Below are 57,671 nucleotides of genomic sequence, written 5' to 3' on the forward strand. Positions count from 1 at the left end.
TATGATATTAGATACTTCTACCAGAAGAAATTTGGAGTTATGTGAAACATTACGTGAAAAACAAAAACGAGGATCTCTTTTATGGGTACTCGATAAGACAAAAACGGCTATGGGTGCAAGAATGCTAAGAAGCTATATAGAACAGCCGTTAATTGATAAAGAATCTATTATAAAAAGACAAAAAGCAATCGAGGAATTAAATAAATCTTTAATTACAAGGGATGAATTAAGAGAATATCTTTCTCCAATATACGATTTAGAAAGACTTATAAGTAAAGTAGCATATAAATCAGCTAATCCAAGAGATTTAATAGCTTTGCTTAATTCTTTAAAAATGTTGCCACATATAAAAACGGTAATACAGGATTTTAAGAGTCCTCTTTTTAAAGAAATTACAGAAGAATTAGATGTTTTAGATGATATTACTTCATTGATAGATAATTCAATAAACGAAGATCCACCAATTAATATCAAAGAGGGGGGAATTATTAAAGAAGGATATAATGAAGAGGTTGACAGATTACGAAAAGCTAAAACAGAAGGAAAAACATGGCTTGCAGAACTTGAGACTAAAGAAAAAGAAAAGACAGGTATTAAAGGACTTAAAATAAAATACAATAAAGTATTTGGATATTATCTTGATGTTACAAATTCATATAAGGATTTAGTCCCGGATTATTATGTGAGAAAACAAACATTGACCAATTCAGAACGATACACAACTGATGAATTAAAACAATTAGAAGATGTAATATTAGGTGCAGAAGATAAATTATTTTCATTAGAATATAATATATTTAGTGAAATAAGAGATGAGATATCATCGCAGGTTGTTAGAATACAGACTACTGCAAAAGCATTAGCAAAAATTGATGTATTTGCTTCATTAGCATATGTTGCTGAACATAATAATTATGTTAAACCTAACATAAATGAAAAAGGTATTATAGATATTAAAAACGGCCGACATCCTGTCGTTGAAAAAATGATGCCTGACAGTATGTTTGTAACTAATGATACATATTTAGACATGAATAATAATCGTGTATCAATTATTACAGGCCCAAACATGGCCGGCAAATCAACATATATGAGACAGACAGCACTTATTACTCTTATGGCTCAGATTGGCTCATTTGTTCCGGCAACGAGTGCAAATATAGGCGTGTGCGACAAAATATTTACAAGAGTAGGGGCATCTGACGATTTAGCAAGCGGTCAAAGTACTTTTATGGTTGAAATGACAGAAGTTGCTAATATCCTTAGAAATGCAACACCAAAAAGCTTGTTGATTCTTGATGAAATAGGCCGAGGAACAAGTACTTTTGATGGATTAAGTATTGCATGGGCGGTAGTTGAACATATATGTGATATAAAATTACTTGGTGCAAAAACATTATTCGCAACTCATTATCATGAATTAACTGAACTTGAAGGAACTATGAAAGGTGTAAATAACTATTGCATCAGCGTAAAAGAGCAGGGCGATAATATTGTATTTTTACGTAAAATTGTTAAGGGCGGAGCAGATAAAAGTTATGGTATACAGGTTGCCAAATTAGCCGGTGTTCCTGATAGTGTTATAAATAGAGCAAAAGAACTTGTTGCTGAATTATCAAATGCAGATATAACAGCTAAAGCAAAGGAAATTGCCGCAAATATGACTCCCGGAAATTCCATAAAAGGAGTAAATGATAATGTTGAACTACATCAGATGTCTTTGTTTGATACAGTAAAAGAAGATGATATTATCACTGAAATTGAAGAACTTGATTTAGGAACTATGACACCAATAGATGCTTTAAATCATTTGTATAAAATACAGAACAAATTAAGGAATAGATGGTAAATGAGCAATATTAAATTATTAGATCAAAATACAATTAATCAAATAGCTGCCGGAGAAGTAATTGACAGGCCGGCATCGATTGTAAAAGAGCTTATGGAAAATTCAATTGATGCGGGTGCTGATAAAATTAGTGTTGAAATTAAAGATGGTGGCACTAAACTTATAAGAATTACAGACAACGGATGTGGTATTGATAGAGATGATATTAAAACTGCATTTTTGAGACATGCTACAAGTAAAATTAAATCTGTCGAAGATTTAATGGTCGTTTCTTCTCTTGGTTTTAGAGGTGAAGCCCTTTCAAGTATCGCAGCTGTATGTCAGGTAGAGTTAATTACAAAAACACAAGATTCATTTGTTGGATGTAAATATACTATAGAAGGAGGAAAGGAAAAAGGACTCGAAGAAATAGGTGCTCCTGATGGAACAACATTTCTTGTAAGAAATATTTTTTTCAATACTCCTGCAAGAAGAAAATTTTTAAAAACTCCTCAGACTGAAGCCGGATATATTTCAGAAATTGTTGAAAGGATAGCACTTTCGCATCCTGAAATAGCCATTAATTTCATAAATAATGGACAACCTAAGTTACATACTCCGGGAAACGGTAATTTGAAAGATGTAATTTATAATATATATGGTAGAGAAATAACTAATAATTTAATAGAAATAAATGAAGAATGTGAATTTGCACATCTTAAAGGTTTCATCGGAAAGCCATTAATTTCTAAAGGAAACCGAACATTTGAGAATTATTTTGTAAATGGAAGATATATTAAAAGTACTATTTTAACAAAAGCGATAGAAGAGGCGTTTGCACCTGTTATGATGCAACATAAATATCCTTTTACAGTCTTGCATTTGAAAATTAATTCAGACCTTTTAGATGTAAACGTTCATCCGTCTAAAATGGAACTTAGATTTAGAAATGGAAAAGATTTATATCCATGGATTGTGGAAGTTTTATCTGAAGCAATTATTGAGAAGCCGAAGATTCCACAGGTTAAACTTACAGAAGAAAAAGAGGATATTCCTGTTGCAATAAAGGTGCCTGAGCCATTTGAAACAAAAAGAACAGATGAGATTGAAAGAAAACATGACATTGAATCTGATGTGAATAAATCAGATAATTTTATTTCAGAGGAAGTAAATTACAACAAACAATCCGATATAAAACAATCAGATAGTAATTTTAAATCAGATATTACTAATAATAGCGATAATATAAATGATGTAAACTATAATATTGAAAATAATACTAATGTTATAGTTGAGAATAAAGATTTCCTAAAAAATAATCATAATAACAAAGAAATATCAGTAACTATTAGGAACAAAGAGTCAAATCAAATAACTAAGGAAGATATATCTTTAGATAATACATCTAATATGGAAAACGCATTAATTCCAGAAGAAAAAGCCGTAAATGTTAAAACCAGATTTGATGTTCCAAAAACTTCAAAAGATATGACAATGAATCTTTTTGAAGATAACTTTTTGACAGATACAGCAAGAAAAAAACATAAAATAATAGGGCAGGTATTTGATACATACTGGATTGTTGAGTACGAAGATAAAATGTACATCATTGACCAACATGCGGCTCATGAAAAAGTTATGTTTGAAAAAATTATGGCTGGTTTAAAAAATAAAGAAATTAACACTCAAATGGTTAATCCTCCTATAATTTTAAATCTAAGCATGCTTGAAGCACAACTTTTAGAAAAATTTATAGATAATTTCAGAGAAATAGGTTATGAAATAGAGGAATTTGGTGGTCAGGATTTTGCAGTAAGAGGTATCCCGGCTGATTTATATACATTAGATGCAAGAGAGGTATTGATGAACCTTATTGATAATTTGTCAGAACAGACAACAAAATTAAATTCTGAACTATTAACAGAAAAAATTGCGTCAATGTCATGTAAAGCAGCAGTTAAGGGAAATAACAAATTAAGTTATGCAGAAATGGATTCTTTAATTGACCAATTGTTAAAACTTGAAAATCCATTCAACTGTCCTCATGGAAGACCAACAATCATTTCATTATCAAAATACGAACTTGAAAAGAAGTTTAAACGAATAATTTAGGAGTATATATGAAACCGTTAGTTGTTATAACAGGACCTACAGCAGTAGGTAAAACAGAATTATCCATAAAAATTGCAAAAGCAATTGACGGAGAGATAATCAGTGCTGATTCCATTCAGGTTTATAAACATATGGATATTGGTTCTGCCAAAATAACAAAAGAAGAAATGCAGGGAATAAAGCATTATCTTGTTGATGAATTTGAACCGGATGAAGAATTTAACGTTCATGTATTTAAAGAAAAAACGTTAGAATACATGGACAAAATATATGAAGCAGGAAAAATTCCAATTATCGTAGGCGGTACCGGATTTTATATTCAGTCTGTATTATATGATATTCAGTTTAATGATGAAGAAATAGACAGTGCTTATAGAAAAGAACTTGAAAATATAGCAAAAGAAAAAGGAAATGATTATTTACATAATATGTTAAAAGAAGTAGATGAAGAATCTGCATTAAATATACATAAGAACAATTTAAAGCGTGTAATAAGAGCATTAGAATTTTATAAAAATACAGGTGAAAAAATTTCAACTCATAATGAAGAACAATCTCAAAATATTTCTCCTTATAATTTTGTTTATTTTGTGTTAAATGATAAAAGAGAACTTTTATATGAAAGAATAAATAAAAGAGTTGATATTATGTTTGATAAAGGCCTTGTAAATGAGGTCAAAAACCTTTTGAATATGGGATATACAAAAGATTTGGTTTCCATGAACGGTATAGGATACAAGGAAGTTGTTGATTATATTAATGGTAAATATTCTTTAGATGAAACTAAAGAAATAATAAAAAGAGAAACCAGACATTTTGCAAAACGACAGCTTACATGGTTTAGAAGGGAAAAAGATGTGACCATGGTCAACTATTTTGATTATGATAGTATCGATGATACTTTGAAATATATGATTAATACACTAAGGGAAAAGGATATAATTAAAAATGATTAAGGAAATGTATAAAAATCTGGGAATAGATGAAAATGTATATAATTTTACAAAAAATATTGAAAATGAATTAAAAGATAGATTTGCAAAAATAGATGAAGTAGCTGAATATAATCAATTAAAAGTTATGAAAGCATTTCAGAAGAATCAGGTTTCCGAAGCGCATCTTGGCGTATCTACAGGTTATGGATATAATGACATAGGCAGAGATACTTTAGAAAAAGTATATGCTGATGTATTTGGTACAGAAGATGCACTTGTCCGCCCACAGATTACATGCGGAACTCATGCATTAGGGATCGCATTATCAGCAAATTTACGACCGGGCGACAAAATACTTTATATTTCTGGTAAGCCTTATGATACACTTGAAGAGGTAATCGGAATTAGAGAATCAAAAGGATCTCTTGCAGAATATGGAATTAAATATGGACAGGTAGATTTACTTCCTAATGGTGATTTTGATTTTGATGGCATAAAAAAGGCAATAACTTCTGATGTTAAGATGGTTGGAATCCAAAGATCAAAAGGATATGAGACAAGACCTACTATTTCTGTTGAAAAAACAGGTCAGGTAATTAATTTTGTAAAAGAAATAAATAAAGATATCATTGTAATGGTAGATAATTGCTATGGTGAATTCGTAGATATAGTTGAGCCATCAAACGTAGGTGCTGACATGGTTGTAGGTTCTTTGATTAAAAATCTTGGTGGTGGATTAGCTCCTATTGGAGGATATATATGTGGAACCAAAGAATGTGTTGAAAATTGTGCATATAGACTTACAACTCCGGGACTTGGAAAAGAAGTTGGTGCAAGCCTTGATGTAATTCATACATTTTATCAGGGATTATTTATGGCACCAACAGTTGTTGCTTCTGCATTAAAGGGTGCAATTTTTGCAGCAAATGTATTTGAAAGATTAGGATTTAATGTAATTCCTAATTCGACAGAAGAACGATACGATATCATTCAGGCTGTTACATTTGGCTCTCCTGAAGGAGTAATCGCTTTTTGTAAAGGAATTCAGGCAGCAGCTCCGATTGACAGCTATGTTACACCTGAACCATGGGATATGCCGGGCTATGATTCACAGGTAATTATGGCAGCAGGTGCATTTGTATCCGGTTCATCTATTGAACTTAGTGCTGATGCTCCAATTAAACCTCCATATGCTGTTTATTTTCAGGGTGGTCTTACATGGCAACATGCCAAATTTGGAATATTAAAGGCTTTGCAGCAGTTAGTAAATGAAAATATCGTCACAATATAAAATATTTATTATAAATTTTAGAATTTAAACAATGTAAATATTCACACATTTAGTATCGTGATTTTATAATTTAAACTACTGCATCTTAAAATGTTAAAATTTAGTTAAATTTGCTTAAAATATTATTTAATTATGTACACTAAAAATTTATTGTGATAAAATCTTACATTAGCAAGTTATTGTTTGATACCTTTATTTGTACTTGGAGAGATGAATGGAGGTATTTATATGAACAAAATTGCTGACATGCCTGTTAATGAAAGACCTTATGAAAAATGCATTAAAAAAGGTCCGGCCTTTTTAAGTGATGAAGAATTATTAGCAGTTATTCTAAGAACAGGAAACAGAGAATTAAATTCTATGGAACTGGCAAGAACAATAATAACAAAAGAAAATAAGACAGATATTTTATCAATTATGCATTATACATTTGAAGAATTGACAAGCTTTAAGGGAATTGGAACTGTAAAAGCAATTCAGATTATGTGTATAGGAGAACTTTCCAAAAGAATAGCATGTACGAAAGCAATTCATAAGCTTGATTTTTCAAGACCTGACACAATTGCAAGATACTATATGGAAAGCATGCGCCATAAAGAAAAAGAAGAATTAGTCGTTGCATATTTAGACACAAAATGTCAAATGATAAAAGATATGATGATAACATCAGGAACAATAAACCAGTCTCTATTTTCAATAAGGGAAATATTTGTTCAGGCATTAAGACTTAATGCGGTTAATATCGTAATTGTACATAATCATCCAAGCGGGAACAGCGAACCTAGTAAAGATGATATTATTTCTACGAAAAAAATATATGAAGCCGGACAGTTAATTGGTATAACTGTTCTCGATCATATTATTATAGGAGACAAATCGTTTACCAGCTTAAATGCATTAGGAATTATATAAATCAAATTAATTGGAAGGACAATAAAATGAGTCAGAATGTTTATGGAATTGACATTGGAACAAGTAATTTAAAGATTTTCAATGGACAAACTAAAACTATAATAAATGAAAAAAATATAATAGCAATTCGAAATAAAAAGGACGTTTTTGCAATTGGAAATGGAGCTTTTGAAATGTATGAGAAAGCTCCTGATAATATTGTTGTAAGTTTTCCTATCAAGGATGGAGTAATTGCAGATATTAAAAACATGAAAAGTCTTATAGAAAAGATGTTTATTAAATTAAATTATCCTAAAATTGTAAGAGGTGGACGATTCTGCATTGCCGTTCCTTCTGATATAACTGAAGTTGAAAAAAGAGCTTTTTATGATGTTATTAACGACTCAAGTATTAAAGCAAAAGAAATAAAGATAGTAGAAAAACCTATTGCAGATGCAGTTGGTCTTGGTATTGATATTGACAGTGCTAAAGGAAACATGATTGTAAACATCGGTGCCGATACAACTGAAATTACAGTTACATCACTTGGTGGAATTGTAATTAGCAGAATTGTAAAAATTGGCGGAAACAAACTTGACGAAATAATTTGTAATATTGTAAAAAGAAAATATAATATTATGATTGGCATGAAAACAGCAGAGCAAATAAAAATCAATCTTGCAAATGCAATTTATGATGAAGAATCAGATGATAATTATGAAATGTGTAATGTATTTGGGAGAAACATTATTACAGGACTTCCTTGTGAAAGAACGGTTACATCTGATTTAATATATGAAGCAATAAAAGAAGTATTATCGTCTATTATTGATTCAATAAAACAGTTACTTGAACGTACACCACCTGAATTATCTTCTGATATAATTGACACCGGAATATATCTTACAGGTGGTTCAGCGCAGATTACAAATTTAAGTAAACTAATAGAAATGGAAACAGATTTAAAGGTAAATGTTGTTAGAAACCCCGGTGAATCAGTTGTAAGAGGAATTTCAAAAATTATATCTGATTCAAAATACAGAAAGTTGTTATATACACCAAGCGAAAATAAATACTAAGAGGTAGGTAAAAAGAAATGAAAAGACCTTCTAAGTTTATAAATATAAATACAAAAGTTTTAATATTTGTTCTAACTGTATTTTGCGTGTTTAGCATAATTTTGTCATCTATATTTTCAAATTATTCTAAACCTGCAAAAATAGTTTCCGGTGCAATTGTTGTTCCTCTTCAGGATGGAATGAATGGCATTGGTAAATGGTTTACTAATAAAGCAGATTACTTTAATTCAGTAAAAAAACTTACAAAGAAAAATAAAGAATTAGAAAGTCAGGTTAACGAATTAACAGAAGAAAACAGTTTGTTAGCTCAAAATAAATATGAACTTGAAAGACTTCGTGATTTATATCAGTTAGATCAGGACTATTCAAGTTACGAAAAAATTGCAGCCAATGTAATTGGAAAAGACTCCGGAAACTGGTTTGATATCTTTACAATTAATAAAGGTTCAAAAGACGGAATAAAAAAAGATATGAATGTAATAAGCGGTGGTGGACTTGTTGGAATTGTTACTGACGTCGGTAAAGATTATGCAAAAGTTAGAGCTATAATTGATGATGAAAGTAGTGTAAGTGTTTCGTTTGCCAACACAAGTGATACCGGAATTGTAAGTGGAGATTTAAAGCTTATGGATGATGGTGTTATGAATGTAACAGAAGTACTAAAAGATGCTAAGGTTACAGAAGGCGATATGGTAGTCACATCAAAAATATCAGACAAATTTGTTCCGGGAATATTAGTCGGTTATGTAACAAATATTAAATTAGATTCGAGTGAATTGACACAGTCAGGACAAATAATTCCTGTTGTAGATTTTAAACATATAGACGAAGTATTGGTAATTACTCAGTTAAAGGATGATATGTAAAGGAGAAAAAGCATGAAAGAGAAAATAAGAAATTTCATAATATTTGCGGCAGTGATTCTCGTTGCCTTTTTGCTACAAAACGCATTTTCTCTTGCATTGCCTCAGGAAGTCTCTACACCTAATCTTCTTCTGATAGTTGTATGTTTTTTTGGACTTATGTGTGGAAGCAACAAAGGAATAGCCATTGGATTTGCATGTGGTTTACTTGTTGATGTTTTCTATGGTGACGTAATAGGATTTAACGCTTTAATTTACATGTATTGCGGATTATTTAGTGGAATCTTTAGAAGATGGTTTTATAGTGAAATCATTATTATGCCATTGCTTTTAGTTTTTATAAATGATTTTATGTTTAACACAGTTTACTATGGATTCAGATTGCTTTTAAGAAATAAGTTAGACTATCCATATTATTTTGAAAAGATAATTTTACCTGAAATGATAATTACAACATTTTGTGCTTTAATTGTATATAAATTGTTTTATTTATTAAATGAAAAGGTAATTTCTAAAGAACAAAGGAGTGCATTAAGTTTTGATAAGTGATTTTTTCTACACGATTTATAACATAATAAAATCAAGAATATTTATTGTCGGTGCGGTATTAACAGTTCTTTTTGGAGTTGTTCTTTTTAGATTATTTGATTTACAGATAATTAACGAGAGTTACTATATGAATACTTATGTACAGCAGGCTGAAAAGACGGTTTACACGCCAGGTACAAGAGGTAATATTTATGATACAAATGGTGAATTATTAGCTTATAATGAATTAAGCTATGCCGTTACATTTGAAGATAAAATTGACAGCTCCGATGAAAAAAACGGAATATTAAATGAAATTGTATATAATGCAATAACAATAATTGAAAAATATGGTGATAAAGTATCTTATGATTTCCCAATTGTAATTAACAGCGATGGCAATTATGAGTTTAATTTTACATCAGATGCATCAAGAACCTTATTTATGACTAATTTATTTGGTAAAAAGATGAAAAAAGGTAATGTTGACTATTCTAATGCCTCAGCTGCAGAAGTCATGGACTATTGTGTAAATTCCTTCTTTGATTTAGAGGGTGATTACGATATGGAAATGACTTTAAAAATTATTGCAATAAGATATAACATATTCCAAAATTCATACCAGAAGTATGTTGCAACAACTATTGCAACAAATATTTCAAAAGAAACAATGACAGCGATTTATGAAAATGAAGCAATTCTTACAGGTGTATCAGTTGCTGAAACAACAATCAGAAGATATGTTGATAGTGAATATTTTGCTCCACTGATAGGATATACCGGTAAAATTTCCGAAAGCGAATTACAGGAATACAATGACAATGGTGGTGATTATATTTCTAGCGACTATGTTGGTAAATCAGGTATTGAATCCGCTATGGAAGATACATTGCAGGGTGTACGTGGAGAAAAGAAAATATTCGTAGATTCTACAGGTAAAGTGTTAAGTACAGTTTCATCAACTGATTCTTCTGTTGGAAAAGATGTAACCTTAACAATTGATAAGAAATTACAGATTGCCACATATAAAATGCTTGAGAAAAAAATTGCTTCAGTCTTAATTTCTCAGATTGTTAACAGGGATGTTTCAGATAAAGAACAGGAAGATTCCGATGTGCATCCTATTGCAGCAAAAACTGTATATTTTCAGTTAATAAATAATAATGTTTTAAGCATAAAAGATTTAAAAAAGAAACGAACAAATAATGAAGCAAAAGTTTATACTAAATATTCTGATGCCCTAAAGGTTGTAAAGAGTCGATTGAAGAAACAATTAGAATCTGATAAGGGCGAAGTATATAATGATTCATCAGACGAATATAAAGAGTATTATGATTATATTTTTGATGAATTAAAATCTGATAATGTATTAATTTCTTCATCTTTAGATAGTTCTGATGCAACTTATAAAAAATATATAGCTGGAGATATCAGTATTAATGAATTTATCAAATATGCTATATCCAAAAGCTGGATTAATATATCAGCATTACAAATTGATAATCAATATATTACTTCAGATGAAACATATAAAGTAATAGTAAATTATATTTTAGATTTCATAGATAATAATGCATCATTTAGTAAATTAATATTCAAATATAAAATTAATGATGGAACAATAAACGGTTGTGAAATATGTATGTTATTATACGATCAGGGCGTATTAGAAAAAGACCGTGATTGGTATAACAAATTATCAACATACACATCAACGGAATCTTATAATTTTATTATTAGTCAGATTAAAAAATTAAATATTACACCGGCACAGATTGCTTTGGATCCATGTTCAGGCTCTGTTGTTGTTACTAATCCAAATAACGGTAAAGTGTTAGCTATGGTAACTTATCCAAGTTATGATAATAATATGCTTTCCGGTTCAGTAGACGCTGATTATTGGGCTAAACTTGTAGATGATTTATCTTCACCGCTTTATAACAGAGCTACTCAGGGGTTATCAGCTCCGGGTTCAACATTTAAGATGGTAACTGCAATGACAGCATTGGAAAATAATACAATAACAAGATATAGAACTATCGTTGATAAAGGTGAGTTTGATAAAATATCGCCACATCCAAAATGTTGGATATATCCTTCAGCACATGGTAGCTTGAATGTAATGCAGGCTATTGCTCAATCATGTAATGGATTTTTCTATGAAGTAGGTTATGAATTGGGAACAACTTCATCAGGTAAATATGATAGTGCTACAGGACTTAAAAAACTTGAAGTATATGCGAAAGAATTAGGTTTAGACATGAAATCAGGTGTAGAAATAACAGAAAGCGACCCTAAATTTTCAACAGAATCAGCTGTCCATTCAGCCATTGGCCAGGGTAGTCATTCATATGCGCCTGTACAACTTGCAAGATATATATCCACATTAGCTAACGGTGGTAAAAATTACGAACTAACTTTAGTTGATAAAATAACTGATTCATCAGGAAATGTAATTAAGAAAAATAAAGCAAAATTATCAAATACTGTAAACGCATCAAGTGAAACATGGGATATTATTCATACCGGAATGCGAATGGTTATTACAGAAGGAACTATAGAAAAATCTTTCAAGGATACAGACATAGCGTTTGCCGGTAAAACAGGTACTGCTGAAGAAAATTCAAAAAGAAACGCACATTCATTGTTTGTAGCATATGCTCCATATAACAAACCTAAAGTGGCAATTTCAGCAGTTATTCCGTTTGGTAACTCTTCACATGATTCTGCTGAAGTAGCAAAGGACGTTGTAAGATATTATCTTGGAGAATTAACGGATGATGATGTAAATAAAGATGTTGAAAGTTCTTCTTCAACAAGTGCCGTTAGAGATTAATTTAGTTAGAAAGCTAATATGGCTTTACTATATATAACAAAAGACTTCTTAATATACAAAAGAGTAATATATACAAAATATTACACTTAACATATGATTACTAAAATAAATATAAGTATATTGAGGAGGATTTTATGGGAGAAGTAATAGTAATAACTTCCGGAAAAGGGGGAGTAGGCAAAACTACCGTTACTGCAAACCTGAGCGTTTCCCTTTCATTATTAGGGAAAAAAGTTATAGCTATAGACACAGATATAGGGCTTAGAAATCTGGATGTAGTAATGGGCTTAGAAAACAGCATTGTTTACAATATTGTTGATGTGATTGAAGGGAACTGTCGCTTGAAGCAGGCTATAATAAGGGATAAAAGATTTAGAAATCTTTATTTGCTTCCAAGCGCTCAGAGCAAGGATAAGTCTTGCATTAACCAATATCAGATGATTAATCTTACAAATGAATTAAAACAAAAGTTTGACTATGTATTAATTGATTGTCCAGCAGGAATTGAGCAGGGATTTAAAAATGCTATTGCAGGTGCTACAAGAGCCATTATTGTGACTACTCCGGAAGTATCAGCAATTAGGGATGCTGACAGAGTGTCCTGTCTCTTAGATAAAGCAGGACTATATCCTATCAATTTAATTGTAAATAAAATACGAAATGATTTAGTGAAAAAAGGCGATATGATGTCAACTGATGATGTCACAGAGATACTTAGTCTTGATTTAATTGGCATGATTCATGATGATACAGATATTGTTATATCGACTAACAGAGGAGAACCTCTTGCAGGGGCAAATTCATATTCATCTAAAATTTTTATGAATATTGCTAAAAGAATAGATGGTGAAGAAGTACCAATGTTGAATCATAAGAATAGAAAATTTAATTTCTTTAAAAAGTATTTAACAGGAGGTTTTCAAAATGTTTAGACTAAATTATTTTAGATTCAGGAAAAGAAAACGTTCAGGAAAAATTGCTCATGACAGACTGAAAATTCTTTTAGTTTCTGACAGGGCGGGATGTTCACCTGAAACAATGGAACTTATTAAAAATGATATTTTAAATGTTATTTCAAAATATGTTGAAATTGATAAAGAAAACTGTAAAATACAAATAGAAAAAGATAAAAAGCCTTATCTTTTTGCAAACATACCTATAAAAGAAGTTAAGGTTTAATATATTTACTTAGTTATGCTCAAAGAAAATGGGCATTAGGAGGCAAAATATCAATGGCAAGAAGAAAGAAAAAAACGCTGTCGAAATTAAAAGAATATAAATTTAGCAATATAAATTTTAGATTACTACTTTATGTAGTATGTCTGACTGTTATTGGAATACTTGCGATAGGTAGTGCTACTAGCGGTGGAACAGAACAGAAAAAACAGATTTTAGGATTTGTAATGGGAATTATTATTTTAATAATTTTAAGTTTAGTAAGTTATAAATTTGTTTTTAAATTTTACTGGCTTGCATACATATTTAACTTGGTATTGCTTGTTTATGTTAAATTAAATGGAGATGTAAATAAAGGTGCAGGACGTTGGATTGATTTAAAGTTTATGCAGTTTCAGCCTTCGGAATTATCAAAGATAATTTTAATATTATTTTTAGCTGCTTATCTTTATAAGCATAGAAATACCATAAATACCTTTAGAACAATAGCTTCTACATGTGCATTAGCAGGATTACCAATAGCTCTCATAGTAGTTCAGCCGGATTTATCAACAACAATAGTTATTTTTATTACATTTTGTGTTATAATGTTTTTATCTGGGATTAGTTACAAGATTGTAACAACTGTGTTAATTATTGCTATACCTTTAGCAAGTGTATTTGTTTACGTGGGGATAAACGATCCTAATAGCGGTATTTTACAAGGATATCAGTTAAAAAGAATTGTTGGTTTTTATAGCAAAGATTCAACTGACCCTGACATTATAGATACAAGACGACAGCAGGAGAACTCATTACTTGCAATTGGTTCCGGCGGTCTTACAGGAAAAGGCCTAAATAACAATACAGTAACCAGTGTAAAGAACGGTAACTTATTATCAGAAAGTCATACTGATTTTATATTTGCAATTATAGGTGAAGAACTGGGATTTGCAGGAAGTGCGGCAGTTGTTATCTTGTTGCTACTTATAGTTGTTGAATGTTTTCTAACGGGAGCCAGGGCGAAAGATTTAAGTGGAAAACTGTTTTGCTTTGGACTTGGATCGTTGATTGGATTCCAATCGCTTGTTAATTTGTCAGTAGCGACATGTATGTTGCCTAATACCGGCTTAACGTTACCATTCGTTAGTTATGGATTGTCATCCCTAATCAGTATGTATATTGGTATTGGGATTGTAATAAATGTAGGATTACAGCGGAAAAAAGATTTATACTAGGAGGAGTAAATATATGAATATTGGTTTTATAGCACACGATTCAAAAAAACATTTAATGCAGAATTTCTGCATTGCGTACAGGGGTATTCTATCAAAGCATGAACTTTATGCGACAGGTACTACAGGCAGATTAATAGAGGAAGCAGCTAATTTAAATGTTCATAAATTTTTAGCTGGACATTTAGGTGGTGAACAACAGATGTGTGCCATGATTGAGCAGAATCAGATGGACTTAGTTATATTTTTAAGAGATCCATTAAATCCTAAATCTCATGAACCGGATATTCATAAAGCAATACGTTTATGTGATATGCACAATATTCCTCTAGCTTCAAATGTAGCTACTGCCGAATTACTTATAAAATCACTTGAACACGGAGATTTAGAATGGCGTGAAGCTTATAATGCATAAAAAAATACCGGAATATAGTTATACTAATTAGATTAGTTGACTATTTCCGGTATTTTTTATTAATTATTTTATTTCTAAATTAAGAATTACTAAATTGTAAATGCCATAAAAGAATACAATTCAGATAAAGTTTTTAATGGTTTTCACCAAGAGAATAAACTCTTCCATATAGACTGATTAAGTACAAACCACATAATCCGATTATTGCATAAATAATTCTTGAAAGCCAACTCATATCGCCAAATAAAAATGCAACTAAATCAAATTTAAAGAAACCTATAAGTCCCCAGTTTATTGCTCCAATTATAACTAATGTCAGCACTGTATAATCAAATCCTTTTGAATTCATATAATCACCTCCTGTGCTTTATATATGATATTTTTTACAAAAAATGAAATAATATAAATGGTAATTATTTCATTGACTAGAATTGAAAAATGATAGATAATATAAGATAGTGCCTGATGATTTGAATTAGGCAGATTTAACATTTGTTTAATAGATAATTTTAAATTATCTAATACATAATTAAGGTGAATAAGATGGCAAAAAAGCAAAAACGAGTAATAAGATATAAATCTTACACACGTATTAATCCGGGTATTATAATTTTTGGCATTATATTTATATATATAGCAATCAGCTTATTTAAATACATTACAACAGACAGAATTAATTATTATGAAGTAGTCGAGGGAACTTCATCCGATGAAACATATAAATCCTATAAAGGGATTGCATTACGTAAAGAAAGTGTTGTTAATGCTGATTCTTCCGGATATGTTGATTATTATGTTCGTGAAGGTGCACGAATATCTTTAAATACAACTTTATATAGTATGGATGCAGACGGAACAATTAATAAACTGTTATCTGAAATGTCTGAAAAAGATACTACCCTTACAGACGATGATATTACAAAATTAAAAGATAAAATATATACTTTTACAAATAACTATGATGATATGGATTTTAATGAAGTATATAATTTTAAAAATAATGTTCAGGGAACAGTTGCTGACCTGATTAACATGAATGCATTAGATTCATTGATTAAAAATAATTCAGATTCTCAATTTTCGATAAATAAGGCACGTAATACAGGAATTGTACTTTATAGATTTGATGGATATGAAAATAAAAAGGCTAAAGAACTTACAATGGATGACTTTAGAGCTAAAAACTATTCTTCACAGCTTGTTAATTCAGGCGATTATGTTGAAGCAAATGAGCCTATCTATAAATCTATTACTGATGATGAATGGAGTATCGTAGTTCCATTTACCAAAAATGAAGTAAAAAAATATAAAGATACAGTAGGTGTAAAAATTAAATTTAATAAAGATAATATAACCACTACAGCCAATATTAAAATTGTAAAGGGTGCAGATGGTAATAATTACGGAGTAATTACATTAGCAAAGTATGTTGTAAGATATGCAACAGACAGATTTGTAAATATTCAGATTATTGATAATATAACAACAGGATTAAAAATTCCAAAAATATCAATTGCTTCTAAGAATTTATACATAATTCCAAAGGATTATGCCACAAAATCTAATGACGATACAGACATTGGATTTAGAAAACAGGTTGTTAAAGATGGCAAAATTGATAGTGATGTAACATATCCTACTATTTCATATTCAGATGATGATAATTATTATGTATCTACTGATGAATTTGAAAAAGGTGATGTACTCATCAAGGATGATTCTGTTGAGACATATACTATTGGAGCTGAACAGACAAGACAAGGTGTTTACAACATAAACAACGGATACACTGTTTTTGTTCAGGTAACCATATTAGGCGAAACAGATGAATATTACATTGTTGAATCGGGCGAAAAATATGGTTTAAGTGTGTATGACCATATCGTCTTAGATAGTAGCAAAGTAAAAGAAAATCAAATTATATTTCAATAAATAAAGGAGTGATTTTAATGATACAGGAAAATATTAAACTTGTAGAAGAAAACATTAAAAAGGCTTGTGAAAAAGTAGGAAGAGACGTAAATGAAGTAACTTTAATAGCTGTCAGCAAAACTAAACCTTATACTGCAATAGAAGAGGCATTGCCAACAGGTGTTAAAGATTACGGAGAAAATAAAGTTCAGGAACTTTGTGACAAATATGAAATATTGCCAAAAGATATCAAATGGCACATGATTGGTCATTTACAAAGAAATAAAGTTAAATATCTTGTAGGAAAGGCTTCTCTTATCCATTCTGTTGATTCAATAAGATTAGCAGAACAGATTGAAAAAGAATATGCAAAAGCTGATGAAATTGCGAATATATTAATTGAAGTAAATATGGCACAGGAAGAAAGTAAATTCGGAATAACATCTGAAGAAACTGAACAATTAGTTAGAGAAATAGCTAAATTTCCACACATAAGAATTAAAGGATTAATGACAATTGCTCCATATACTGATAATCCTGAATCAAATAGAGTATATTTTAGAAATATGAAGAAATTATCGGTTGACATAGAAAATAAAAACATTGATAATGTTAGTATGAGTGTCTTGTCGATGGGGATGACAGGAGACTATCAGGTAGCCGTTGAAGAAGGTGCAACTCTAGTCAGAGTCGGTACCGGAATATTTGGTGAAAGAAATTATAATATTTAAAATATAAATCAAAGTTAGGAGATTAAAATGAGTTTTATAGATAAAGTGTCGAACATATTAAGAATGGATTATAATCAGGATGATTACGATGATTATGACGAAGATTTCGATGATGATTTCGACGAAGATGAAGAAGAGACAAGACAGCCTGAACGTGTAAGTCGTACATCTTATAGAGACAAATACGAAGATGAAGACGATGAACTTTCATATAGCAAACGTTCAAGCCACGCTAAATCTTCATCCAGAAGTTCATTTATGAGCAAATCATCTAATAAAAACGCAAGAAATGTCGTTCCGATGAGAAGTTCAGGATTAGAAGTTTGCGTAATTAAGCCATCGGGTTATGATGAAACAAAAGAAATAATAGACACATTGCTTCAGGGAAAAGCTGTAATCGTTAATTTAGAAGGCGTTAAATTAGATTTAGCTCAGCGTATTGTTGATACAGTTTATGGTGCAAGCTATTCTATAGGCGGTAAATTACAAAAAATAACAGGATACATTTACATCGTGACACCTTCAAATGTTGATCTTTCAGGTGATTTCCATGATGCAATATCAAGTTCATATAATAACATGAGATCAACTTCAATGTATAAGTAGAATTATATTCGACATTTAAGGACAGACTGATGAACAAAGAAGATAATTATGTTAAAAACCGATTATTAGATCTTGCAGATATTACTTATTCAAAAAATATCTATGCATATTCTGATTTTCTAAATTTAAATGAAATAAATATTTTTAATACAATAACAAATCAATTACCTCCAGTTAATTACTATTTGACTGGAGGCAATGTTTATGCAGAAAGAAAAATTGTAGTCTTTAAACCAATTGAAGTCTATTATGAAGAAGATGTCCCAATCACTCTTTTAAAAATCGAACCACTCAATAAAAAATACGCAGATACATTAAATCATAGAGATTATTTAGGGGCAATATTAAATTTGGGAATTGACAGAAGTAAGATTGGCGATATTTTTATAGGTGAAAATGTAGCATATATATATGTTATTACAGGAATTTCTGACTATATAATCAATAATTTTACAAAAGTAAAACATACTCTTATTTCATGTAAGATTGCTTATGATGAAATTGAAAATGTCAGACCAAATCTTAAAGAAATAAAAGGAACTATCGGTAACATACGATTAGACAGTATAATTTCTTTAGCATTTAATAAATCAAGAAGCAGTATTGTTTCATATATTGAAGAGAAAAAAGTATTCGTAAACGGAAAAATTATTACTTCAAATGGATATTCAATTAAAGAAAATGATATTATTTCAGTCAGAGGTCTTGGCAGAGTTATTTACAACAGACAGATAAGTGTTACTAAAAAAGGAAAAAATCTAGTATCAGTTTCGATATACTGTTAAATAAACAAGCTACAATCATTATTGTAGATACTGAAAATTAAGATGCTTGTTGTTATATAGTTATTATTTCAACAAGTAATATAGCAGACAAAAAGAAAGGGCACTGTAAATTAAATTAGATTTACGCAAATTAAATAAATATTTATTTAATTATAAGGAGAAAAATATGGAAGTATCAATTAACACAAACGCAATGAAAGTAAATTATGAGCAAAAGCCTTGTTATGATATTGTATTTTCAAAAGATTTCAATTTATTAAATGATGAAATCCAGCAATTAAATATAAGTAACAAACGAATTTGTATAGTTACAGAATCAAATGTTGGTCCTTTATATGCAAATGAAGTTAAAGATATTTTTATGAGTAATTCAAAAGAAGTAATTATTTTTGAATTTACAGCAGGTGAAGCTCATAAGAATTTGGATACAATTTCTGAATTATATACTGTTTTAATTGAAAATAAATTTGACAGAAATGATATGCTTGTTGCTTTAGGTGGTGGTGTTGTAGGAGACATGACAGGATATGCTGCAGCAACTTATTTAAGAGGAATAGATTTTATTCAAATTCCAACTTCTTTATTAGCACAGGTAGATTCAAGTATTGGTGGAAAAACAGGTGTAGATTATAAGGCTTACAAAAACATGATAGGAGCCTTCTACCAGCCTAAACTTGTATATATGAATCTTAGTACATTAAACTCATTACCTAATCGCGAATATTATTCAGGAATGGGCGAAATAGTTAAACACGGATTAATAAAAGATTCTGATTATTTCTACTGGTTAAAAGAGAATTATCAAAAGATTTTAGATAGAGACTATGACACTTTGTTTACTATGATTTACAATAGTTGTAATGTAAAAAGAAAAGTAGTGGAAGAAGATCCTAAAGAAAAAGGAGATAGAGCCTTACTTAATTTTGGACATACAATTGGTCATGCAGTTGAAAAATTAAAAAATTTCACATTACTTCATGGGGAATGTGTTTCAATTGGTATTGTATCAGCTGCATACATTTCTTTGGTTAAAAATTATATAAATAACACTGAATTTAATGATATATGTGATACATTAAAATTATTTAAATTACCTGTTACTACATCAGATATTAACGCTAATGATGTTGTTGAAGCCACTTTAAATGATAAAAAAATGGATTCAGGTGTAATTAAGTTCATCGTTTTAAAAGAAATTGGTAATGCTTCAATTGATAGAACTATAGACCATGACTTATTAATTTATAGCTGTGAAAAAATAATTAAAAAGTAAGTTTTAGAAAGGATTATAAAGATGAAAACAGGACTACATAATTTAAAGCTTATTGTTTCTTTAATTGTTCTGATAATATTTGATCAATTAACTAAATTTTGGGCTGTTACACAATTAAAATCCGGAAAAGTTATTTCCATAATTCCAAATGTCTTTGAATTAAACTATTTGGATGGAGGGAACACAGGTGCAGCCTGGGGTATTTTTTCAGGAAAGATAGCTATGTTTATCATCTTTACAATAATAGTAGTAATTATACTGATTTTATGTATTTACAGAATCAGCAAACTACTAACGTTAAACTGTTCGTTAAATACTATGCATTTAATTTCAATGCAGTATATAATTACTTTATTGATAGCAGGAGCAATTGGTAATTTGATTGACAGAATTGTAAATGGATATGTTGTGGATTTTCTGTATTTTAAGCTTATAGATTTTCCAGTATTTAACGTTGCTGATTGTTATGTGACAATCGCATGTGCATTGCTTATAATTTTTTGTGTCTTTGTAATTAACGACAAAGAATTTAATGCGATTTTTTCTTTGAAAAAAGATGATTCTGAAGATAAAAAAGATAAATAAATTTCAAACTATAATTTAGAAAATTATTTTACAAATATAATTTAAGCGAGAATAAAATGAGTAATATATATTATGTTGACGATGATTTCGAAGGAGTTCGAGTTGATAAGTATTTAGGCGAAATTTTGCCTGACATATCTAGATCTTATATTCAAAAACTGCTAAAAAGCCAGCATATTTTAGTAAATAAATGCGTGTGCAAAGCTAATTACAAAGTTAAAACGGACGATATAATTAATGTAGATATTCCTGAACCGTTAGAAGCAAATATTGTAGCTGAAGATATTCCTTTAGATATAATATATGAAGATGATGATATTTTAATAGTAAATAAACCTAAAGATATGGTTGTGCATCCGGCTCCAGGTCATTATACAGGAACATTGGTTAATGCATTAATGTATCATTGTCGTGATAATCTTTCTGAAATAAATGGTGTTTTAAGACCTGGAATTGTGCATAGAATTGATAAAGATACAACAGGTGCTTTAATTGTATGTAAGAATGATTACAGCCATAATTTTGTAGCCGAGCAATTAAAAGTTCATTCGATAACGCGAAAATATGTAGCAATTGTAAATGGTGTTATATCTGATGATGAAGGCACTATTGATGCACCAATTGGACGTCATGAAGTTAATCGTAAAAAAATGTCCATTAATTATAAAAATGGTAAAAATGCAGTGACTCATTATAAAGTTTTAAAGCGTTTCAAAAAATACACATACATTGAATGTCAGCTCGAGACAGGGCGTACACATCAAATAAGAGTTCACATGTCAAGTATTAATCATCCTATTTTGGGCGATGAACTCTACAATAACAATAAATGTCCGTTTAAATTACAGGGACAAACTCTTCATGCAAAAACTATTGGCTTTATTCATCCTACAACTAAAGAATATGTAGAGTTTGAAGCACCATTACCTGAATATTTTAAACATTTGCTTGAAATATTAGACTAAAGAACTTATTTTAATGCAATTTTATAAAAAATATAGTTTAAAAAGGCATAATATCAAGTATGTATGCATTAAATTATAAACGCTTATACAATATATGAATGAATTACATACAAAACATTTCGTTAAAGTTGTCTTTTGCGAACAGTTGTGTTACACTAATTATGTGGACGCAACTGTTTTTTTATACTGTTTACTTCCACTACAATCGTATTTAATTATAAATAAATAATAGTTTTCAAGGTAGGTAAAATTATGAAATCACAGAAATTATATAGTTACGTAAGAAAGGCCGTTGATGATTTTGGAATGATTGAAGATGGTGATAAAATAGCAATCGGTATATCAGGTGGTAAAGATAGTTTAACTTTACTATATGCATTGAGCGGACTAAAAATATTTTATCCAAATAAATTCCAATTAGTTGCAATAACAGTTGATTTAGGATTTGGTATTCAGGATTTAGATAAGATTAAGGATTACTGCAAAAAATTTGATGTAGAATATCATGTAATAGAAACACAGATTGCTGATGTAGTGTTTGAACAGCGAAAAGAATCCAATCCTTGTTCTTTATGCGCGAAAATGCGAAAAGGTGCATTAAATAATAAAGCCGAGGAATTAGGCTGTAACAAAATAGCTTATGCACACCATAAGGACGATATCATTGAAACAATGTTTCTTTCACTTATTTATGAAGGAAGATTCCACTGCTTCTCTCCTGTTACATATTTAGACAAAAAAAGATTAACAGTTATAAGACCATTAATGTATGTACCAGAAATGGATGTTATTGGTTTTGCTAAAAGATATGAACTACCTGTTGCAAAAAACAGATGCCCAGTTGATGGACATACTAAACGAGAATATGTTAAAAAACTGGTTAGACAGTTGGTAAAAGAAAATCCCGGTTGTAAAGAACGTTTCTTCACTGCTATTATGAATGGATGCTACAATATGGATAAATAATATTATTTTTGTATTTTAAAAATAATATTGTATTTCATAAATTTGTATTAAAAAAACAAGAAAGGTTATTTTAAATTTGGTATAAAATTATGGCACAGAATCATACATATCATGAACAGATTAATATTGATAACGAATTAAAATTAAGAGAGTTGCAAAAGAAATTACCTAAATTCTGTTCTACTTTTTTTAGAGGAATTGAACCTACTACTTCTTCACGTACAAGAATAGCATATGCTTATGATTTAGGTATATTCTTTAATTACATTAAAACAGAAAATCCTAAATATTCAAATATAAATATTTCAGAACTTGATTTAGATATTTTAGATAAATTGACAGCTACTGATATTGAAGAATATTTAGAATATCTAAAATATTATATTTCTGATGATGGCAAAGAACATACAAATAGCGAGCGAGGAATAATGAGAAAACTTGCAAGTGTTAGAACTTTATATAATTACTTTTATAGAAAAGAACTTATTAAAAACAATCCTGCTAGTATTGTTTCGATGCCTAAACTTCATGACAAAGAAATAATCAGACTTGATGTTGATGAAGTCGCTGAATTATTAGATGAAGTAGAAAATGGAACAAAGTTAACTAAATCCCAGCAAAACTTTCATACTAAAACTAAAGTTAGAGATATTGCAATACTAACACTTCTTCTTGGAACAGGTATTCGTGTATCTGAATGCGTTGGTATTGATATAAATGATATTGATTTTAAAAACACAGGTATAAAAATTCAACGAAAAGGTGGATATGAAACAATCATTTACTTCGGTGATGAAGTTGAGGAAGCGTTAAAGAATTATATGGAAGAGCGAAAAAGAATTGTTCCTGTTGAAGGACATGAAGATGCATTCTTTCTTTCAATTCAAAGAAAACGTATGGGTGTTCGTTCTGTAGAAAAACTTGTAAAAAAATATGCAGGTCTTGTTACTAATTTGAAGAAAATAACACCACACAAATTAAGAAGTACTTATGGCACAACTTTATATCAGGAAACCGGAGACATATACCTTGTTGCAGACGTTTTGGGACATAAAGATGTAAACACAACTAAAAAACATTATGCTGCAATTGATGATGAACGCCGCAGAAAGGCTAGAAATGCCGTGAAATTACGCAATGATTAAGCACTAGATAAAAATCATTAATAAATAAATCAAAACGCTGTATGACTAAAATTTAGTTCATACAGCGTCTTGTAATTTTATTACATTGCCTATAGTCAATTTGCATTAACTATTATTATATTATTTCTTTATTTCATCTGAATAATACATAACTGATATATATTTCCCAGCGTGAATCTTATCACCACTTCCAATGTGATTATATTTACAGATTTCATCTACATACTCTGATACTGATGCATATTCCGGTGTTATGTATTTCTTAGCGATACTTGTTAATGTATCTCCGGGTTTAACCTCTACACTTGTGTAATATTTATATCTGTTAGAGTCAGCCTTCTTCTGTGCTCCAACATCTGTAAGCTTAACAGTACATACAACTGCAGTTGCAAGTAACATTGTAAAAATAACTGATGATAAAAAACTGTTTCTAAATAACTTCATGTTTAAAATCCTCCATATAATATATTTATATTATTGCTATTACGCGAACACTTGTTTGCTTTGTATAATTATATTAACACCCGAACGTTTGTTTGTCAATACTACTTTCGAATATTTGTTCGGTTTTTTGTTGCGTAATTTTTTCTTATATGATAAAATTAGCATATGAGGTGTACATTAGATGGTACAGTTAAGTATATTTTGAAATTTTTTTTTGATTTTGAATATATTTTAAAATTTTATATATTATTTGGAGGAATTACATATGCCTGGTAAGATTACAGCTAAACAGCAACAGATTCTCGATTACATAAAAGAAGAAATATTAAGAAAAGGATATCCACCTACAGTTAGGGAAATCTGTGAGAAAGTTGGTTTGCGTTCTACTTCTTCTGTTCATTCACATTTAGCTACTTTAGAAGAAAACGGCTACATAAGAAGAGACCCTACTAAGCCTCGTGCTATCGAGATAATTGATGATGAATTTGGACTTGCACGAAGAGAAATGTCTAATATTCCGGTTGTTGGAAGAGTTGCTGCAGGTGAGCCATTACTTGCAGTTGAAAACATCGAAGATTATTTTGCATTGCCAACTGAATTTTTACCTAATAACGAAACGTTCATTTTGAAGATTCACGGTGAAAGCATGATTAACGTAGGTTTTTACGAGAATGATTATATTATTGTAGAAAGAACTTCTGCTGTAAGTAATGGAGATATTGTAGTTGCTTTAATAGATGATTCTGCTACAGTTAAAAGATTCTATAAAGAAGATGGACATATCCGCCTTCAACCTGAAAATGACAATATGGATCCAATAATTGTCCCTGATTGTGAGATTTTAGGTAGAGTTCATTCATTATATAGACCTCATGTTGTTTAAGCTAACATAATATAAACATGTTATTTAAACTAATATAAAAAAGATATCAGTTGAAATAAACATTTTCATATCGAATAAGATAAATTTGTTCATTTTTACTGATATCTTTTTGTAATGTTATTACAATACTTTCTCGTTAGTGTGTTTTTATGCAAGGCAATCATCTAATGATTTAATTATAGCTTCTTTATCAAGATTCTGACCGATAAATACTAATTTAATCATACGATCGCCTACTTCTTCGTCCCAATCCTTAACTAATGTAGGATCATCTTTCATTGCCTGAGCACGTACTCTTCTTGGTGCTGTAGCATACCATCTGCCGGCATTTGTAATATTAATCTGTTTACCTGCCTGTTCAAACATATAAGCGTCATTATTGTTCTCAGCTGCCCAGATAATACCTTTGCTTCTGATAATACCTTTAGGCATATCATTAATCCAGTCTTCAAATTTTTCTTTAGCAAAAGGTTTTCTTCTATAATATACAAAACTTCCGATACCGTATTCTTCTGCCTCACCCTCTCCATGATGATGGTGGTGATGGTGATGATGTCCATGATGTCCGTGGTCATCATTTTCATGTTCATCATGATGATGATCGTGTCCCTCATGATCGTGTCCTTCGTGTTCATGTTCGTCATGATGATGACCGTGTCCCTCATGATCGTGTTCCTCATGATCGTGTTCGTCGTGGTCATGATGTTCGTCTTCATCTGCGTCATAATTTTCAAGAGCCTGAATCCAACCTGCTGACATACTTGCTTCATCGAAATCAAATCTTTCAGTATTTAAAATTTCACTTACAGGAACTTTTCCGTAGTTAGTATCAATTGTCTTAGCATTTGGCTGAAGAGTTTTAACAATAGTTTTAACCTTGTTTAACTGTTCTTCTGAAATAGTATCAACTTTGTTGAAAATAATAGTATTACAAAATTCAATTTGCTGAATAAGTAAATTTTCGATATCTTCATCATCAATATCATCTTTAACAAGATTTTCACCACATCCAAATTCGTCTGCTAATCTTGCTACATCGACAACAGTTACAATATTATCAAGACGGCAAAGTTTTGCTCTCTTATCATAAGAACCGTCTAACATAGTAATAGACTGAGCAATTGGCAATGGCTCACAAATACCACTTGCTTCAATTAATAAATAATCAAATTTACCTGATGAAACTAAATCAATAATCTGATTAATTAAATCAACCTTTAATGTACAACAGATACATCCATTCTGAAGTGGAACAAGATTGTCATCTTTCTGTGTAACCTGTCCGCCTTTAGCTATTAAGCTTGCATCAATGTTAACCTCACCAATATCGTTAACAATAACCGCTACTTTATATCCTTCCTGATTAGAAAGGACTTCATTAAGTAATGTTGTCTTTCCTGCACCTAAATAACCTGTAAGTAATGTAACAGGTACAATCTTCTTTGCCATTTAAATCTACCTCTTTTCATAAAAATTATGTTATTGCTCAATTGTATACAAATTTAAAATTTCAATTACAAAATTAAGCAATAAAATTTAATTTAGCCATTTGTACATTTAATATAATAAAATCATTTTTTAACAAAATTATGAACAATTTCAAAATAATGAATTATTATTCATTTTATATAATACCAGGTTTAACCTAATAATCAAATTTATAAGCAAATTATAAGTGATTTTAAATTATAAATAAAATATTTTATAATTTAAGACTATTCTTAAACTAATTTCAAAATATATGAACTATAAGCTTTCATTTCAAAACCATTTTCTACTCTTAATTCTTTATTAGTCAACAAATCAATGTAATTTGCTGAAACATTAAAATTAGCATAATAATTATTTTCATCTGCATTAATGCAAACTAATACAGTCTCTGTATCAACACATCTTTTGATTACACATTGTTTATTTGTAAGTAAAATAGTAGAAAAATCTCCGTAATTTAATGCAGTTGAATTTTTCTTAATATCAGCTAATTTAGAAATGTGCTTAAACAATTCATTTTCAATTGGCTGTTCAAATGAAGGACGCAAAGCTTGGTCTCCCTGACTTTTATCAGCTTTTTCGCCCCATTCACTTCCATAATAAACACAAGGAATTCCAGGCATTCCAAACATCAATGTATAAATCAAAGGCAAATGATTTTCATTACTTAGTATGCTTGCAACTCTTGTTACATCATGATTATCTACAAATGAAAATAGATGCTTTCCTTTGTATATAGTCCAATTTTCGGCCCCGAACTGTCTGTTTAAAGAATGACATATTTCAAACATATTCATAGAATTAAAACTTGAATATAAACCTTTATAGCACTCATAATTTGTTGCTGAATGTAACATTGAATCATTCATTCGCTGATTGTAATCTCCATGAAGCATTTCACCAACCAAAAAGAAATCATTTTTTAATCCATCACAATAATTTCTTAATCTATGCAGAAACTCAGGTGAAAGACAATAAGCTACATCAAGCCTTATTCCATCAATATCAAATTCATCAATCCAAAATTTAACTGCATTAAGTATATGCTGCACTACTTCTTCATTTCCAAGATTTAACTTAACTAAATCATAGTTACCTTCCCAGCCTTCATACCAAAGTCCATCATTATAATTGGAATTTCCTTCAAAACTGATGTGGAACCAATCTTTATATCTGGAATTTTCTCTATTCTTTAAGACATCCTGAAATTGATAAAATCCTCGTCCTACATGATTAAATACACCATCTAAAACAATTTTTATACCATTTTCATGGAGCTCTTGGCAAATATTTTTAAAATCTTCATTTGTGCCTAATCGTTTATCGAGCATGCAGTAATCCCTTGTATTATAACCATGTGTATCTGATTCGAATAAAGGAGAAAAATAAATTGCATTTGCTCCAAGTTTCTTAATGTGTGGAATCCACTCTGAAACTTTATTGATTCTATGCTCTAATACACCATCATTTTCAAATGGTGCACCACAAAATCCAAGTGGATAAATCTGATAAAATACACTTTCATATGCCCACATGTATATCACCTCTTTTATAATTCAACAACTTTTCCGTCACGCCAGATTCTCTCTAAATCATAGAATAAACGATTGTCTTTATTAAATACATGGACAATAATATCTTCATAATCCATTAATACCCAGTCACCACTTCTATACCCCTCGATATGAGTGGGATTTTTGCCGATTTTATGCATTTCTTCATCAACATTATCTACCATTGCCCTTACCTGATTATCATTGTTTCCGCTGGCAATAATAAAATAATCAGCCATTGTAGAAATTTCAGATATATCGAGTACTGTAATATCTACACCTTTTTTATCATCTAACGCGTCATAGGCTATTTTAGCCATCTCTCTGATTTCCATATTGTTTCCTCCGTAATTATATTACAAATCAAGATAACTGTTTTATTTAAAAATAATATTTCTATCAAATTAATTATAATTAGTAATCCAAATATGATTAATTTATCTATTCTCTATAACATTTTTATAAAATTCATATGCCTTACATGTATTTACATCAATATTATCCGTGGAATTACCTTTTGATTTTAAATAGTTAAGTGTATCTCTCAAAATTGTATATACAGTTAAATCAATATCTGAATATGCAATTTTGCGTAAATAATCAAGATTTGGTGCCTGATTTCTTGACGGCTCAATATAATCTGCCGAGAAAATAATTTTCTCTAATAAAGTCATATTAGGCTTTCCTGTTGTATGGAATGTTATTGCTGATAAAACGTCATCATCATTTATTCCGTATTTATTTCTAGCAAGAACGGCACCCGCTTTACTATGCAAAAGAAATTGATTCTTCATTTCCATATCGGTTATTTCGATGTTATTATCTTTACACAATTTAACTTTTTCTTCATCTGGAATACATTTAGCACAGTCATGAAGTATTCCTGCAAGATATGCCGTATTAGGATTCTCACCCAAAGCTTCAGCCATCTTTTTTGCTGTATTCGCAACACCTATTGTATGTTCATAGCGGTGTGGATTAAGTTCTTTCTTTAAATCTTCTAATATTTCAGCCGGATTCATTCTTTTCACCTGATTTGTATTTTGATATAAATTATGTTCTTTAATATATTTGTATATTTGATTTGGGATTTCATCTTTATGTTCTGACAAATGCATTCTTATTTCAGACGAAGATATATCTGTCGCTTCAACAAAAATTACTTCAATATTACAGTCATACTTTTCTTTTAAAGAAGTTATTTTTGCATTTATATTTTTCATTGACCCATCATTTCTTGCTGCAACAAGTACTGTATAACAGGAAAAAATAATTTCAGGGTGATACCATGATTCAATATTCATCAATGAATCACTGCCAATAATAAAATAAAATTCATTATCAGGATAATCTTTTTTTAGAAAAGTCAATGTATCAGCCGTATATCTGTAGCCATTCTTATATTCGTAATCACAAGGTATAAACGAACAATTATCTCTCAATCCTATATTCAGCATTTCAAATCTCACCTCAAAAGAATTAACTGTTTCTGAATTCTTGTGAGGTGGATTAGGTGATAACATAAACCAAATCTGTTCCAAATCAAATTGTTTCTTAGCTTTACTGGCAATATTTATATGAGAAACATGTAATGGGTCAAATGTTCCTCCAATAATTCCAATTTTCATATAATCACCTTAATTTTACGGAAGAATTATTTTTCTATCCTTTTCTTCTTTAGCCGGTCTGTATAATACGATTTTTCTTCCTGTAACAGCTACTAAAGTTGATTTTGTACGTTCTGCAATAACCTGTCCGACTTCTTTACAATCATCAAAGCAGTTCTTTAAAACAGATATTTTTATAAGTTCTCTCTTAGCAAGTGCTTCGTCAATTGCTTCTGTAAGCTCAGGTGTTACACTAGACTTACCAACCTGAAAAATCGGATCCATTGTAGCAGCTAATTTTCTTAAATATGCTCTCTGCTTACTTGTCATATCTATCTCACCTATTCCATTACTATGGAATTTCCTTTCTTTTGAAAATCATTATTTATAATAATCAAATTCATGTCCATATATCTTAACTGTATCTCCATCAGTTATACCTAATGCTTCAAGTTCATCTAAGATACCATTTTCCTTCATAAAATTCTGGAAGAATACAAAACCTTTTTCTGATTCAAGATTTGTATATCCTAACATTCTTTCAATACGAGGACCTTCTATAGAATATAAACCATCTTTAATTTTTTCAACTGTATAAGGATCTTCTACGTTGTCAAAGAACTGTTTTGGATCATATTCCTGTTCAAATACAGTTGGGGCATCATCGAATTCATCAAGCATTTCTCTAACATGATATAACAATTCCTTGAGTCCTTTACCACTTACGGCTGAAATTGGATAAACCTTAATTTCCGGTTCAAATTCTTTCTTGATGTCATCAATAATAGTATTGCTTTCTCCATAAATTGCATCTATTTTGTTTGCTGCAATTACCTGTGGTCTGTTAAGCAAATCAGGATTATATGCTTCTAATTCAGCATTAATTGCCTTAATATCTGCAATTGGGTCTCTTCCTTCAACAGAAGCGGCGTCAACCATATGAATAATTACCTTTGTACGCTCAATGTGTCTTAAAAATTCATGTCCTAAACCTACACCTTCGGATGCTCCTTCAATAAGTCCCGGTATGTCTGCAATTACAAATCCTTTTCCCCCAGGCAAATCAACAACACCCAAGTTAGGATTTAATGTTGTAAAATGATAATTAGCAATTTTAGGTTGCGCATTTGTTACTCGTGATAAAAGTGTTGATTTTCCAACATTTGGGAAACCTACTAAGCCAACATCTGCAATAACCTTTAACTCTAAAATTACGTTAAGTTCCATTGCCTGCTGTCCCGGTTGTGCGTATTTAGGGGCCTGCATAGTAGGTGTAGCATAATGCTGATTGCCTTTTCCTCCACGACCACCATTTAAAACTGTTACGCGCTGATTATCTCCGCTCATGTCAGCCACAACTTTACCTGTTTCGACTTCACGAATAACTGTTCCTTCAGGAACTTTTATAATAAGGTCTTCACCATTTTTTCCATGTTTATTCTTCTTACCGCCATCTTCACCCGGCTGAGCCTTGTAATTGCGGTTATGTCTAAATTCGTATAAAGTATTTAATCCTTTATCTACTTCAAAAATAATATCGCCACCACGGCCACCGTCTCCACCATCCGGTCCGCCATTTGGCACATATAATTCTCTTCTAAAGGAAACGTGTCCGTCTCCTCCTTTTCCTGATTTAATATAAATCTGTGCACGATCTGCAAACATTATTTATACCTCCATCTCAAACTAAATTAATAGAGTTACAAAAATTATATATAAAAGAAAAGCTTCAAACCACGAATGATTTGAAGCTTTGAAATCATTAATTATTCTGCTACAGGATAAACAGAAACCTGTTTCTTGTCTCTTCCTTTTCTTTCAAATCTTACGATACCATCTGATGTAGCAAATAATGTATCATCACCACCACGGCCAACGTTAACACCTGGGTGAATCTTTGTACCACGCTGTCTGTAAAGGATGTTTCCAGCTTTTACAAACTGTCCGTCTGCTCTCTTAGCGCCGAGTCTCTTTGATTCTGAATCTCTACCGTTCTTTGTAGAACCAACACCTTTTTTATGAGCGAAGAACTGAAGGTTCATCTTCATCATAGCTATACCTCCTTAAAATCTAATGTTATATACTCTTTGTTTTCGTTTTCAATCTCCCTTAACCCAAGGGCAAGAGAATCAATCAGCAATTCTGATTTACTGCCAGGTTTATATGAAAAAATTAATCGAATTAACCCTGCTTCTTCATCTGTATCCAATAAAAATTCATCATTAGTAAATGTTTCTATTGAATTAATGCAATTAATGGTTAAAGCTGAAATAGCCGCACAGACAATATCTTCACCTGCATCAGCATATCCTGAATGACCACTAACCTCAAAGCCTTTATATAAACCCTGTTGTTTAAAAATTGTTACCTTAGTCATAAGATAATCCCTTCTAAACTCTAACTAAAATTAAGCATTGATCTTGTCAATTTTAACTTCTGTGTACTGCTGTCTGTGACCATTTTTCTTATGATAACCAGTTTTTCTCTTGTATTTGTAAACGATAACCTTTTTAGACTTACCGTCGCCAACAACTGTTGCTTCTACTGTAGCTCCAGCTACTGTAGGTTCACCAACTTTAACTTCGTCTCCGCTTACGAGAAGAACCTGGTCAAATGTATATGTGCTTCCAGCTTCAGCACCGAGCTTTTCAACTCTGATTGTTTCACCTTCAGAAACCTTATACTGTTTTCCACCTGTTGCTATAACTGCGTACATACGGCACCTCCTATTTAACATTACTCGCCAGTTTCGGTGATTGCAAAAAGCAATACTTATAACCACACTGAGCGGCATACTCATATATATTATCATATAGATATATGGATGTCAAACACATTATAAAAATTTATTCTTATTTTCTGTAAGTATTTTTCATCCAATAATAAAGCATTAGTCCATGATAAATTATAAAAAAGTATTATGTCATTAAAAATTTATTTACCATTATATTATGATGCCAGGCAAAAAACAACTTTAATGTCTTCGGATTGTTACGTGCTACGTATTTCAACAACCCCGGCATCATATTATATTAATCTGACAAGACTTTGCTGTTGCAATAGCTGCTGCTTTCGATTCAGGTGTTACTCCTGCTGTTGCATCTTCGACAATATTTATTTTTATTTCAGGATAAAATGCTTTAATAATAAGTGCATTGGATATAACACAAATATCTGTGCAAAGGCCTACTAAAACAACTTCGTCAAAATTATCTAACTTACCTTTCCAACCTTTAAATCCAAATGATTCTTTATCAATTATTTCTGCACCATCCGTATTTAATATATCGTGTATCTGCCATCCGTGTGTATTTTTTATACAATGTTTTACAGGTAAATTTTTTCCTTCCTGAGTATCAAGATAATTTTCGTAATGAGTATCTCTTGTAAAAAATAAATTATCATAATCTTTTTTATCTATTAAATCATTTACATTTGGCAATATATTTTGTGCTTCATTTGTCCCTAAAGAACCGTCTATAAAATCATATTGCATATCTATTACTATAAGCGCTTTTCTCATAATTAATATCTCCTTGTAATATAGAGTGTAAATATCTTTATTAATATTAACATTTTTCTAATACAATGCCAATGATTAGTTAATGTAAAAAAGGAACCAACGTCATCCGTCGGCTCCTTTAAACGCAACATTAATTAGCTTTCATTACAGCTTCTTTCATGCTTTTTACATATTCATTTATATATGGAAGACAATCTTTTCCATATTTAGCTACAATTTTTACAATGGCACTTCCAACAATTGCACCATCGGAATATTTAGCTACGTATTCTGCCTGCTCAGGCGTTGCTATACCAAATCCAAAAGCACATGGAACATCAGTTGTTTCACGAACTAATTTTACCATTCCTCCTAAATCAGTATTAATATCACTTCTTACACCTGTTACTCCTAACGATGAAACACAGTATATAAATCCTGTTGCTTCCTTTGCTATCATTTTAATTCTGTCATGAGATGCCGGTGCAATTAATGAAATTATATCTACATCATGATTTTTACATTCATCTGCTATTTCATCTTTTTCTTCGTATGGCAAATCAGGAATAATTAATCCCTGTATTCCACATTCATTACATCTGTCCAAAAATTTGTCGACGTCATATGCGTAAATTGGATTAATGTAAGTTAAAAATACTAATGGTACCGAGACTTCATCTTTTATATCTTTTAATGCGTCAAACAATTTATCGGTTGTACATCCATTTGCCAACGCTCTCTCATTTGCCTCCTGAATAATAGGGCCTTCTGCAATTGGATCGGAAAATGGTATTCCGATTTCAATTAAATCTGCCCCTGCTTTTTCCATTTCTTTAATGATTTTCTTAGTTGTATCTAAATCAGGATCTCCGCCTGTTACAAATGCAATAAATACTTTTCCATTTTCAAATGCTTCATGTATCTTACTCATAAATCTCTACTCCTCTATATCTTGCTATTGCTGCTACGTCCTTATCTCCACGTCCGGAAACATTAACTACAATTATTTTGTCTTTATCTAAAGTTGGTGCATACTTCATTGCATATGCAATTGCATGTGAACTTTCAATTGCCGGAATTATGCCTTCTGTTCTTGATAAATATTCAAATGCATTAACTGCTTCATCGTCAGTTATTGAAACATACTGTGCACGACCTGTTTCATTTAGCATTGCATGTTCCGGTCCGATTCCGGGGTAATCAAGTCCTGCAGAAATTGAATAAACAGGTGCAATCTGACCATATTTATCCTGGCAGAACAATGATTTCATTCCATGGAAAATTCCCATTGCTCCATTTGCAACAGATGCTGCGTTTTTAGGAGTATCAACACCAAGCCCTGCAGCTTCACAGCCAATTAATTTAACAGATTTATCTTCTATAAAATTATAAAAAGCTCCCATTGCATTTGAACCTCCACCTACGCAGGCAATTACTGCATCAGGAAGTTTTCCTTCTTTTTCCATTAACTGTTCTTTTATTTCTTTGCTGATTACACTCTGGAAATCACGTACAATTGTTGGAAATGGATGCGGTCCCATTACTGAACCTAAAACATACAATGTGTCATCAACACGTCTTGTCCATTCTCTCATTGCTTCATTTACTGCGTCTTTTAATGTCATTGTTCCCGATACTACAGGATGTACCTTAGCACCTAAAAGTTCCATTCTAAAACAGTTTAAAGCCTGACGCTCTGTGTCTACTTTTCCCATATAGATTTCACATTCCATTCCCATAAGTGCAGCAGCTGTAGCTGTTGCAACGCCATGCTGACCTGCTCCTGTTTCAGCAATAACTCTTGTTTTACCCATTTTCTTAGCTAAAAGAACCTGACCTAAAACATTGTTTATCTTATGAGAACCTGTATGATTCAAATCTTCTCTCTTTAAATAGATTTTTGCCCCACCTAAATCCTTTGTCATTTTTTCTGCATAGTATAACAAAGATGGTCTTCCCGCATAATTTTTCATTAAGCCATCAAGTTCCTTTACAAATTCAGGATCATTTTTGTAATGCTCATATGCTTCTTCAACTTCTTTAACTGCATTCATTAATGTTTCAGGAATATACTGTCCTCCAAATTCTCCAAATCTTCCTTTTTTCATAGTGTCTCCTTTCCAATTGACTGCCTGAAAGAATTAGCCATCTTTCATACAGAATCGGTACGTTTCAAGTAAAAATGTACATCCATTAAAGATTCCCTCTTTTATCGAGTCACATTATTCTTTTTAGCGATACATTATTTCATAAAAGAAATTTAAAATAAAAAAAGCTTCTGTCCCAAAAGGGACAAAAGCTATAAATTCATAAACTTCTGCGGTACCACCCAAATTAATGTGTATCACATTCACTCATTCACATACCAACATATGCTACTTCCTATAACGGTGAAGATCCGTCAGCACTACTTCCATAATATCCGGTTTCGAACTGCCCTCACAAGTCCATTCATTACCTTAGATTTATTGTCTCACACCAAACGACAACTCTCTGAAAAATCGTCCCGATAACTACTTACCCTTGCTCATCGGTTTATTAATTTGTGTTAATTTTATGCATTGTTTATACATTTGTCAAGTTACACTTATTTATATTTTAAAATATTGTAAATTTTCACGAAATTATTTGTGCAAATATGCTATTTATCATTTGTAATATCTCCGCTATCTTCAAGAGAAATCTTATCGCCTAAATAAGTTGGTTCGGGTTTATATATCAATTTAAAGAAATCTTTTGCTCTGGCAATCCACTCTCTAAATACACGATATTTTTGCTTAGCCAGATAATCTCTTTTATCTGCAGACACGCCATATGCTTTAATCCCTAATTTTTTCGCTATATATAACGCTCTGGTCAAATGATATTTTTGACTTACAATAACGATTTTTTTTACGCCAAATATTTCTTTAGCTCTATACATAGAATCATATGTTGAAAATCCGGCATGATCCATGAAGATGTCATCTGATGGAATTCCATCATTTATAGCATAATCTTTCATTGTATTAACTTCATCATAAGAAACTCTTCCATGGTCTCCTGACATAATTATTTTGGGCGAAGCGTTAACATTATACAGTTCTTCAGACGTCAAAATTCTATCTTCAAGCATCCAAGTAGGTTTTCCACTTGGTGCAACACCTGCTCCAAGTACTAAAATACAGTCTGCATCCATATCTTTGCATTCGTCTACACTAAGAATTTTTGATGATGTTACTGATTTCATATATATGTTAATTACTGCAATAACTATTACTATAAGTGCAATTATTATAAACATCACAATAATTAATCTTAAAAATATTTTTCTTAATAGTATTTTCCTATTTCCCATAACTGCTCCTTTAGCCTAAATTATTTCGATATTGTGACGGTGTAAGTCCTGTGATAGCCTTAAATGTTTTCATGAAATGTTTCTCATGTTCATAACCGACAGCCTGAGATATTTCATTTATTTTCATATCTGTATCAGTTAATAACTTTTTAGCTTCTCCAATTCTGATATCCTTTAAATAGTTTACAAAATTTGTTCCTGTATACTGTTTAAATGTAAAAGAAAATAAAGAATAGTTCATGGAAACATAATTTGACACTACAGCCATATTTAAATCAGTTGCGTAATTTTCCTGAATATATTTAATTGCATTTTTTATTTTGATATTTGCCTTATGCTCATCAATATCTGTACTTACAAGTTCATCAAAGCCTCTAATCCAGCGTTTGACAACTTCCATATATTCATCTATTGTCTGAAAACTATAAATATCTGATAATTCCATAATATCATCTTCTCCAACTTTAAGAGTGTTCTGATACACTTTAATAGTTGTATTAAGAATTATTTCCATTTGTTCTTTAAATTCATTTATGTAATATTTTCTGGCTTTAACACCATCAACAAATGATTCTAACTGTTCAATAGCTTCATCTAATTTATTTGAACAGATAAGATTAGCTGTCTGCATCATAAATTTAACACCATATTCATATTCTTCATCAGGTTTACTAAACTTGGCTGCATCCACACGTTTAATCATAGTTTCAAATGCGGTTTTTCTCATTGTTGCTGCTTCATGATATGCCTGTCGCAAATCTAAAAGATTATAATATACATTGCTTATTCCGATGTAATAATTATCAAATGATTTTAGAACTTCATCTTTATACTCTGAATCTACGATTAAAATGTTAAGAGAATCCTTACCTTCAAGATAATAATATTTTCCATCCATTTCATCATCAATTTCACTTTCAGGGCAGCTAAAGCAACAAACCACAAAGTTTTTTACCTGAAAATACGCTCTTGCCATTTCAGTTATACTTTGCATTTCCTTATGAGTAACATTATCGTATATCATCATATACTGCATCTGCTGATATACTACCTGCCTCTGCTTTTCATAAGATTCTTTTTCCTCAGTAATTATGTCATCAAATTTTTTCAAAACCTTTGCCAGCTTGTCTCTGTCAACAGGCTTCAATATGTATTCGTTTACACCATTTCTCATCATTTCAACTGCATAGTCAAATTCATCAAATCCACTTATAGCTGCAATCAATGGCTTTTTTGTCATTTTCTGGATTTCTTTTACTAATGAAATTCCGTCCATTTTTGGCATCCTAATATCCGTAAACATAACATCTACATTTTGTTTTTCTAATATTTCCAGAGCAGCTAATCCATTATTACATTCAATTATTTCTTCTACATCAACACCCGAACGTAAAACCATGGACTTAATACCCTGTCTTATCAGTTTTTCATCTTCAACAATCATTAATGTCTTCATATGCTACTGCTTCCTCTCTAACGGTAATTGAATAACCACTTTAGTAAATAACCCTTTCTTTGAGAAAATATCTATTCCGTACTCTTTTCCAAAGAACATCTGAATTCGTTCATTTACGTTCCTTAGCGCACGACCATGCTCCTTTGAATCATCTTCATGGGGCAAATATAGATTAACTTTAATCTCTTTCAATTTTTCCTCGTCCATACCTTTACCGGCATCAGAAACTTCTATTGCCAGAATATTTTTTTCTACAATATCATATACCTTTATATAAATTGAAGTATCTTCAGCCATATCCTCTATACCGTGGTATACTGAATTCTCAACAATTGGCTGCAAAGTCATTTTTGGAATTTCAATATCCATATATTGTTCCGGAATATTTAGCGAAAGATATATTTCATAATCAAATCTTAAATTTAAAAGATTTAAATATGTCTGGACATATTCTAATTCTTCCCTTAATGTAACTAAACCCGAAGTCCATTTCATACTATATCTGAACATCTGACCAAGTGATGTTATTGCATCAGATATTTCATAATCACCTTTTATCTCCGCCATCATCTTTATGCTTTCCAAGACATTATACATAAAATGAGCATTAATCTGATTTTGTAGTGATTTAATCTCAACATTCTTCATTAACAGCTGCTTTTTAACATTTTCTTTATTAAGCTGCTCTATATGATCTACCATATCGTTAATCTGATGCCCTAGCATAGCAATCTCGTCATCTCCATCTTCAGGCACATGCATATTATTTGTAGATGAAATTTCATTGAAATTAGCAGAAAGTTTTCTAAATCTCTGAAAAATTTTAAAAATAAGCATTGAAACTGAAATAAACAGCGCTGAAGACATTATAAAGATTATGGCTATATATCCACATTCTTTTGAGTTCAAATCATTGTCCATAAGTAACATAATCATGACCACACATATACATATGTATATTATCAAAATCCACCAAAACGTTTTCATGAACATTGATTTATATTTTTTTTCTTTTTTATTATTTAGATAACTTTCTATATCATTTATATCTTCTAAATCATCTAAATCTATGTTTTCATGCTTTTCTTCTTTCATATTTTCCTCATAACATATTATTTCTGAATTATTTCGTATAAAGATTTTTTTCCTTTTTTTCTTGTAATTTCCATCAATCCTAACTTTGTAATATCAACTGCAATGCATCTTGAATAATCATATTTAAGAATTTCATTCATCTTGTTAAGTAATATCTGTTCATTTTCCTTATTTCGCATTGAAATAAAATCAACAATAATAATTCCCGAAATATTTCTGATTTTCAACTGTCTGACAACTTCATGCGCAGCCTCAATATTTATCTTATAAAATGTTTCTTCTTTATTTGATTTCAGTTCAGCTTTTCCCGTGTTTACATCAATTACAGTCAATGCTTCTGTCGGCTCTATGATCAGATATGCTCCAGAATTTAACCATACTTTTTTATTTATTCCGGACATAAGATGCTTTTCCAATGAATAGCATTTGAATAAAGGCAAATCTCTATTATAAAATTTACAGTTAATTTTGTTTTTTGAAAGTTCATCGAAAATCTGTTTCTTATCAGTAATAACAATTCCATTTTCTTTATCGATAAATTCCTGACATTCTTTTGTTAAGATTGACTCATTTTCTTTAACTATAGATTTTCCTTTTAAATGCATAGCTTTGTTTTTTATTTCTTCAAGCTGATTTATCAGATCTATGATTTCGCCTTCAATCATTTGTTCTTTTGCATCTTTTGCTGATGTTCTGGCAATAAAACCATATTCATCGTTTTTATACTTATCAAGTATTCTTGTTAGCTGATTTCTTGTTGTCTTGTCCTGAATTTTTTTAGAAATACTTATATTAGTATTTCCAACTGTAAGTACACAGTATTTTCCCGTCAGATTGATATTTGATGTTAGTGAATAATCTTTAGTTTTAATTTTATCTCCAGACACCTGAACTAAAATTTTGTCACCCTGGCATACTTTATTGTTATTTTTTACATTTAAGAAAAATGGGGAATTATCATTCAAAGAATAATATCCCTTCAAGCCATTTCCAAATTCAATAAATGCTGCATTTATATTTTTTACTACGTCTTTTACATATCCAATATAAATATTACCAACAACAGACTCGCTATCCATATAAGTTATTCTTTGTAACTTTTCTTTATAAAAATAAAATCCCAATAATTTGTCATTATAAAAATCAGATAAAATCAATTTTGATTCTGACTCATTTGTTAAACCATCAGTACTACTCAATTGTCTCTCCTATTTCATCTAAAGGAACTAATTTATCATCCACCATACAATACATTTCCTCTCTTTGGTATGTAATTAATGACGGAATATCTTTTTGCAAATAATTAAACAATGATGAAACAACTAAATCCGGTTTAAGGTTAGAAGCACTACCTTGAGCAACTTTCATAAACAACCCTTCGTCCGTTAGTTTTAGTTCATATATCCACGGTTTAATATCAATTTCTTTCTCACTTTTTTTCGTTTTCTTTAAAACAACTATTTCCGGCTGACTTAAATATACTACCAAATCATCTTTAGTTAATAATTTGTTAAGTCCTAATGCCGTATAATCTGCTCCAGCAATGATTGCCATACAATTCTTTGCGTTATCATCAAGTAACTTATATTTTAAAACTTCAATTCCTTCTACATTAGCCTCGTTAATACGTTTTATCATTTCATTAGAACTATCTGTAGAGTTAACTTCAATATCAAAATATTCACCATTGCTTACTATACCAACTCCAAGCGGTGCTGCAAAAGACATTTTCTGATGCGGTGAAAATCCTTCCGAATAACAAATATCAACATTTGCTCTACGCATAACTTTTTGAAAATATCTCATCGTGTCAAGATGTCCAATAAATTTCATGTGTCCCTGTTTAGAGAATTTAATTCTTATTTTCATAACATATTCCTCCTCCAAATGAGTTTGCACCACATCCCGAACATCTTGTCATGCAGTTTGGTGTAACCTTTTGTGCCTGTGAATTATGGTATTCACGAAGCAAAAATTCTTTTGTAATTCCCGCATCTATAAAATCCCACGGGAATATTTCATCCTCACTTCTTTGTCTGCTTATATAGAAGTCCAAATCCACATTCGTTTCTTCAATAGCCTCTTTCCATTTTTCAAAATCAAAACTTTCAGACCATGAATCATATAGACAGCCTTTTTTATATGCTGATAATAATGTCTTTGATAATTTTCTGTCTCCTCTTGCAAAAAGACCTTCTAATACACTTACATCAGCTTCATGCCAATTATATTTAAGGCTTTTTCTGTTGAGCATAGATTTCATCTTGTCATTAACAATTTTAGCTTTATCTAAGAATTCAGGAATAGTGTTCATTGGAGACCATTGAAAAGCTGTAAATGGTTTTGGCACAAAAAATGATGTGCTTGCCGTAATCTGGCATTTTCCAATACGTTCTTCTTTTGGAACAGTAGCATAATATTCTTCTGCAATCTCTTCGCAAAGTTCCATTATTCCTTCTATATCATCTGTTGTTTCACCGGGAAGTCCTAACATAAAATATAATTTTACTTTATTCCATCCTGCTTTAAATGCAAGTCTTGAACCATTAAGTATATCTTCTTTTGTAAGTCCTTTATTTATTACATTTCTCATTCTCTGAGTTCCTGCTTCAGGTGCAAATGTAAGCGAACTTTTCTTTACATCCTGAACTTTACTCATTATGTCGAGCGCAAATGAATCAATTCTAAGTGACGGTAATGAAATATTTATATTTTTTTCTTTAAATTCATCAATTAGGAAATTAACTATTCCCTTTAACTGTGAATAATCACTTGTACTCAATGAGCTTAATGAAATTTCCTCATGACCTGTTGATTCAATCATCTTTCGTGCAGTATCTTTTAATTTTTCAAGACTTTTCTCTCTTACAGGTCTGTAAACCTGACCCGCCTGACAAAATCTACATCCTCTTGAGCAGCCTCTCATAACTTCAAGTACAACTCTATCCTGTGTTGCTTTAATAAAAGGAACTAAAGGCTTAGTCGGATAATATACTTCATTCATATCAAGAACTATATCTTTTCTAACCTTATCCCTTGCATTCTCATTATTTTTTATCATTTCTTTAATTGTTCCATCTTCGTTGTATGTAACATCATAAAACTGTGGAACATATATACATGATAAATGGGCTGCTTTTTCTAAAAATTCTTTTCTCGAACCACCATTTTTTTTATTTTCTTTATAAATATCTAATAACTCATCATATTGAGTTTCGCCCTCACCAATGTAGAACATATCAAAGAAGTTTGCAATTGGTTCCGGATTGTATGAGCATGGGCCTCCTCCAATAACAATAGGGTCGTCCTCTCCACGCTCTGTAGCAATTAAAGGAATTTTAGATAAATCTAAAATCTGTAAAATGTTTGTATAACACATTTCATATTGTAATGTTATACCTAAAAAATCGAAATTTTTTATAGGTTCCTGACTTTCAATTGCAAATAACGGAATATCTTTTTCCCTCATTATTTTATCCAAATCAAGCCATGGAGAATAAACTCTCTCGCAATAAGTATCTTCACGTCTATTAAACATGTCGTAAAGAATCTGTATTCCTAAATGTGACATTCCAATCTCATATACATCAGGAAAGCACATTGCAAATCGTATATCCACTTTTTTTGGATCCTTTACAATCATATTAACTTCATTTCCAATATATCTTGCCGGCTTATCTACCTGCAATAAAATCTCATCTGATAATGCTAATTTTTTCAAAAATCTATCCTACTTTTCTACTAATTTGTCTATTAAATCAGGCAATTCATTTAATCCCTGAATTTCTTCTTCATCACCATCTATATTTCCGAATCCGTATGCTGCAAATATAAATGGGATTCCAGCTGCCATTGTTGCATCATAATCGCCTTGTGTATCTCCAACATAAAATGCTTTATCAAGATTATTTCTTTCAATTACTAATCTAATATTGTCAGCTTTTGGCTTCCCTGTTCTTCCCGGATTTTCAAAATCAGTTACATATTCTCCTAAATCTGTAACCTTTAAAAATGCCTCTATATATCCAGCCTGACAGTTGCTGACAATATAAACGCTATATTTTTCATTTAATTTCTTAAATATATCTTTAATGTCAGGGTACAACACTCCTGAATGTGTAAGTAAATATTCATTTTCGTACTCGCAACATTCCTGCAAAATCTTGTAGCGACGTTCTACAGGTATATTTGGTAAAAGATTATCAGCAATTGTTTCCATAAGCTTACCCATCTGCTGTTCTAACTCTTTAGTTGTTAGTCTTAAATCAATGTCATCATATCTCTCAAAGACAACATTCCATGACTCTGCTATCTGCTTTGTAGCATTCCATAAAGTGCCATCTAAATCAAATATAATTCCTGTCTTCATTTTTTTGCTCCATTTCTTATACTATTATGAATAACTGACCCCAAAACATTCGATTAATTTTTATTGTAGCATTAGAAAAACATTTATATTTCTTTAGTAATTTAATACAATAAAATCATTTTTACTCATATTAATATAATACTATATCACCAAAAATTTTACAACTACAGTTATCCTAATGGGTCGAATTCTGTTAAACATAAGTTGATTATTTAAACTATCTATTATCATAATTATTATAAAAACAAAAGAACCACCCTTAAGCAGTTCTTTTTGTAAATAAATATATAAATATTATATCCATTATCTTCGTGATAATTCCTTAGTGATTTCTTTCCATGTAACTCCCTTTTCAGCCATTAATACCATTACATGATATAAAAAGTCAGATATTTCATATTTAACTTCCTGTGGATCCGGATTTTTTGCTGCAATTACAATTTCAGTTGCTTCTTCTCCGACTTTCTTTAATATCTTATCAATTCCCTTATCAAATAAGTAATTAGTATATGAACCTTCTTTAGGATTTACCTTTCTGTCTAAAATTGTCTTATATACATCTTCAAATACATGAATTGGATTTGATTCATCAAACTCTTTCTTAACAAGTTCATTAAAGAAGCATGTGTCTGCTCCTGTATGACACGGAACTCCAACCTGATGTACTTTAGCTAACATTGTATCTAAATCACAATCCATAGACAATTCCTTTACATACTGGAAATTACCGGATGTTAATCCTTTTACCCATATTTCATTACGGCTTCTGCTAAAATATGTCATTTTTCCCGTCTTAATTGTAAGATTAAATGCCTCTTCATTCATATATGCAAGCATTAATACCTTATCAGTCTTATAGTCCTGAACAATTACAGGAATCATTCCATCACTATTAGTCTTAAATTTGTCAAATGTAATCTTTGATTCTAAAACATCAACTTTTACATCTTCATCCTTTAACTGAGCCTTGAAATTCATATAATCAAATGCCTCATCTAATCCTGCATGTGAAACACCATACACTTTTTCTTCTTTTGCAAATGAAATAATATCCTCAAAACTATACATACAGTCATAAGCTAAAACCCTTATGCCATATCCTAAAGCTTCTCTTGCACAATTATTTGCAATAATAAGAGATGCTCCATCATATTTTAATGTTTTTATTTTGTTCATATCAAAAGTACTGTCTATCATTACAGCAATCTTGTCACTTCCAAATCTTTCAGAAGCCTCAGATACTAATTCAAGATTACTTTCTTTATTTCCGTCTAAAATCGCTTTCTTAGCACCTGTATATATGTATTTCTTTACATCTTCAAGTCTTTTAATATTTCCGCCAACTAATATCGGAATATCCACCGCATCAGCAATAGAAACCATTGTTCCAATATTGTTATCATGTTGAGAATCTGTTTCTGATATATCAAAAATAATTAATTCATCAGCTCCTCTGTTATTATACAAAGTTGCAAGTGCTACTGCATCTCCGTCACCAACAATTTCCATTGTATTTTTATTTACGACCTTTCCATCTTTTAAATAAATGGAAGGAATAATTCTAAAACTCATTTATTATAAACTTCCTTTCGTAGATAGTACATCTTCAATTCTTTCATCAATCATTGTTGCATTGTCCAGTGATTTGGAAAATGCTTTAAAAATCCCTTCAATCATATGGTGATTATTACCGGATTCAAGCATTTTTATATGTAAATTCATTCCTACAGCATATGCTATGGCATGGAAAAATTCTTTTACCATTTCAGTATCAAATTCGCCAACTTTATCTACTGTAAATTCAGCATCAAAATTTAAATAAGGTCTTCCTGACAAATCAAGCGAACATAGCACCAAAGATTCATCCATCGGTAAAATTACAGAGCCATATCTTTTGATTGATTTTTTATCTCCAAGTGCCTGTTTTATGGCAATACCAAGAGCAATTCCCGTATCCTCAATTGTATGATGGCAATCAACAAATAAGTCTCCCTTAACTTTTACATCTAAATCAAATAAACCATGTCTTGCAAAATTATTAAGCATATGGTCAAAAAAGCCAATTCCTGTATCAATATTAGCTTTTCCCTTTCCATCTATATTAAATGTAATATCAATCTGAGTTTCATTTGTCTTTCTGCTGTAAGTACCTACTCTGTTCATATACCGCTACCTTCCTTATATTTTATATTTCATCATTTTCATCGAATCTTACACGGATAGAATTTGCATGAGCTGTTAATCCTTCAGCCTTTGCAAACTTCTGAATATCTTCGCTTATAGGTTCTAATGCCTGTCTTGAATATGAAATAATACTTGATTTCTTAACAAAATCATCAACACTAAGTGGCGAGAAGAATTTTGCTGTTCCATTAGTCGGTAAAACATGGTTTGGTCCTGCAAAATAATCTCCAAGTGGTTCTGAGCTATATTCTCCAAGGAAAATAGCCCCTGCATTTCTAATTTTTGTCATTACATCAAACGGATTTTTAGTAACAATTTCTAAATGTTCACTTGCAATATCATTTGCAACAGAAATTGCTTCATCTAATGTATCAACAACTAAAATATATCCAAAATTATCTAATGATTTTTCAAGTATTGCTTTTCTTGATAATTTAGAAACAAACATATCTGTATATTCTGATACTTTTTTTGCCAAATCCATACTTGTTGTCACTAAAATTGCTGACGCTAATTCATCATGTTCTGCCTGTGAAAGCAAATCTGCAGCAACATATCTTGGATTTGATGTTTCATCTGCTAACACAAGGATTTCACTTGGTCCTGCAACGCTGTCAATACTTACATAACCAAATACTGCCTTTTTAGCAAGAGCAACATAAATATTTCCAGGGCCTACAATTTTATCAACCTTAGGAATGCTTTCAGTTCCAAATGCCAAAGCAGCAATCGCCTGTGCTCCACCTACTTTATAAATTACATCTACACCTGCTTCATTTGCAGCTACGAGTGTTCCGGGATTAACTTTTCCATCTTTTCCCGGAGGTGTTACCATATATATTCTGTCAACACCGGCAACCTTTGCAGGAATAATGTTCATTAATACAGATGATGGATATGCTGCCTTTCCACCAGGTACATATACACCTACTTTTTCAAGTGCAGTAACTTTCTGACCTAAAATTGTTCCATCAGGCTTGCTGTCAAACCAACTGTATTGACGCTGTTTTTCATGATATTCCCTTATATTTTTAATTGCTTTTCTAATAACATCTACTAATTCAGAATTTTCAAGGAAATTATACGCTTCCTCAATTTCTTCCTTTGTTACCACGATATTATCTGCATTAATATCTGCCTTGTCAAATTTTGCTGTATATTCAAAAACAGCCTTGTCGCCATTTTCTTTAACATTATTAAGTATTTCATTTACACTGTCATTATAACTTCCGTAATTATTAGGACTTCTTTTAAGTAAATCAGTCAAAATATTTTTCTTAGAAGCTTCATCTAACTTTACAATACGCATAATTTCTTCTCCTTTTACCACATACTACTATACATCAAATTTACAATAATTTGTATAGGAATTATTTAATATTAGCCCTCAAATCCTTTATGATTTTTCTAATTCTTTCATCTTCCATCTTCATGCTTACTTGGTTAACAACCATTCTTGCTGATAAAGGACAAACTTTTTCTAATACAGTAAGTCCATTTTCTTTTAATGTTGTACCTGTTTCTACAATATCAACTATTACTTCTGATAAACCAACAATAGGCGCAAGTTCTACTGAACCATTAAGTTTAATAATTTCAACTGTCTGATGTTTTTTATTATAGAAATAATCTTTTGCAATATTTGGATATTTTGAAGCGACTCTTATCATTCCATGATTTTTTAATAAATCTCTCGCAGATTCAGGACCACATACACACATGTTGCATTTTCCAAATCCTAAATCTAATACTTCGTACAATTTTCTTCCTTCTTCAAGAATTGTGTCTGCTCCTACAATTCCTATATCAGCAGCTCCATATTCAACGTATGTAGGTACATCGCTCGCCTTGCTTAAGAAGAATTTTAATTTTAATTCTTCATTTACAAAAATAAGCTTACGTGTTTTTTCGTCTTTCATTTCTTCACATTCAATACCTATATCTTCAAACATTTTCATTGCTGTTTTAGCTAATCTTCCTTTTGCAAGGGCAAATGTTAAATATCTCATTTTATTTAATCTCCTATAATTCCTTTACACCATCTTTAGATACATATGTTACATTTACAGCTCCGTCTTCTTTTTTGAATTCAACATACTCATCAATTGAAATATTTTCTTTCTTAGGAATAAGCTCTGTCTTAATACCTTTTTCCCTAAGACCTGTAGCAAGCTGCAATGCTGTCTTTCTAAGTTCTGTATCATATATTAACACTTCATATACATAATCTGTATCACCTTCCATTTTCTGGCTGCTCATAGCCATAAGGAGCTGATCCATATATACTGCAAATCCTATAGCTGCGCTATCTTTCCCAAACTGACTTAATAGTTTATCATAGCGGCCACCTGCAACAATTGCATCTCCTGTTCCATATGTGTATGCCTTAAAAATAATTCCTGTATAATAATTAAAATTGCTAAGCATTCCTAAATCAAATGAAATATAATCAGCAACTCCATAATCAACTAAAATAGAATATACTTCCTCTAATTTCTCAATTGCCTTTAATGATTTTTCGTTCGTTGCAAGTTCTTTTGCTTTATCAAGTACATCTGAACTTCCAAATAAAGAAGGCAATTTAAGAAATGTATCTTTTACGTTTGAAGTGATATCTTTAGAATCAAGTAATTCTTCAACACCGAAGAAATTCTTATTTTCAATTCTAACTCTAAGTTCTTCCTCAACATCATCTTCAAATCCACATTCTTCTAAAAGTCCCTTATAGAAGTCAACCTGACCAATTTCAACAAGAAATTTATCAAAGCCTGCACTCTTTAATGAATTTACAACAAGGGCAACCATTTCTGCATCAGCTTCAACTGAATCATCCCCGATTAGTTCACAACCAAGTTGTGTTATTTCCTTTAGTTTTCCCTGTAATTCTGAATTATTAATATATGTATTTGCGTTATAGCAAAGCTTAATAGGTACATTGACATCCATATAATTCTTTGCTGCAATTCTTGCTATTGATGGAGTAAGGTCAGGTCTTAATACCAAAGTATTTCCTTCCCTATCAAAAAACTTATATAAATTCTTTGATGGTACTGAACCTCTTTCCTTATTAAAAATATCAAAGAATTCAAATGTTGGTGTTTGAACATTATGGAATCCATATAAATTAAATATATTATTAATTTTATTTTCTATAGTTAACTTTCTTGCACACTCTTTTCCGTATACGTCTCTTACACCCTCTGGTGTGTGTAATAATTCTTTACTCATTTTTATCTTTCCTTTACACTTTAGTCTGCTAATGTGTTACCACGGTAGCACAGCAAATATAATACAATATATTTTTTTTCGTGTCAATGCCTATTCTTCTCTAGATTCGAGGTCAATATTAATCGTTTCTAAATAATGAACCAGTATACCCGGCGCAGATTTTATTTTATATTTCTTATCTATTTCATCAAATCTGAAACTTTTTCTTCCTCCATTTATACTTCTTTCATAAAATTTTTCTATATCACAGAAAGGAATATAGTACATTTCATTTTTATGACTATAAAATAATATAATAAAAGATACTCCTCCCTGTTTTTCAAAATCCTTCATGAATTTAACCTGATGTTCATGTATGTTCATCATCGGAAATGTATCTGTAGCACATTCTTTGGCATCAAAGCACACTGGTATTCCCTGCACGGCACCTATATAATCTACTGTACTTTGCTGATCAAAATATGCTAATGTTATATGTCTTGTCTGCTGATCAATTCTCACCGGAGTAATAGGTGTTGGGATTTTCTGAATTAAAGCCAGTCCTTTCTCTCTATAACTTTCATTAGACATATTTATCATATCCTCTAAAGTAGAGCCTCTAAGCCCACGTGTATTCCATGTTCCCATTTTCTCTCCTTTATAAATTTAATCCAATCTCACTAAATACATTTTCAAATAATTGGGGAATTTTAGCTTCGAATGTTTTTTGTTTAAGTTTTTTTAATTCATCCGGCATTTCATCAAATTTAAGTTGCCATGCGTGTAATAGTTGATATTTTACACCACATTTTTTTCTGAAAATTTCATTAATATCTGCTCTTCCATATTTGGTATCTCCTATTATAGGATGTCTAACGGATGCAAGATGCGCTCTTATCTGATGCGGTTTTCCCGTAATAAGTTTAACTTTCAAAATAGTATATTTGCCATTTGTTTTTAAACATTCATATTCTGTTTCTATATATGAACTTTCTTTCAATGGTTTATCGTATATTTTCACCTTGTTAGATTTAGAATCTTTTGTCAAATATCCTTTAATCTTTGTTTTTCCATTAATTTCTCCCGAAACGACTGTAATATAGTATTTGCCAAATGTTCTATCTTTTAACATATCCGACATCACCTGTAGTCCTAATAAACTTTTTCCTGCAATTAACAGACCGCTTGTATTTCTGTCTAGTCTGTTGCAAATGCCCGGCTTAAAAGTTTCTAATTCATTTTCACTAAGCTGTTTTGTATCTAGTAAATATTCGATTATATATTCATTCATTGAAATATCATTCTTCTTTGCTTTTTGGCTTAAAACGCCTGCCGGTTTATTTACTATAATTACATTTTCATCTTCGTAAACTACATCTAACGAAAATTTATGCGTTGCCTTGCCAGATGCTTCAATATTTTTTGAACTTCTAAACTTATCTATAGTTTCATCTGTCATAAATATTTTCACACAGTCTCCAACTGCAAGTTTGTCTTTTCCGTCAGATTTTTTATTGTTTAATGTAATATTCTTTTTTCTAAGCATCTTATACACAAAGCTGGCAGGTGCAGCGTTAAAATACTTAAAAAGTAACTTGTCAAAACGTTGCCCTGCCTCATTTTTATTTATAATTATTTCTCTCATTTTATCTCCTAATGCTGATAATCAGTCACGTTTTATGTTATAGCATTTTGATTAATATAAATTTTAACTATTATAAATTCTTTGCATTTTAATTTATCAATTATTCTTGTAACAATGACAAATTTAAATATTTATTTTTTCAATTTATGCATTAAATTCAATAATTCGATTATAAAACGATGTGGAACAACTTTGGCTAAAACTCTATAAGCTCTCATTGTCCTTCCATAAACTGAAATTTCTTTACATCTTATACTATCGTCTATTGCCTTACTTACAACTGCTTTCTGGTCAGCCATAAACAATTTCTTAAATGCATAAACATTTCCATATCTTTCTGCTTTATTAAAAAATGGAGTATTAACAGGTCCCGGACATACTGCAGTAACATATATTCCTAAATCTTTTAATTCTCCTCTTAAAGCCCTTGAAAAACTTAATACATATGACTTTGTTGCACAATAAACTGCAAATCCCGGTTGTGGATTAAATGCGCCTGCTGAAGCTAAATTTATAATTCTTGAATTAACAGCCATAAACGGAATACAATCATGTGTTAAAGAAGTTAAAGCTCTGCAGTTAACATCTATCATACTCAAATTATCATTGTATGAAATTCTGTCAAAATATCCAACCATTCCAAATCCGGCACAATTTACAAGCATCTTTACCTCCGGCTGTATATTGTTTAGCTCCTGTACAAGTGGAAACAATGCCTTTCTGGAATTAAAATCAGCAATAAAATTTCTTGTTTTTGTATGCATTTTCTTTTTTGTTTTTGCTAATTCCTCTTCATTTCTTCCGACAAGCCAATATTCGTCAATTGAATGTAATTTTTTGTCTAATTGTAATGCAAATTCTCTTCCCATTCCGGAAGATGCTCCTGTAATAATCACTATTCTCATACATTGCCTCCAATCTGCGCAATTTCCTGCGCTGTAAGTTCTCTATAATCGCCTAACATAAGTGTATCATCAAGTTTTAGTTTTCCCATTGATATACGTTTTAAATATATAACTTCCATACCTATGGCTTTAAACATTCTCTTAACCTGATGAAATTTACCCTCTGTTATTGTTAGCTCAATTTCTGAAATATCATCTGATTTTAAAATGTTTAATACCGCAGGCTTAGTTAATTTCTTTTCACCTATATCCAGTCCTTCTTTAAAAAGTTCAATATGCTCATTTTTCACTCTGCCATTAATCTTTGCATAATATGTTTTATCAATATGTTTTGTTGGTGAAGTAAGAATATGTGCTAGCTCACCATCATTCATGACAAGCAAAAGCCCTTCCGTATCCTTATCTAATCTACCAACAGGAAACAAACCTTTTGATATAGATGCGTCAAATAAATCCATTACTGTTCTATCTCTTGAATCTTTAACGGCAGTTACGACACCTGCCGGTTTATTAAGCATATAATATATATTTTTCTTATAAGCAATTGTTTTACCATTAACGGAAATTATATCCTTTGTTTCATCTATGTGCAGTTCCGGTTTTTTTATAATATCTCCGTTAACATCAACGCATCCTTTTCTGATATATTGTTTAACCTGACTGCGGCTGCCAATATTCATATCACACAAATATTTGTCTAGTCTCAACGCCCTACTCCCTTTTTAAATATATTTACTATTCTACCACTATTAAAGAAATCATGCTATTATGATTTTTATTTTTATATAAAATGTAATGTTTTTATGTAATCTATTATTATGTATACATATATATCTTTTAATAATTTTCAAGTTGTTTTTACATATGCATCAAAGTTGAGGAATTTTAACTTCGACATTATATATATATAAGCAAAAAACTGCTCCATATCGCTGACAGGAACAGTTTTTGCGTATAAATCAATATTTAATTTTTATTACATATAACAAAACTACTTATTTAATTTATAATAAATTTTCCTAACCTGTTCAATCTGTTCAGGTGTCATCTTTAATGTTGGAGAATTTATATTATCATCTGTATTAGAATTCTCTATAATGAGAACAGTACTTCCTTTCTCAGGTGTATGTGTGTGGAACGTTCCTCTCTTTACATTATATATTTTAAGTGGTTCCATCTTTATACCGTCTATTTCTGATATGACATCACCATTTCCACCTGTAAATAAAGTACATTCGCCTGCTAAAAGCACAAAAACCTCATCCGTTTCATCATGCTTTTGCATTTTATCTAAATTCTTAACTTCTAATTCTTCGCAATAACGAAGTTCTGCAACCCTCCATGACTGATATGTAATTAAAGGTAAATATCCTTCACCATCATAAGAGCACACATCTATCCATTCTTTTTTCATCGCTTCTCCTTCTCTACTTTTATATTTAATATGTTAGGGCCCAAGGCCCCAACTTTGATGCATGCGGTTTGTTCCGTGTTACGCACTCACACAATCCTATCTAATCATATTTTACAAATTATAAAGGCAGATTTTAATATAATTAATCTACAACTGCAATAACTTCTACTTCACAAAGAACATTTTTAGGAAGCTGCTTTACTGCTACACAACTTCTTGCAGGTTTTCCTGTAAAATATTTTTCATAAATTCCATTAAAAGTTGTAAAATCTTCCATATTTGCTAAGAAACATGTTGTTTTAATTGTGTTTTCATAATCTACACCGGCTGCATTTAAAATTGCCCCTAAATTTTTCATTACCTGAGTAGTCTGTTCTTCAATTGTTGTCCCAACAATTTCACCTGTTGCAGGATTTAATGCAATTTGTCCTGATGTATATAAAATTCCATTTGCAATAACTGCCTGTGAATAAGGTCCTATTGCTGCAGGGGCCTTGTCTGTGATAATCTTCTTCATGTTAAATTCCTCCTATAACTAATATGTATAGCCTCTTTTTATAAAAGACTAATTGTCGAAAACTTTCACAAAATTAAGTTTGTTGATTTTGTTTTCTAATTATATTTCTCTCAATAAATGCTATCAAATCGCATCTAAAAAGTCAATTATGCAAGTGCTTTATTTCCTGTGTAAAGTTGATAATATTTACCCTTTTGTTCAATTAGTTCATCATGAGTTCCTCTTTCAATAATTCGTCCCTGTTCAAGAACCATTATACAATCAGAATTTTTAACAGTCGACAATCTATGAGCAATAACAAATGTTGTTCGACCTTTCATTAATTTATCCATACCTTCCTGCACTAATTTTTCAGTTCGTGTATCAATTGAACTTGTAGCTTCGTCCAAAATTAATACCGGTGGGTCTGCAATTGCTGCTCTTGCAATTGCCAATAACTGTCGCTGCCCCTGTGATAAATTTGCTCCATCTCCAGTTAACATTGTGTCATATCCATTAGGAAGACTCATAATAAAATTATGTGCATTTGCAAGTTTTGCAGCAGACTCAATTTCTTCTTTTGTTGCGTCTAATTTACCAAAAGATATATTTTCAGCTACAGTACCTGTAAATAAATGTGTATCCTGTAATACAATTCCTAAAGAATGTCTTAAATCATCTTTTTTGATTTTATTTATATTTATGCCATCATATCTGATTTTTCCATCCTGAATATCATAAAATCTATTAATAAGATTTGTAATAGTTGTTTTACCGGCACCAGTTGAACCTACAAAAGCAATCTTTTGACCCGGTGTTGCAAACAAATCGACATTATGAAGAACAATTTTGTCATCGTTGTATCCAAAGTCAACATCGTCAAATACAACATCTCCTGTTAACTGTTTGTATTCTAATGTTCCGTCTGCCTTGTGAATATGTTTCCATGCCCAGATTCCTGTCTTTTCTTTTGCTTCAACAAGTTTATCGCCTTCGAATTTTGCATTTACTAATGTTACATAACCATTATCTGTTTCAGGTGTTTCATCTAGCAACTTAAATATTCTGTCAGCACCAGCTAATGCCATAACAATTGCATTTACCTGCTGACTGATCTGATTTATAGGCATTGAAAAATTCTTATTAAATGTAAGGAAACTTACTAATCCACCCAATGTTAATGCATTTCCTAAAAATGTAACTTTATTTATTGCTAAAAATCCACCTACAATCGCTGTCAATGCATAACTTACATTTCCAAGCTGAGCATTTATAGGCCCTAATATATTTGCAAATTTATTTGCATTATTAGCACTATTATATAGCTGATTATTTATTTCAACAAAATCGTTAATATTTATCTCTTCATGGTTGAATACTTTAACTACTTTCTGCCCTTCCATCATTTCTTCGATAAATCCATTAACTTTACCTATATCTTTTTGCTGCTTAATAAAATATTTACCACTAAGTCCTGCTGATTTTTTTGTTGCATATAACATAATCGCAATCATAATTAAAGTTACAATTGTTAAAGGTATACTTAATGCAACCATGCTGGCAAATACCGTAACAATTGTTATACCACTGTTTAAAAACTGTGGCATGCTCTGACTAATCATCTGTCTTAGAGTATCAATATCATTAGTATACATAGACATTATATCGCCATGTGAATGTGTATCAAAATATTTAATTGGAAGTTTTTCCATATGTTCAAACATCTGATTTCTCAAATTTCTCAATGTTCCCTGTGTAACATAAACCATTATTCTGTTGTATGCAAACGTAGATAATGCACCTATTCCATAAAATACAGCTACCTTTAACATTGCATACATAAGTGGTGTATAATTAGGGGCTCCGCCGGCGTTTAAAGTTTTAACCATTGGTATTATATAAATATCTATAAGATTTTTTGTAAACCATGTTCCCTGAACATTTGCTACTACACTAAGTACTATACAAATTGCAACAACTATAAGAGCTGCTCCATAAGATTTGAACAGCATACCAAATAATCGCTTCATAATAATTCCCGGATTATCAACCTTTGGCTTTGGTCCACGTCCTCTGCTTCCAGGTCCTCCTTTAAATTCTTTTACTTTTTCAGCCATTACTGTTCACCTCCGTTCTCATCAAAATCTCCGCTTCCTTCAGTCTGAGATTCATATACATCTTTATAAATTTCATTATTTTTAAGTAATTCTTCATGAGTTCCAAATCCATTAATTTCACCGTTTTCCATAACGATTATTTTATCTGCACTTTCAATACTTGAAATACGTTGTGCAATAATAAATTTTGTAGTATTTGGTATTTCCTGTGCAAATGCCTTTCTGATTTTTGCATCAGTTGCTGTATCAACAGCACTTGTTGAGTCATCTAATATAAGAATTTTAGGTTTCTTTAGCAACGCTCTTGCTATACAAATTCTTTGTTTCTGACCACCTGATACATTTGTACCTCCCTGCTCAATATATGTATTGTATTTTTCAGGAAACTTTTCAATAAATTCATCTGCGCAGGCAAGTTTACAAGCTGCTATACACTCTTGTTCAGTTGCATTTTCATCTCCCCAGCGAAGATTGTCTAAAATAGTTCCGCTAAACAATACATTTTTCTGCAAAACTACAGAAACCTCGTTTCGCAATGTATCTAAATCGTATTCTCTTACGTCTTTTCCACCAACTAAAACTTTTCCTTTGTTAACATCATATAAACGACATATAAGGTTAACAAGACTTGTTTTAGCACTACCTGTTCCACCGATAATACCTATTGTTTCTCCAGATTTAATATCTAAATTAATGTCTTTTAAAACATAGTTCTTACCATTTTCTTTGTATTTAAAATTAACATTGTCAAATTTTACACTTCCATCTTTTATTTCAAATATAGGATTTTGAGGGTTTGTAATGCTGCTCTTTTCGTCTAATACTTCTACAATACGTTTTGCACTTGCAGCACTCATTGTTACCATAACAAATACCATCGAAAGCATCATTAAACTCATAAGAATATTCATACAGTATGCAAGCAAACTTGTTAGTTCTCCTGTATCGAGCGTAGGATTTGCATTCACAATCATGTGTGCACCTACCCAGCTTATTAAAAGAATACATGTATACACTGTTATCTGCATTACAGGTGAATTATAAGAAATAATTGTTTCTGCTTTTACAAACATGTTATATACATTATTACTTGCCTTATGAAACTTATCTGTTTCATATTCTTCTCTTACATAAGCTTTAACTACACGAATTGCTGATACATTTTCCTGCACGCTTTCGTTTAAATCATCATATTTTCTAAAAACCTGTTTAAAATATTTATTTGCATTTAACATAATAAATACTAAAATAATTCCTAAAATTATAACTGCAATTAAATATATTGTTGCAATTCTTGGGCTTATGTAAAATGCCATTGCCATAGCACATATCATACTAAATGGTGCTCTAATACACATTCTAAGAATCATCTGATATGCATTCTGTACATTAGTAACATCCGTTGTCATTCTTGTTACAAGTCCTGATGTACTAAATTTGTCAATATTTGCAAATGAAAATGTCTGAATATTTCTAAACATTGCTTCACGCAAATTTTTAGCAAATCCTGTGGATGCCTTAGCACCTGTAATTCCTCCACCCATTCCTGCAATTAGACCTAATAATGCAAAAACAAACATTATTACACCCATCATTACAATATAATTAGTGTCACCTTTTCCATTATTTCCATTAATTCCATTATTAATAATTAAGCCCATAATAAATGGAATTAATGTTTCAAAAATTACTTCTCCAATCATAAATATAGGAGTTAATATTGAAGCCGTTTTATACTCTTTGACTTCCTGTAATAATCTTTTAATCATAACGTTCTCCTTAATCCTTTAAATTATCAATAGCCTTATTTAACAATCTGTAAAAAGTTTCC

At 30.8% G+C, this 57,671-nt stretch carries 58 protein-coding genes and 1 other annotated feature (2 of these 59 only partly in view); of the genes, 23 read left to right on the top strand and 35 right to left on the bottom strand.

Annotated elements, in window-relative coordinates; genetic code table 11:
* From mutS to N5B56_RS09700, 13 genes are all read left to right on the top strand, one after another.
* Positions 1 to 1,849: the 3' portion of a DNA mismatch repair protein MutS gene (mutS, locus tag N5B56_RS09640; RefSeq protein ID WP_022089615.1), read on the top strand. Its footprint begins 794 nt before the window's first position; the window shows 1,849 of its 2,643 coding nt (coding positions 795-2,643); its start codon lies beyond the left edge, outside the window; the stop codon is at positions 1,847 to 1,849.
* The gene (gene mutL, locus N5B56_RS09645) at positions 1,850 to 3,940 is read left to right on the top strand and encodes a DNA mismatch repair endonuclease MutL (RefSeq protein WP_022089614.1); all 2,091 of its coding nucleotides are present in this window, start codon (positions 1,850 to 1,852) and stop codon (positions 3,938 to 3,940) included.
* Between the two features lie 8 nt (positions 3,941 to 3,948).
* Complete coding sequence (gene miaA, locus N5B56_RS09650) at positions 3,949 to 4,896, top strand: tRNA (adenosine(37)-N6)-dimethylallyltransferase MiaA (protein WP_022089613.1); 948 nt, start codon at positions 3,949 to 3,951, stop codon at positions 4,894 to 4,896.
* Positions 4,889 to 6,166 (top strand): methionine gamma-lyase family protein, encoded by a 1,278-nt coding sequence (locus tag N5B56_RS09655; RefSeq protein ID WP_260978815.1) that lies wholly within the window; start codon positions 4,889 to 4,891, stop codon positions 6,164 to 6,166. Before miaA ends, N5B56_RS09655 begins: the two co-directional genes overlap by 8 nt.
* Positions 6,167 to 6,394: 228 nt before the next feature.
* On the top strand, positions 6,395 to 7,078 hold the full coding sequence (gene radC, locus N5B56_RS09660) for a RadC family protein (RefSeq protein ID WP_260978816.1): 684 nt from the start codon (positions 6,395 to 6,397) through the stop codon (positions 7,076 to 7,078).
* Positions 7,079 to 7,104: 26 nt separating this feature from the next.
* A complete protein-coding gene (locus tag N5B56_RS09665) occupies positions 7,105 to 8,136 on the top strand; it encodes a rod shape-determining protein (protein WP_022089610.1) in 1,032 nt (343 codons plus the stop codon).
* Positions 8,137 to 8,153: 17 nt separating this feature from the next.
* Positions 8,154 to 9,002 carry a rod shape-determining protein MreC gene (gene mreC, locus N5B56_RS09670; protein WP_022089609.1) on the top strand — a complete coding sequence of 283 codons (849 nt, stop codon included), beginning with the start codon at positions 8,154 to 8,156 and terminating at the stop codon, positions 9,000 to 9,002.
* 12 nt (positions 9,003 to 9,014) lie between these two features.
* Positions 9,015 to 9,548 carry a rod shape-determining protein MreD gene (mreD, locus tag N5B56_RS09675; protein ID WP_022089608.1) on the top strand — a complete coding sequence of 178 codons (534 nt, stop codon included), beginning with the start codon at positions 9,015 to 9,017 and terminating at the stop codon, positions 9,546 to 9,548.
* Positions 9,538 to 12,363 (top strand): penicillin-binding transpeptidase domain-containing protein, encoded by a 2,826-nt coding sequence (locus tag N5B56_RS09680; RefSeq protein ID WP_260978817.1) that lies wholly within the window; start codon positions 9,538 to 9,540, stop codon positions 12,361 to 12,363. The genes mreD and N5B56_RS09680 overlap by 11 nt, the downstream gene beginning before the upstream one ends.
* A 134-nt stretch (positions 12,364 to 12,497) precedes the next feature.
* Entirely contained in the window at positions 12,498 to 13,295 is a 798-nt protein-coding gene (minD, locus tag N5B56_RS09685) for a septum site-determining protein MinD (RefSeq protein WP_022089606.1), read from the top strand.
* A complete protein-coding gene (gene minE / locus N5B56_RS09690) occupies positions 13,288 to 13,542 on the top strand; it encodes a cell division topological specificity factor MinE (protein ID WP_022089605.1) in 255 nt (84 codons plus the stop codon). The genes minD and minE overlap by 8 nt, the downstream gene beginning before the upstream one ends.
* Positions 13,543 to 13,595: 53 nt before the next feature.
* Positions 13,596 to 14,756, top strand: coding sequence for an FtsW/RodA/SpoVE family cell cycle protein (locus N5B56_RS09695; protein WP_022089604.1), 1,161 nt, complete (start codon positions 13,596 to 13,598; stop codon positions 14,754 to 14,756).
* Between the two features lie 13 nt (positions 14,757 to 14,769).
* Complete coding sequence (locus N5B56_RS09700; protein WP_022089603.1) at positions 14,770 to 15,168, top strand: methylglyoxal synthase; 399 nt, start codon at positions 14,770 to 14,772, stop codon at positions 15,166 to 15,168.
* A 133-nt stretch (positions 15,169 to 15,301) separates the two neighbouring features.
* Here the strand turns inward: N5B56_RS09700 and N5B56_RS09705 are convergent, their stop codons facing one another.
* Positions 15,302 to 15,517 (bottom strand): DUF378 domain-containing protein, encoded by a 216-nt coding sequence (locus N5B56_RS09705; RefSeq protein WP_022089602.1) that lies wholly within the window; start codon positions 15,515 to 15,517, stop codon positions 15,302 to 15,304.
* 194 nt (positions 15,518 to 15,711) lie between these two features.
* Between N5B56_RS09705 and N5B56_RS09710 the strand changes: the two genes are divergently transcribed.
* The 9 genes from N5B56_RS09710 to N5B56_RS09750 all read left to right on the top strand — a co-directional run bounded on the left by N5B56_RS09710 (position 15,712) and on the right by N5B56_RS09750 (position 24,135).
* Positions 15,712 to 17,100, top strand: coding sequence for a biotin/lipoyl attachment domain-containing protein (locus tag N5B56_RS09710; protein ID WP_022089601.1), 1,389 nt, complete (start codon positions 15,712 to 15,714; stop codon positions 17,098 to 17,100).
* A 17-nt stretch (positions 17,101 to 17,117) separates the two neighbouring features.
* The gene (locus tag N5B56_RS09715; protein ID WP_022089600.1) at positions 17,118 to 17,810 is read left to right on the top strand and encodes a YggS family pyridoxal phosphate-dependent enzyme; all 693 of its coding nucleotides are present in this window, start codon (positions 17,118 to 17,120) and stop codon (positions 17,808 to 17,810) included.
* Between the two features lie 27 nt (positions 17,811 to 17,837).
* The gene (locus N5B56_RS09720; protein ID WP_260978818.1) at positions 17,838 to 18,416 is read left to right on the top strand and encodes a cell division protein SepF; all 579 of its coding nucleotides are present in this window, start codon (positions 17,838 to 17,840) and stop codon (positions 18,414 to 18,416) included.
* 29 nt (positions 18,417 to 18,445) lie between these two features.
* The gene (locus tag N5B56_RS09725; RefSeq protein ID WP_022089598.1) at positions 18,446 to 19,201 is read left to right on the top strand and encodes a YlmH family RNA-binding protein; all 756 of its coding nucleotides are present in this window, start codon (positions 18,446 to 18,448) and stop codon (positions 19,199 to 19,201) included.
* A 166-nt stretch (positions 19,202 to 19,367) separates the two neighbouring features.
* Positions 19,368 to 20,474 (top strand): 3-dehydroquinate synthase, encoded by a 1,107-nt coding sequence (aroB, locus tag N5B56_RS09730; protein WP_260978819.1) that lies wholly within the window; start codon positions 19,368 to 19,370, stop codon positions 20,472 to 20,474.
* Between the two features lie 21 nt (positions 20,475 to 20,495).
* Positions 20,496 to 21,059 carry a signal peptidase II gene (gene lspA / locus N5B56_RS09735; protein ID WP_118565085.1) on the top strand — a complete coding sequence of 188 codons (564 nt, stop codon included), beginning with the start codon at positions 20,496 to 20,498 and terminating at the stop codon, positions 21,057 to 21,059.
* A gap of 56 nt (positions 21,060 to 21,115) precedes the next feature.
* The gene (locus N5B56_RS09740) at positions 21,116 to 22,024 is read left to right on the top strand and encodes an RluA family pseudouridine synthase (protein WP_022089595.1); all 909 of its coding nucleotides are present in this window, start codon (positions 21,116 to 21,118) and stop codon (positions 22,022 to 22,024) included.
* A 252-nt stretch (positions 22,025 to 22,276) separates the two neighbouring features.
* Positions 22,277 to 22,990 (top strand): tRNA 2-thiocytidine biosynthesis TtcA family protein, encoded by a 714-nt coding sequence (locus N5B56_RS09745; RefSeq protein WP_260978820.1) that lies wholly within the window; start codon positions 22,277 to 22,279, stop codon positions 22,988 to 22,990.
* 89 nt (positions 22,991 to 23,079) lie between these two features.
* Complete coding sequence (locus tag N5B56_RS09750) at positions 23,080 to 24,135, top strand: tyrosine-type recombinase/integrase (protein ID WP_117909374.1); 1,056 nt, start codon at positions 23,080 to 23,082, stop codon at positions 24,133 to 24,135.
* A 120-nt stretch (positions 24,136 to 24,255) separates the two neighbouring features.
* Here the strand turns inward: N5B56_RS09750 and N5B56_RS09755 are convergent, their stop codons facing one another.
* Positions 24,256 to 24,579: a LysM peptidoglycan-binding domain-containing protein gene (locus tag N5B56_RS09755; protein WP_117909372.1), complete on the bottom strand. Its 324-nt coding sequence runs from the start codon at positions 24,577 to 24,579 to the stop codon at positions 24,256 to 24,258.
* A 265-nt stretch (positions 24,580 to 24,844) separates the two neighbouring features.
* Here N5B56_RS09755 and lexA point away from each other — a divergent pair, with 265 nt between their 5' ends.
* The gene (lexA, locus tag N5B56_RS09760) at positions 24,845 to 25,462 is read left to right on the top strand and encodes a transcriptional repressor LexA (protein ID WP_022089591.1); all 618 of its coding nucleotides are present in this window, start codon (positions 24,845 to 24,847) and stop codon (positions 25,460 to 25,462) included.
* Positions 25,463 to 25,609: 147 nt separating this feature from the next.
* Here the strand turns inward: lexA and N5B56_RS09765 are convergent, their stop codons facing one another.
* The 33 genes from N5B56_RS09765 to N5B56_RS09925 all read right to left on the bottom strand — a co-directional run.
* Positions 25,610 to 26,911, bottom strand: coding sequence for a GTP-binding protein (locus tag N5B56_RS09765; protein WP_260978821.1), 1,302 nt, complete (start codon positions 26,909 to 26,911; stop codon positions 25,610 to 25,612).
* Positions 26,912 to 27,183: 272 nt separating this feature from the next.
* Positions 27,184 to 28,488, bottom strand: coding sequence for an alpha-amylase family glycosyl hydrolase (locus N5B56_RS09770; RefSeq protein ID WP_260978822.1), 1,305 nt, complete (start codon positions 28,486 to 28,488; stop codon positions 27,184 to 27,186).
* A gap of 14 nt (positions 28,489 to 28,502) precedes the next feature.
* Positions 28,503 to 28,841 (bottom strand): ribosome silencing factor, encoded by a 339-nt coding sequence (rsfS, locus tag N5B56_RS09775; RefSeq protein ID WP_117909366.1) that lies wholly within the window; start codon positions 28,839 to 28,841, stop codon positions 28,503 to 28,505.
* A gap of 102 nt (positions 28,842 to 28,943) precedes the next feature.
* On the bottom strand, positions 28,944 to 30,134 hold the full coding sequence (gene nadD / locus N5B56_RS09780; RefSeq protein ID WP_260978823.1) for a nicotinate-nucleotide adenylyltransferase: 1,191 nt from the start codon (positions 30,132 to 30,134) through the stop codon (positions 28,944 to 28,946).
* A 15-nt stretch (positions 30,135 to 30,149) separates the two neighbouring features.
* Positions 30,150 to 30,443 carry a ribosome assembly RNA-binding protein YhbY gene (gene yhbY, locus N5B56_RS09785; RefSeq protein ID WP_117909362.1) on the bottom strand — a complete coding sequence of 98 codons (294 nt, stop codon included), beginning with the start codon at positions 30,441 to 30,443 and terminating at the stop codon, positions 30,150 to 30,152.
* Between the two features lie 51 nt (positions 30,444 to 30,494).
* Complete coding sequence (gene obgE / locus N5B56_RS09790) at positions 30,495 to 31,778, bottom strand: GTPase ObgE (RefSeq protein ID WP_022089585.1); 1,284 nt, start codon at positions 31,776 to 31,778, stop codon at positions 30,495 to 30,497.
* Between the two features lie 101 nt (positions 31,779 to 31,879).
* A complete protein-coding gene (gene rpmA, locus N5B56_RS09795) occupies positions 31,880 to 32,164 on the bottom strand; it encodes a 50S ribosomal protein L27 (protein WP_117909360.1) in 285 nt (94 codons plus the stop codon).
* A gap of 2 nt (positions 32,165 to 32,166) precedes the next feature.
* Complete coding sequence (locus tag N5B56_RS09800; protein ID WP_022089583.1) at positions 32,167 to 32,490, bottom strand: ribosomal-processing cysteine protease Prp; 324 nt, start codon at positions 32,488 to 32,490, stop codon at positions 32,167 to 32,169.
* 30 nt (positions 32,491 to 32,520) lie between these two features.
* Positions 32,521 to 32,829 carry a 50S ribosomal protein L21 gene (gene rplU, locus N5B56_RS09805; protein ID WP_260978824.1) on the bottom strand — a complete coding sequence of 103 codons (309 nt, stop codon included), beginning with the start codon at positions 32,827 to 32,829 and terminating at the stop codon, positions 32,521 to 32,523.
* A 306-nt stretch (positions 32,830 to 33,135) separates the two neighbouring features.
* Positions 33,136 to 33,636: a cysteine hydrolase family protein gene (locus N5B56_RS09810; protein ID WP_260978825.1), complete on the bottom strand. Its 501-nt coding sequence runs from the start codon at positions 33,634 to 33,636 to the stop codon at positions 33,136 to 33,138.
* Positions 33,637 to 33,766: 130 nt separating this feature from the next.
* Complete coding sequence (gene trpA, locus N5B56_RS09815) at positions 33,767 to 34,546, bottom strand: tryptophan synthase subunit alpha (protein ID WP_260978826.1); 780 nt, start codon at positions 34,544 to 34,546, stop codon at positions 33,767 to 33,769.
* The gene (gene trpB / locus N5B56_RS09820) at positions 34,539 to 35,723 is read right to left on the bottom strand and encodes a tryptophan synthase subunit beta (protein ID WP_260978827.1); all 1,185 of its coding nucleotides are present in this window, start codon (positions 35,721 to 35,723) and stop codon (positions 34,539 to 34,541) included. Before trpB ends, trpA begins: the two co-directional genes overlap by 8 nt.
* 177 nt (positions 35,724 to 35,900) lie before the next feature.
* Positions 35,901 to 36,155, bottom strand: a binding site (T-box leader).
* A 101-nt stretch (positions 36,156 to 36,256) separates the two neighbouring features.
* Positions 36,257 to 36,952: a SanA/YdcF family protein gene (locus tag N5B56_RS09825; protein ID WP_260978828.1), complete on the bottom strand. Its 696-nt coding sequence runs from the start codon at positions 36,950 to 36,952 to the stop codon at positions 36,257 to 36,259.
* A 10-nt stretch (positions 36,953 to 36,962) separates the two neighbouring features.
* Positions 36,963 to 38,408: a response regulator transcription factor gene (locus N5B56_RS09830; protein WP_260978829.1), complete on the bottom strand. Its 1,446-nt coding sequence runs from the start codon at positions 38,406 to 38,408 to the stop codon at positions 36,963 to 36,965.
* A 3-nt stretch (positions 38,409 to 38,411) separates the two neighbouring features.
* Positions 38,412 to 39,503: a sensor histidine kinase gene (locus N5B56_RS09835; protein ID WP_022089576.1), complete on the bottom strand. Its 1,092-nt coding sequence runs from the start codon at positions 39,501 to 39,503 to the stop codon at positions 38,412 to 38,414.
* Positions 39,504 to 39,520: 17 nt separating this feature from the next.
* Positions 39,521 to 40,702: a ribonuclease E/G gene (locus N5B56_RS09840; protein ID WP_260978830.1), complete on the bottom strand. Its 1,182-nt coding sequence runs from the start codon at positions 40,700 to 40,702 to the stop codon at positions 39,521 to 39,523.
* The gene (locus N5B56_RS09845; protein ID WP_260978831.1) at positions 40,695 to 41,372 is read right to left on the bottom strand and encodes a TIGR03936 family radical SAM-associated protein; all 678 of its coding nucleotides are present in this window, start codon (positions 41,370 to 41,372) and stop codon (positions 40,695 to 40,697) included. Before N5B56_RS09845 ends, N5B56_RS09840 begins: the two co-directional genes overlap by 8 nt.
* Positions 41,356 to 43,224 carry a TIGR03960 family B12-binding radical SAM protein gene (locus N5B56_RS09850; protein ID WP_147585894.1) on the bottom strand — a complete coding sequence of 623 codons (1,869 nt, stop codon included), beginning with the start codon at positions 43,222 to 43,224 and terminating at the stop codon, positions 41,356 to 41,358. The genes N5B56_RS09845 and N5B56_RS09850 overlap by 17 nt, the downstream gene beginning before the upstream one ends.
* Positions 43,225 to 43,233: 9 nt before the next feature.
* A complete protein-coding gene (locus N5B56_RS09855) occupies positions 43,234 to 43,872 on the bottom strand; it encodes an HAD family hydrolase (protein WP_117909348.1) in 639 nt (212 codons plus the stop codon).
* Between the two features lie 303 nt (positions 43,873 to 44,175).
* Entirely contained in the window at positions 44,176 to 45,444 is a 1,269-nt protein-coding gene (gene hisIE / locus N5B56_RS09860; protein ID WP_260978832.1) for a bifunctional phosphoribosyl-AMP cyclohydrolase/phosphoribosyl-ATP diphosphatase HisIE, read from the bottom strand.
* A 3-nt stretch (positions 45,445 to 45,447) separates the two neighbouring features.
* The gene (hisB, locus tag N5B56_RS09865; RefSeq protein ID WP_117909346.1) at positions 45,448 to 46,035 is read right to left on the bottom strand and encodes an imidazoleglycerol-phosphate dehydratase HisB; all 588 of its coding nucleotides are present in this window, start codon (positions 46,033 to 46,035) and stop codon (positions 45,448 to 45,450) included.
* A 22-nt stretch (positions 46,036 to 46,057) separates the two neighbouring features.
* A complete protein-coding gene (hisD, locus tag N5B56_RS09870) occupies positions 46,058 to 47,365 on the bottom strand; it encodes a histidinol dehydrogenase (protein ID WP_260978833.1) in 1,308 nt (435 codons plus the stop codon).
* Between the two features lie 61 nt (positions 47,366 to 47,426).
* Positions 47,427 to 48,065: an ATP phosphoribosyltransferase gene (gene hisG / locus N5B56_RS09875; protein WP_022089568.1), complete on the bottom strand. Its 639-nt coding sequence runs from the start codon at positions 48,063 to 48,065 to the stop codon at positions 47,427 to 47,429.
* Positions 48,066 to 48,078: 13 nt separating this feature from the next.
* Positions 48,079 to 49,284: an ATP phosphoribosyltransferase regulatory subunit gene (hisZ, locus tag N5B56_RS09880; protein ID WP_260978834.1), complete on the bottom strand. Its 1,206-nt coding sequence runs from the start codon at positions 49,282 to 49,284 to the stop codon at positions 48,079 to 48,081.
* 90 nt (positions 49,285 to 49,374) lie between these two features.
* Positions 49,375 to 49,911 carry a Holliday junction resolvase RecU gene (locus N5B56_RS09885; RefSeq protein ID WP_260978835.1) on the bottom strand — a complete coding sequence of 179 codons (537 nt, stop codon included), beginning with the start codon at positions 49,909 to 49,911 and terminating at the stop codon, positions 49,375 to 49,377.
* Positions 49,912 to 49,921: 10 nt separating this feature from the next.
* Positions 49,922 to 50,908: an RluA family pseudouridine synthase gene (locus N5B56_RS09890; RefSeq protein ID WP_118565078.1), complete on the bottom strand. Its 987-nt coding sequence runs from the start codon at positions 50,906 to 50,908 to the stop codon at positions 49,922 to 49,924.
* Positions 50,909 to 51,039: 131 nt separating this feature from the next.
* A complete protein-coding gene (locus N5B56_RS09895; RefSeq protein ID WP_260978836.1) occupies positions 51,040 to 51,813 on the bottom strand; it encodes an SDR family NAD(P)-dependent oxidoreductase in 774 nt (257 codons plus the stop codon).
* Complete coding sequence (locus tag N5B56_RS09900) at positions 51,810 to 52,520, bottom strand: pseudouridine synthase (protein ID WP_260978837.1); 711 nt, start codon at positions 52,518 to 52,520, stop codon at positions 51,810 to 51,812. Before N5B56_RS09900 ends, N5B56_RS09895 begins: the two co-directional genes overlap by 4 nt.
* A gap of 284 nt (positions 52,521 to 52,804) precedes the next feature.
* Positions 52,805 to 53,227: a cupin domain-containing protein gene (locus N5B56_RS09905; protein WP_117909340.1), complete on the bottom strand. Its 423-nt coding sequence runs from the start codon at positions 53,225 to 53,227 to the stop codon at positions 52,805 to 52,807.
* 142 nt (positions 53,228 to 53,369) lie between these two features.
* Positions 53,370 to 53,744 (bottom strand): RidA family protein, encoded by a 375-nt coding sequence (locus tag N5B56_RS09910; RefSeq protein ID WP_022089561.1) that lies wholly within the window; start codon positions 53,742 to 53,744, stop codon positions 53,370 to 53,372.
* A gap of 146 nt (positions 53,745 to 53,890) precedes the next feature.
* Positions 53,891 to 55,840 carry an ABC transporter ATP-binding protein gene (locus tag N5B56_RS09915; protein WP_260978838.1) on the bottom strand — a complete coding sequence of 650 codons (1,950 nt, stop codon included), beginning with the start codon at positions 55,838 to 55,840 and terminating at the stop codon, positions 53,891 to 53,893.
* Positions 55,840 to 57,609 (bottom strand): ABC transporter ATP-binding protein, encoded by a 1,770-nt coding sequence (locus N5B56_RS09920; RefSeq protein WP_260978839.1) that lies wholly within the window; start codon positions 57,607 to 57,609, stop codon positions 55,840 to 55,842. Before N5B56_RS09920 ends, N5B56_RS09915 begins: the two co-directional genes overlap by 1 nt.
* Positions 57,610 to 57,619: 10 nt before the next feature.
* Positions 57,620 to 57,671, bottom strand: partial view of a MarR family winged helix-turn-helix transcriptional regulator gene (locus tag N5B56_RS09925; protein WP_260978840.1) — the end only. It continues 368 nt past the right edge of the window; the window shows 52 of its 420 coding nt (coding positions 369-420); its start codon lies beyond the right edge, outside the window; its stop codon occupies positions 57,620 to 57,622.

Source organism: Eubacterium album (assembly GCF_025336545.1).
Lineage (GTDB): Bacteria > Bacillota > Clostridia > Lachnospirales > Lachnospiraceae > Eubacterium_U > Eubacterium_U album.

Coding starts and splice junctions, on each gene's coding strand:
- mutL (WP_022089614.1), top strand. CDS start 1,850: ATGAGCAATATTAAATTATTAGATCAAAATACAATTAATCAAATAGCT.
- miaA (WP_022089613.1), top strand. CDS start 3,949: ATGAAACCGTTAGTTGTTATAACAGGACCTACAGCAGTAGGTAAAACA.
- N5B56_RS09655 (WP_260978815.1), top strand. CDS start 4,889: ATGATTAAGGAAATGTATAAAAATCTGGGAATAGATGAAAATGTATAT.
- radC (WP_260978816.1), top strand. CDS start 6,395: ATGAACAAAATTGCTGACATGCCTGTTAATGAAAGACCTTATGAAAAA.
- N5B56_RS09665 (WP_022089610.1), top strand. CDS start 7,105: ATGAGTCAGAATGTTTATGGAATTGACATTGGAACAAGTAATTTAAAG.
- mreC (WP_022089609.1), top strand. CDS start 8,154: ATGAAAAGACCTTCTAAGTTTATAAATATAAATACAAAAGTTTTAATA.
- mreD (WP_022089608.1), top strand. CDS start 9,015: ATGAAAGAGAAAATAAGAAATTTCATAATATTTGCGGCAGTGATTCTC.
- minD (WP_022089606.1), top strand. CDS start 12,498: ATGGGAGAAGTAATAGTAATAACTTCCGGAAAAGGGGGAGTAGGCAAA.
- minE (WP_022089605.1), top strand. CDS start 13,288: ATGTTTAGACTAAATTATTTTAGATTCAGGAAAAGAAAACGTTCAGGA.
- N5B56_RS09695 (WP_022089604.1), top strand. CDS start 13,596: ATGGCAAGAAGAAAGAAAAAAACGCTGTCGAAATTAAAAGAATATAAA.
- N5B56_RS09700 (WP_022089603.1), top strand. CDS start 14,770: ATGAATATTGGTTTTATAGCACACGATTCAAAAAAACATTTAATGCAG.
- N5B56_RS09705 (WP_022089602.1), bottom strand. CDS start 15,517: ATGAATTCAAAAGGATTTGATTATACAGTGCTGACATTAGTTATAATT.
- N5B56_RS09710 (WP_022089601.1), top strand. CDS start 15,712: ATGGCAAAAAAGCAAAAACGAGTAATAAGATATAAATCTTACACACGT.
- N5B56_RS09715 (WP_022089600.1), top strand. CDS start 17,118: ATGATACAGGAAAATATTAAACTTGTAGAAGAAAACATTAAAAAGGCT.
- N5B56_RS09720 (WP_260978818.1), top strand. CDS start 17,838: ATGAGTTTTATAGATAAAGTGTCGAACATATTAAGAATGGATTATAAT.
- N5B56_RS09725 (WP_022089598.1), top strand. CDS start 18,446: ATGAACAAAGAAGATAATTATGTTAAAAACCGATTATTAGATCTTGCA.
- aroB (WP_260978819.1), top strand. CDS start 19,368: ATGGAAGTATCAATTAACACAAACGCAATGAAAGTAAATTATGAGCAA.
- lspA (WP_118565085.1), top strand. CDS start 20,496: ATGAAAACAGGACTACATAATTTAAAGCTTATTGTTTCTTTAATTGTT.
- N5B56_RS09740 (WP_022089595.1), top strand. CDS start 21,116: ATGAGTAATATATATTATGTTGACGATGATTTCGAAGGAGTTCGAGTT.
- N5B56_RS09745 (WP_260978820.1), top strand. CDS start 22,277: ATGAAATCACAGAAATTATATAGTTACGTAAGAAAGGCCGTTGATGAT.
- N5B56_RS09750 (WP_117909374.1), top strand. CDS start 23,080: ATGGCACAGAATCATACATATCATGAACAGATTAATATTGATAACGAA.
- N5B56_RS09755 (WP_117909372.1), bottom strand. CDS start 24,579: ATGAAGTTATTTAGAAACAGTTTTTTATCATCAGTTATTTTTACAATG.
- lexA (WP_022089591.1), top strand. CDS start 24,845: ATGCCTGGTAAGATTACAGCTAAACAGCAACAGATTCTCGATTACATA.
- N5B56_RS09765 (WP_260978821.1), bottom strand. CDS start 26,911: ATGGCAAAGAAGATTGTACCTGTTACATTACTTACAGGTTATTTAGGT.
- N5B56_RS09770 (WP_260978822.1), bottom strand. CDS start 28,488: ATGTGGGCATATGAAAGTGTATTTTATCAGATTTATCCACTTGGATTT.
- rsfS (WP_117909366.1), bottom strand. CDS start 28,841: ATGGAAATCAGAGAGATGGCTAAAATAGCCTATGACGCGTTAGATGAT.
- nadD (WP_260978823.1), bottom strand. CDS start 30,134: ATGAAAATTGGAATTATTGGAGGAACATTTGACCCATTACATGTTTCT.
- yhbY (WP_117909362.1), bottom strand. CDS start 30,443: ATGACAAGTAAGCAGAGAGCATATTTAAGAAAATTAGCTGCTACAATG.
- obgE (WP_022089585.1), bottom strand. CDS start 31,778: ATGTTTGCAGATCGTGCACAGATTTATATTAAATCAGGAAAAGGAGGA.
- rpmA (WP_117909360.1), bottom strand. CDS start 32,164: ATGATGAAGATGAACCTTCAGTTCTTCGCTCATAAAAAAGGTGTTGGT.
- N5B56_RS09800 (WP_022089583.1), bottom strand. CDS start 32,490: ATGACTAAGGTAACAATTTTTAAACAACAGGGTTTATATAAAGGCTTT.
- rplU (WP_260978824.1), bottom strand. CDS start 32,829: ATGTACGCAGTTATAGCAACAGGTGGAAAACAGTATAAGGTTTCTGAA.
- N5B56_RS09810 (WP_260978825.1), bottom strand. CDS start 33,636: ATGAGAAAAGCGCTTATAGTAATAGATATGCAATATGATTTTATAGAC.
- trpA (WP_260978826.1), bottom strand. CDS start 34,546: ATGAGTAAGATACATGAAGCATTTGAAAATGGAAAAGTATTTATTGCA.
- trpB (WP_260978827.1), bottom strand. CDS start 35,723: ATGAAAAAAGGAAGATTTGGAGAATTTGGAGGACAGTATATTCCTGAA.
- N5B56_RS09825 (WP_260978828.1), bottom strand. CDS start 36,952: ATGGGAAATAGGAAAATACTATTAAGAAAAATATTTTTAAGATTAATT.
- N5B56_RS09830 (WP_260978829.1), bottom strand. CDS start 38,408: ATGAAGACATTAATGATTGTTGAAGATGAAAAACTGATAAGACAGGGT.
- N5B56_RS09835 (WP_022089576.1), bottom strand. CDS start 39,503: ATGAAAGAAGAAAAGCATGAAAACATAGATTTAGATGATTTAGAAGAT.
- N5B56_RS09845 (WP_260978831.1), bottom strand. CDS start 41,372: ATGAAAATAAGAATTAAATTCTCTAAACAGGGACACATGAAATTTATT.
- N5B56_RS09855 (WP_117909348.1), bottom strand. CDS start 43,872: ATGAAGACAGGAATTATATTTGATTTAGATGGCACTTTATGGAATGCT.
- hisIE (WP_260978832.1), bottom strand. CDS start 45,444: ATGAGTTTTAGAATTATTCCTTCCATTTATTTAAAAGATGGAAAGGTC.
- hisB (WP_117909346.1), bottom strand. CDS start 46,035: ATGAACAGAGTAGGTACTTACAGCAGAAAGACAAATGAAACTCAGATT.
- hisD (WP_260978833.1), bottom strand. CDS start 47,365: ATGCGTATTGTAAAGTTAGATGAAGCTTCTAAGAAAAATATTTTGACT.
- hisG (WP_022089568.1), bottom strand. CDS start 48,065: ATGAGATATTTAACATTTGCCCTTGCAAAAGGAAGATTAGCTAAAACA.
- hisZ (WP_260978834.1), bottom strand. CDS start 49,284: ATGAGTAAAGAATTATTACACACACCAGAGGGTGTAAGAGACGTATAC.
- N5B56_RS09885 (WP_260978835.1), bottom strand. CDS start 49,911: ATGGGAACATGGAATACACGTGGGCTTAGAGGCTCTACTTTAGAGGAT.
- N5B56_RS09890 (WP_118565078.1), bottom strand. CDS start 50,908: ATGAGAGAAATAATTATAAATAAAAATGAGGCAGGGCAACGTTTTGAC.
- N5B56_RS09895 (WP_260978836.1), bottom strand. CDS start 51,813: ATGAGAATAGTGATTATTACAGGAGCATCTTCCGGAATGGGAAGAGAA.
- N5B56_RS09905 (WP_117909340.1), bottom strand. CDS start 53,227: ATGAAAAAAGAATGGATAGATGTGTGCTCTTATGATGGTGAAGGATAT.
- N5B56_RS09910 (WP_022089561.1), bottom strand. CDS start 53,744: ATGAAGAAGATTATCACAGACAAGGCCCCTGCAGCAATAGGACCTTAT.
- N5B56_RS09915 (WP_260978838.1), bottom strand. CDS start 55,840: ATGGCTGAAAAAGTAAAAGAATTTAAAGGAGGACCTGGAAGCAGAGGA.
- N5B56_RS09920 (WP_260978839.1), bottom strand. CDS start 57,609: ATGATTAAAAGATTATTACAGGAAGTCAAAGAGTATAAAACGGCTTCA.